Origin of the sequence: Pseudomonas sp. S10E 269 (assembly GCF_002798465.1) — a bacterium.
In the GTDB taxonomy this organism is placed as follows: Bacteria; Pseudomonadota; Gammaproteobacteria; order Pseudomonadales; family Pseudomonadaceae; genus Aquipseudomonas; species Aquipseudomonas pergaminensis.
Genome location: NZ_PHIJ01000001.1, coordinates 2,462,279 through 2,518,099, shown reverse-complemented (window position 1 = coordinate 2,518,099; position 55,821 = coordinate 2,462,279). Strand labels below are relative to the sequence as shown.

The following is a 55,821-nucleotide window of genomic DNA, read 5'->3' as shown; positions in this document are numbered from 1 at the left end:
AACACCCGAAGGTGCACTGCCTGAGCCTACGCTTCAAGCGTGCGGTATTCGCCAACCAAATGGACCTGGACGAACTCGACCCCTACATCGTGGTGTACCGCCGCATCGAGGAATACCTCAAGGCCCGCAACGAGCCCGAGCGCCTGGAGTTGGTGCGGCGCGCGCTGTACCTGAAGGTCAATCGCAAACTCAGCGCCGGGCAGCGCACCACCAGCTGGCAACGGCTGCTGCTGAAGCGCCTGGCCCATGAATGGGGCTGGGACCAGCGCCAATTGGCGCTGCTGGACAGCCGCAGCCAATGGAAGGTGCGCCAGGTAGCCTCCGAGCGCCGCGCGCTGGTCAGCGAGCTCAATTACAGTTATCGCTTCCTGACCCAGTTCGCCCGCACCGAACAGACCGTCAGCCTGATCAACAAGCGCGACCTCAATGTGCTGGGACGACGCCTATACGCCGCGTTCGAGCGCAAGGCCGGCAAAGTCGAGTTCATCAACCCCGGCATCGCCCCGGACCTGGCCGAAGACACCCTGACATTGGTGCAATCGCCCAACCGCAAGGAGCCCGGCCAGCACCACTGGGGCCTGTACAACGGCAACCTTACGGCTCTGGAATGGGAGCACTTCGCGCCGATCAAGCGCAGCCGCGACCTGCTCGAGATGCTCACCTGGTGCCACCGCAACGGCGTGATCGACAGCAGCACGCGCCTGGCCTTGCACCCCGGCACCAGCGACATGACCGAATTCGAGCTGTTCAACCTGCTGGGCAGCCTGCAACAGACCATCGCCCTGCCCCTGGCCAGCGTGGATGAAGACCGCCTGCTGCGCTCGGCCGTGCCGGAGGAAGTGTTGTTGCTGATCAACGTCGGCGTCGACCCGCTCAAGCATCACCGCGACCTGAATATCCTGATGACCACCGAGCGCACCGACTCCCTGAGTTACGCCGGGGTGCGCGACAACCTGGTGCTGACCCTGGACCAGGTCACGCTCAATAGCTGGAACGAGGTGATGGTCAGCCGCTACGACGGCCCCCACGCGTTGCTCGACTGCCTGCGCGACTACCTCAACCAGTTACCACCCGACCATCTGCCCCGCCTGCGAGTGCGCTGCTTCTGTCACAACCGTGCGCAGTTCATTGCCCTGCGTGTGGAAGAAATCTTCGACACCGCTCAGAACCTGCTGTTGGGCCAAGGCAATCACCGCTATCTGCTCCAGGTGCAGCAGCATTATCACGTGATGGAACTGATGCCGGGCCAGGCCACCCATGTATCCCTGCCGACCCAGGATGCGCTGATCGCCTACCTCAGCGAGGAGCTGGCCAGCTACAGCCCACTGCACCTGGACGCCATGGCTCTGGAAGACCACGACCTGGCCCTGCTGCTGCCCATGGGCATGGCCGATTGCGTACAGGTGTTCTACCGGGTCAACGAAGGTTTTGCCGAGCTGTATGTGCTGGATGAATTCAATGCGCTCTGGCAACAGCGCCTGCCGTTTCATGATGAACAGAGCCTGTTGGCGCCCTTGCAGCGCTTCTTGCAGTCGATCATTTACCGCCGGGACGCGTTGTCCCCGCTGGACCCGCAACAGCCGCTGGGTGCAGTGCACGTCTTGTATTACCAGCTATTGCCGTCGGGCAGTGGACGCGCACGCGGCATCGAACCTCGGCCAGCGCCAACAAACCCGGCGAACAAGCCGTTTTACGATGTGCAGGCGATTATCGGCAAGGCAGCGCCAGGCCAAGTGGGAATTACCCTGTATTGCAATCAGCGGGAGTTTTCCGAACTGGAATTTGGCGACCAGCTGTTTGCAGTGGTCGCCCTGGAGATCGTCGGGCAACGCCGGGAAGCCGAACGTTACCGCTGCTACATCACGGACCTGGACCTGTCCGGCCTGCTCGGCGATGTGCAAAGCCCAAGCAACCTGTACTTGCGTTACAAGGCCGAACTTGAGCTGTCGCTCAACGAGGCGCTGAGCCAGATTTAAAGGGGAAAGGCTCCACCGTCTTTAGGTTGGCCTTCAACGCTGAGCAGCTCCAGCTTGAGCGTCTTGCCGCCCGGTGCTGGCCAGTCAATGTGCTGACCCACCTGCAGGCCGAGCAAGGCGCTGCCCACGGGCGCCAGGATCGAGATCTTGCCTTCGTCGGCGTTCGCGTCTTTCGGGTAGACCAGAGTCAGGTGGTAGTCCTTGCCGCTGCCTTGCTCACGGCAATGCACGCTGGAGTTCATGGTCACGACACCCGCAGGCACTTCATCGTGACCAACCACGTCTTCGGCGCGGTCGAGTTCGGCTTGCAACGCTTCGACGCCGGGAGATTCGTCGCCCAAGCGGTCGATCAGTTGCTCCAGACGCTGCACGTCAAGACGGGTGAGGATGATGGACGGTGCGGTGGTCATGATTCAGGCAGACTCCTTTTTTCTGCACAAAAAAGCAAAACCCCGCCAGGAAAAGGCGGGGTTCTCACGGGCCTCGATGAGTTGAGGCGTACCCGGACACTACCACAGCGTCACAAATAAACAAGACGGCCTCAGGCGTGGGCCCGGCGCTGCTCGGCCTCGGCGCAGATCACGCGGCGCCGGGCATCGTCGGCAGAGCGCCATTCACGGATATCTTCCACGTGACGGAAGCAGCCGAGGCAGACTTTCTGCTCGTCCAGGCGACACAAACTGATACAAGGTGAGGGCACCGCGGGGCTGACATTACTGAACAGCGGCTTCGGCGGGCGAACGGGTGCAGGCTGGGTCACGGTCAGATCTCGTCGAAATCCAGGTCGGCGCCGGTGTACTCGCTGACCAGGCGCGCGAGCATTTCACTCAGCAGCTCTTCACTCTTGTCGCACTGCCATTTGCCGCTTTCTTCGTCGTAGTCGAAGTGCACGCCACCGGAGCGCGCCGCCAGCCACAGTTGGCGCAGCGGTTCCTGGCGACTGAAGATCAGTTGCTGGCCGCTGTCGAACTTGACGGTCAGCACGCCGGCCGAGTTTTCCAGGTCCACGTCCAGGCCGCTGTCGTCGAAAATATCCTCCAGCGCCTGCTGGGTCGAATCCACCAGGTCGTGAAAACGGGCTTCGGTCAAACTCATTGTGGCAACCTCAAAAGTGTCTGGTTTTGCTCAAGCGCCGCACGATACGGGCGCGCCCCGCCGATTGCAAAGGATACCGATTTCAATACGATTGACGGTGTGAAATATCCTCAACCAGCGTAGTCCGCATCCTAACCGTCTCGGCAAACCCCCGCCGGACGGGTATTCCAGCGCATAGGCAAGCTGGCGGGTGGTCGGTATACTCGGGCGCAATTAATGCATATTCAAGGATTTCGCCATGAAGCGCCTGATCTCTTCCCTTGCTGCGCTCGTCGCGGTCGCTTGCCTCGTTAGTGCCTGTGGTCAGAAAGGCCCGTTGTACCTGCCCGATGACAGCAAAGACCCGAATGAACAGGCGCAGTCGTCGCAAAAACCATCCAAAGCGCATAAGCACGACACCTACGAATAAGGGTACTCCATGGACGCTTTTAACTACCGGGACGGCGAGCTGTTCGCGGAAGGCGTGGCGTTGTCCGCGATTGCCGAGCGCTTTGGCACCCCGACCTATGTGTATTCCCGTGCGCATATCGAAGCCCAGTACCGCTCGTTCACTGACGCGCTTGACGGCGTACCGCACCTGGTGTGCTACGCGGTCAAGGCCAACTCCAACCTGGGTGTCCTGAATGTCCTGGCACGCCTCGGCGCTGGTTTCGACATCGTTTCCCGTGGCGAGCTGGAACGTGTACTGGCTGCCGGCGGCAAGGCTGAAAAGATCGTCTTCTCCGGCGTCGGCAAGACCCGCGAAGACATGCGCCGCGCCCTGGAAGTCGGCGTGCATTGCTTCAACATCGAATCCACCGACGAACTCGAGCGCCTGCAAGTCGTGGCCGCCGAGATGGGGGTTCGCGCGCCGATCTCCCTGCGCGTCAACCCGGACGTCGACGCCGGCACCCACCCGTACATTTCCACCGGTCTCAAAGAGAACAAGTTCGGTATCGCCATCGCCGACGCCGAAGACGTGTACATCCGCGCTGCCCAACTGCCAAACCTGGAAGTGCTGGGCGTCGACTGCCACATCGGTTCGCAACTGACCAGCCTGCCTCCGTTCCTGGATGCGCTCGACCGCCTGTTGGCACTGATCGATCGTCTCGGCGAATGCGGCATTTACCTGCACCACATCGATCTGGGTGGTGGCGTGGGCGTGCGCTATCGCGACGAAGAGCCGCCGCTGATTGCCGACTATATCCAAGCCGTGCGCGAGCGCATCGAAGGCCGTGACCTGACGCTGATGTTCGAGCCGGGCCGCTACATCGTCGCCAACGCGGGCGTGCTGCTGACCCAGGTCGAGTACCTCAAGCACACCGAGCACAAGGATTTCGCCATCGTCGACGCGGCGATGAACGACCTGATCCGCCCGGCGCTGTACCAGGCCTGGATGAATGTCACCGCCGTGACGCCTCGCGACAGCGAAGCCCGCGCCTACGACATCGTCGGCCCGATCTGCGAGACCGGCGACTTCCTGGCCAAGGATCGTCAGTTGGCCCTGGAAGAAGGCGATCTGCTGGCTGTGCATTCGGCCGGTGCCTACGGGTTTGTCATGAGTTCCAACTACAACACCCGCGGACGTACCGCCGAGGTGCTGGTGGACGGTGATCAAGCGTTTGAAGTGCGTCGCCGCGAGACGGTAGCCGAGTTGTATGCTGGCGAAAGCCTGCTGCCGGAGTAAGCCATGCTGCTGCGTTTTACCAAGATGCACGGGCTGGGCAATGATTTCATGGTCCTCGACCTGGTCAGCCAGCACGCGCATATCCTGCCCAAACACGCCAAACAGTGGGGCGATCGCCACACCGGCATTGGTTTCGACCAGTTGCTGATCGTCGAGGCGCCGAGCAACCCCGAGGTGGATTTCCGTTATCGGATCTTCAACTCCGACGGTTCCGAAGTGGAACAGTGCGGCAACGGTGCGCGCTGCTTCGCACGCTTTGTGCTGGACAAGCGCCTGACCGCCAAGCGGCAGATCCGTGTCGAGACCAAGAGCGGCGTGATCGACCTGGACATCCGCAGCGACGGCCAGATCAGCGTCAACATGGGCGCGCCACGCCTGGTGCCGGCGGATATTCCATTCCAGGCCACCGAGCAGGCCGTCAGCTATGCGTTGGACGTTGACGGCAAGACCGTCGACATTGCTGCCGTGTCCATGGGCAACCCCCACGCGGTGCTGCGGGTCAACGACATCAACAACGCGCCCGTGCATGAATTGGGGCCGAAGATCGAACACCACCCGCGCTTTCCGGCTCGGGTCAACGTGGGCTTCCTGCAGGTGATCGACCGTTCCCGAGCGCAATTGCGTGTGTGGGAACGCGGCGCCGGCGAAACCCAGGCCTGCGGTACCGGTGCATGCGCCGCTGCCGTGGCCGCGATCAGCCAGGGGTGGATGGATTCGCCGCTGCTGATCGACCTGCCCGGTGGACGCTTGTCCATCGAGTGGGCAGGCCCTGGCCACCCGGTGATGATGACCGGGCCGGCCTCGCGCGTATACGAAGGACAGGTCCGTCTATGAGTGAGTCAAGCCAATGACCGATAAGCCTCAAGTACCCGCACAAGCAACCCCGAGCGACAGCCTGGAGGCCGCTACCGTCGCGGCGTACCTTGAGGCTAATCCGGACTTCTTCGTCGAACACGAAGAGTTGCTGCCGGCACTGCGCATCCCCCATCAACGCGGGGATACCGTGTCGCTGGTGGAGCGGCAGATGAAGATCCTGCGTGAGCGCAATATCGAAATGCGCCACAAGCTCTCGCACCTGATGGACGTCGCCCGCGACAACGACCGCCTGTTCGAGAAAACCCGCCGCCTGATCCTGACGCTGATGGACGCCACCAGCCTGGAAGAAACGGTGATCGCCGTCGAAGACAGCCTGCGCCAGGACTTCCAGGTGCCGTTCGTGAGCCTGATCCTGTTCAGCGACAACCCGATGCCGGTGGGTCGCTGGGTCAGCGGCAGCGACGCACAAACCGCCATCGGCGGCCTGTTGTCCGAAGGCAAGACCATCAGCGGCACCTTGCGTGAGCATGAGTTGGACTTTCTGTTTGGCGCCGAGCAACGCAAACAGATCGGCTCCACCGCCGTGGTCGCCCTCAGCCATCAAGGCCTGCACGGCGTGTTGGCCATCGCCAGCCGTGATCCTCAGCACTACAAGAGCTCCGTGGGCACCTTGTTCCTGACCTACATCGCCGAAGTGCTGGGCCGCGTCTTGCCGCGCTTCACCACCGCCCTGCGCGCGGTGCGCTAGCCATGGAACGGCAACTGGACGCTTACTGCGCGCACCTGCGCAACGAGCGCCAGGTGTCGCCCCACACCCTGGAAGCCTATCGACGGGACCTGAACAAGGTCCTGGCGTACTGCGAAAAACAACAGATCAGCAGCTGGAAGGCCCTGGATATCCAGAGCCTGCGCAGCCTGATCGCGCGCCTGCACCAGGCCGGCCAATCCTCGCGCAGCCTGTCGCGCCTGCTCTCGGCGGTGCGTGGGCTCTATCACTACCTGAACCGCGAAGGCCTGTGCGACCACGACCCGGCCAACGGCCTGTCGCCGCCCAAGGGTGAGCGGCGCCTGCCCAAGACCCTGGACACCGATCGCGCCTTGCAATTGCTGGATGGCGCCGTCGAGGACGACTTCCTGGCTCATCGCGACCAGGCGATCCTGGAGCTGTTCTACTCATCGGGTTTGCGCTTGTCAGAACTGACCGGCCTGAACCTGGAGCACCTGGACCTGGCGGACGGCTTGGTGCAGGTGCTCGGCAAGGGCAGCAAGACCCGCGTCCTGCCGGTAGGCCGCAAAGCCCGGGACGCCCTGCAGTTGTGGCTGCCGCTGCGCCTGCTGACCAACCCGGCGGATGATGCCGTGTTTGTAAGCCAGCAAGGCCGGCGCCTGGGGCCGCGCGCGATCCAGTTGCGGGTCAAGGCCGCCGGCGAGCGCGAACTGGGGCAGAACCTGCACCCACACATGCTGCGACACTCCTTTGCCAGCCACATGCTGGAGTCGTCGCAGGACCTGCGCGCGGTTCAAGAGCTGCTCGGCCACTCCGACATCAAGACCACACAGATCTACACCCACCTGGATTTCCAACACCTGGCAACGGTCTACGACAGCGCCCATCCACGGGCCAAACGCATCAAGGGCGGCGACTCATGAGTATCAAGCTGATCACCTTCGACCTGGACGACACACTCTGGGACAACGTACCCGTCATCATCAGCGCCGAAGCGTCGATGCGCGAATGGCTGGCCACCCATGCGACCAAGGTCGGCGACCTGCCCCTCGAGCACTTCGCCAGCCTGCGCCAGCAGGTGCTGCAACGTCATCCCGAGCTCAAACACCGTATCAGCATCCTGCGCCACCGGGTGTTGATGCATGCGTTTGAAGAGGCGGGTTATCCGCAGCCCGAAGCCACGGAAATGGCGGATGTGTGCTTTGAAGCGTTCATCCATGCGCGCCACCAGCTCACGGTGTTCCCGGAAGCCGAGCCGATGCTGCAAGCCCTGCGCCAGCACTTTTTGCTGGGGGTGATCACCAATGGCAATGCCGACGTGCAGCGCGTGGGCCTGGCGGATTACTTTCATTTTGCCTTGCGCGCCGAAGATATCGGCATTGCCAAGCCGGATGCGCGTTTGTTTCAGGAGGCGTTGCAGCGTGGTGGGGTGGATGCCAATGCCGCGGTGCATGTTGGCGATCACCCAGGGGATGACATTGCTGGGGCGCAGCAGGCGGGGCTTCGAGCGGTGTGGTTTAACCCGACGGGCAAGGCGTGGGATGCGGATAAGCGTCCGGATGCCGAGATTCGTAACCTGGCGGAGCTGCCAGAATTGCTCCGCAGCTGGAACTGACACCGAACCCAATGTGGGAGCTGGCTTGCCTGCGATAGCGGTCTATCAGGCACATTTTTACTGGCTGACACTGCGCCATCGCGGGCAAGCTCGCTCCCACAGGGTATTGCGCCAGGCATGAAAAAGCCCGCAGCGACGGCGGGCTTTTCCTACAAGCGGATGACTGACCTTAGATAGGTCGGCTGCCGTACTTGTTGTCTGGCTTCTTCGGTGGGTCTGCCACCACGTTAGCCTCGACTTCCTGCACTTTGCCGCCTTTAGCGAGGAATTCTTCCATCGCACGGGCCAGGGCATCACGCTCTTTGTTCTTGGCTTCAACGCTCGGCAATTCGTCTACCGACACCGCTGCCTTGGCTTTGCCTTTGGCAGCCGGGACAGGTGCATCATCGCCACCGTCGTCGTCAGCAACGTCTTCCGCCGCCGCTTCAAGACCTTCTTCGGTGTCGTCTTCGTCACCTACTTCGAGTTCGTCGTTTTCCAGATCATCGTCGCTCATGTTCTACCTCATGACTTGCGAAAAGCAGATTAGTTATAGCCCAGCTTCACCCTCTGTCGATGGCTGCTGGAAAAAAATCAACATCCACTGGATAACCAGTGGCTTATGCCCCATCACCGTGCAAGGTGGCGAGGACTTTACGAGCACCGCCATGATCACGGTGCTCGCCCAGATAAACACCTTGCCAGGTCCCCATCGCCAAGCGGCCGGCCTTCACCGGCAAACTCAGCTGGCAGCCCAAGAGACTGGCCTTGAAGTGCGCCGGCAAGTCATCCGGACCTTCGTCGTTGTGTTCAAACCCTGCAAGGCCTTGGGGCACCAGCGAGTTGAAATAACGCTCGAAGTCACGGCGAACCGCCGGGTCGGCATTCTCGTTGACGGTCAACGAGGCCGAGGTGTGCTGCAGCCACAGATGCAACAAGCCCACGCGGCAGGCCTTCAATTCAGGCAAGCCGGCCAGCAACTCATCGGTTACCAAGTGAAAGCCCCGGGGCTTGGCCCGCAGGGTAATCAGGGTCTGTTGCCACATACAGTTCTCCGCCCATCGGCGCGCATTCTAGCGCGCTCTGGGAAAAAACAAAGTGCCGAATACGCCCACATGCCTGTAAGACATTGGCACGCAGAAAAGTGCCGTGTGCATCCCATCACAAACACTGGATAAAAACCGGTACAGCTCGTTATGACTGACAAACAACAGACAAAAAAATGCCCGGCAAGCCGGGCATCTTTTTTTCACACTATTACAAGTTGTAGCCGCGTTCGTTGTGTTGCGCCAGGTCGAGGCCGACAGCCTCTTCCTCTTCGGTAACCCGCAGGCCCATGACCATGTCCAGTACCTTGAGGATGACGTAGGTCACGATTGCGGTGTAGATCACTGTGAAGCCAACACCTTTGGCCTGGATCCAGACCTGTGCCGCCACATCAGTCACAGTGCCGAAACCGCCCAGTGCAGGGGCTGCGAACACACCGGTGAGGATCGCACCGACGATACCGCCGATACCGTGCACGCCGAATGCGTCCAGGGAGTCGTCATAGCCCAGCTTGCGCTTGAGGCTGGTGGCGCAGAAGAAGCAGATCACACCGGCCACCAGGCCGATCACCAGGGCGCCCATCGGGCCCACAGTGCCAGCGGCTGGGGTGATGGCAACCAGGCCCGCCACCACACCCGAGGCAATGCCCAGTGCGCTTGGCTTACCGTGGGTGATCCACTCGGCGAACATCCAGCCCAGTGCCGCAGCAGCGGTAGCGATCTGGGTGACCAGCATCGCCATGCCGGCAGTGCCATTGGCCGCAGCAGCGGAACCGGCGTTGAAACCGAACCAGCCCACCCACAGCATGGCCGCGCCGATCAGGGTGTAACCCAGGTTATGCGGTGCCATCGGCGTGGTCGGGAAGCCTTTGCGCTTGCCGAGCACGATGCACGCCACCAAGCCAGCCACACCGGCGTTGATGTGCACCACGGTGCCGCCCGCGAAGTCCAGCACGCCCCAGTCCCACAGCAGGCCACCGTTACCACTCCAGACCATGTGCGCGATTGGCGCATAGACGAGGGTGAACCAGATAGCCATGAAGATCAGCATCGCGGAGAACTTCATACGCTCAGCGAACGCACCGACGATCAGCGCCGGGGTGATGATGGCGAAGGTCATCTGGAAGGTGATGAACACCGCTTCCGGGAACAACGCTGCAGGCCCGGTGATGCTGGCCGGGGTAACGCCCGCCAGGAACGCCTTGCCCATGCCGCCGAAGAAGGAGTTGAAGTTGACGACGCCCTGTTCCATACCGGTGGTATCGAACGCGATGCTGTAGCCGTAGATGACCCACAACACGCTGATCAGGCCAGTGATGGCGAAGCACTGCATCATCACCGAAAGAATGTTTTTGGAGCGCACCATGCCGCCGTAGAACAGCGCCAGGCCTGGGATGGTCATGAACAGCACCAGCGCGGTGGATGTGAGCATCCACGCGGTGTCGCCGGAATTGAGGACTGGAGCAGCCACTTCGTCTGCCGCCATGGCCAGGCTTGGCATTACGATGGACAACAGGGCTCCGAGCCCTGCGAATTTACGCAGAGTCATATTGTTTTCTCCTGGGGCGTTGGGGTTTGGCGGCTTAGATAGCGTCGGTATCGGTTTCGCCGGTACGGATGCGAATAGCCTGTTCCAGATTGACCACGAAGATCTTGCCGTCACCGATCTTGCCGGTGTTGGCTGCCTTGGTTATCGCCTCGATAACCCGGTCAAGATCCTTGTCGTCAATGGCGACATCAATCTTCACCTTTGGCAGGAAATCGACCACGTATTCCGCGCCGCGATACAGCTCGGTGTGACCCTTCTGCCGACCGAAGCCTTTGACCTCAGTAACGGTAATGCCCTGCACGCCGATCTCGGACAACGACTCGCGTACATCGTCCAACTTGAACGGCTTGATGATGGCAGTGACTAGCTTCATGAAAACTCTCTCCCGAATTGGTGGACTTGCCCCAGGAAAACAAACCCGTCTCAAGTCTAAGCGCAGTGCCTGGCTTTGTAACGCGTCGTCGCAAGAGCAGATGCCGTTGCGACGCCAGCGAACCACTGGTGACGAAACCTGTACCCCTGATCCGTCGGCGCACTGCATTCGTCACAGCGACTGCATCAGTGCATGGGTCATGATCGTCTAAGCAGAAACCTTGCCAGCTCCGTAAAAATCACTGAAATCAGTCCTTTGCCCACTTATGCCCACCTACTGGGCTTTTCGGCGGTGCCAATGCGCACAAAAACAGTGCGTCGCCGCCCGACCCCCTGCGCGAAAACCGTGCGCCAAGGACGTCAAAAAAGACTATAGACGCTGCGTGATACACTGCCGGCCAACAGTTTTCCGGAATATTTCCCATGCTCGCGCCCAAAGACCTCCTCGACGCCCTGAGCGGCCACGCCTCTCGCCTGTTCAGCGGCGACACCCCCCTGCCCCGCAATGAAATCGAAAGCCAATTCAAGGCATTGCTGCAAAGCGGTTTCAGCAAACTCGACCTGGTGAGCCGGGAAGAATTCGACAGCCAGATGGTCGTGCTGGCCCGCACACGTGCACGCCTGGAAAGCCTGGAAGCAAAAGTCGCTGAGCTCGAAGCGCGGTTGAATCCACCGAGCGAATAACCGATATCAAGCGCTCTATGTGGGCCCTGCCGGCCCTCGACCGGCGCCTGCTGAAAATACAATTCAGCTTTTTGCTGGTGGTGCTTGGTGGCCGCTGCAACCAATTGGCCGTGGCCTGGTGGGCCTTGCAGCAAACCGGTTCAGCCCTCGCCTTCGCCAACATGATCGCCTGCTCCATCGCAGCGGAGGTACTGGCCCGCCCCCTGCTGGGGTGGCTGGGCGATAAGTACAACAAGATCCTGATCCTCAAACTCACCTCTCTTACCAGCCTGCTGACCGCGCTGTTGATGGTGGTGCTCTCTGCCACGCAACTGTTCAACCCCTGGACCGTCGGCGCCCTGATGCTGGTCAGCAGTGCCGTCGCGGGCGTCCGCGACCCGCTGCAATCCTCGATTATTCCGTTGTTTGCGCGCGACGATCAGGTCTCACTGGCCGTGCGCACCAAAAGCATGCTCTCGTCCATTTCCAACCTGCTTGGGCCAATCATGGCCAGCGCGTTGATTTTCAGTTTCGGCACCACGCTGGCGTTTACCGTCGACTTCTTTGCGATGCTTGGCGCGGCAGCCTTGATTGCATCGATCCCCCGCCACCTCGGTGCCAGCCCCCCGGATGAACAAGCCCCGACCGCCAACGGCTGGCGCATGATTTACTCGGGCTTCAAGGCGGTCTATGGCGTGAAGGTCGAGTTCTACCTGGCCCTGGTGGCGATGCTCGTCAACTTTGCGCTATTTCCATTCTTTACGATCCTGTTGCCGCTCTACGTCAAGACCGTTATCCACTACCCGGTCACCTACCTCGGCCTGTTGGATACTTGCTTTGGCCTGGGCATCCTGCTGGGCAGCTACAGGATCACCGGCTGGCTGACCGAGCGAATGCCCCGTGACTTCTGTGTCGCGCTGGGCTTTGCACTGTTGGGGGGCAACCTGTGGCTGGCCGGCACACTTTCATCAGTGGTCGTCGTGCCGCTGGCATTTTTCTGCGGTGGGGTGGGCCTGATGCTGATCAATATCCCGACCTCTGCCGTCAGGTTGCTGGCGACCCCCAAGTCGCATCGCAATCGGATCTTTGCCACCGTGTCGTTCCTGTCCGCTGCAGCCAGCCCGCTGGGTAGTTTTGCCATGAACGGCTTGATTGCTCATCTCGGCGTCGCACTGACCATCACGTCGCTGGGGGTGATGGTGCTGGGATTGTCACTGCTGGTGTTCCTGATCCCGGATTTTCGCACCTTCATGCGCGCCCCCGACACGCAGCTCAACGATGCCTACCTGGATAAATATCCCGACGCCTTTGCACGTTGATACGTCCTGTAAAAGTCTGATCCGCCGCCCCGGCAATCCCTCGACTACCTTTGAAAAACCGCAGGAAGCGGCCTCTATTTTTCAAGGAATGTGCATGTCCCTCGCCATCGTCCACAGCCGCGCCCAGATCGGCGTCGAAGCGCCTGCCGTCACTGTCGAAGTGCACATGGCCAATGGTTTGCCGTCCCTGACGCTGGTGGGTTTGCCGGAAACGGCGGTCAAGGAGAGCAAGGACCGCGTGCGCAGCGCCATCCTCAACTCCGCGCTGCAATACCCCGCCCGTCGCATCACCCTCAACCTCGCGCCTGCCGACCTGCCCAAGGACGGCGGGCGCTTTGACTTGGCGATTGCCCTGGGGATTCTCGCGGCCAGCGTGCAGGTACCGGCGTTGATGCTCGACGATGTGGAGTGCCTCGGGGAGTTGGCGCTCTCAGGTGAAGTGCGCGCGGTGAAAGGCGTATTGCCAGCGGCACTGGCGGCACGCAAAGCCGGGCGCACCGTGATAGTGCCGCGGGCGAATGCGGAGGAAGCGTGCCTGGCGTCAGGGTTGAAGGTCATTGCGGTGGATCACTTGCTGCAAGTGGTGGCGCACCTGAATGGGCACCAGCCTATCGAGCCTTATAAATCCGATGGCTTGCTGTATCTGAATAAGCCATACCCGGACCTGAGTGAAGTCCAGGGCCAACTGTCGGCCAAGCGCGCGCTGCTGATAGCAGCGGCGGGCGCACACAATGTGCTGTTCAGCGGGCCCCCAGGAACGGGCAAGACGCTGCTCGCAAGCCGCCTACCGGGTTTGCTGCCGCCGTTGAGCGAGCAGGAAGCCTTGGAAGTCGCAGCAATTCAGTCGGTCGTCAGCCTGGCACCACTGAGCCATTGGCCGCACCGGCCATTCCGCCAGCCACATCACTCGGCATCAGGCCCTGCATTGGTGGGCGGCGGGTCGAAACCGCAGCCAGGGGAAATTACCCTGGCTCATCACGGTGTGCTGTTCCTGGATGAATTGCCGGAGTTTGATCGCAAGGTGCTGGAGGTACTGCGTGAACCCCTGGAGTCAGGGCATATCGTGATTTCCCGCGCCCGTGACCGGGTGAGATTCCCGGCGCGCTTTCAACTGGTGGCCGCGATGAACCCCTGCCCTTGCGGCTATCTGGGCGAACCCAGCGGGCGCTGTCGTTGTACGCCGGAGCAGATCCAGCGGTATCGCAACAAGCTGTCCGGACCGCTGATGGACCGGATCGACCTGCACCTGACCGTCGCTCGGGAAACCACCGCGCTGAACCCCACCCAACAGGCTGGCGATAACACTGCAAAGGCTTCGGCCGAGGTTGCCGAGGCCCGGGAGCGCCAGTTACAGCGCCAGGGTTGTGCGAATGCTTTCCTGGATCTGCCTGGGCTTCGCCAACACTGCACGCTGGCGAAGGTCGATGAAGGCTGGCTGGAGACTGCCTGCGAGCGGCTGACACTGTCGCTGCGCGCGGCCCACCGGCTGCTCAAGGTGGCGCGCACCCTGGCAGATCTGGAGCAAACGGACGCTATCGCTCGCCATCATCTGCAAGAGGCCCTGCAATATCGCCCGGCAGCAATCACCTGACAGCCCGACATTGCAGGAGCCGGCTTGCCGGCGCCTACAAAGGGGGGTCAGCGGAAGCGATCCACCTCATGGCGCAAGCCTGCCGCCAGGGTTTCCAGCTCCTTGGCGGTAATCGCCAGGTTCGACACCACTTCACGCTGCTCGCTGTTGGCCAGCGCAATGCTCTGCAGGTTGCTGCTGAGCAGCGTAGCGGTGCTGCTCTGCTCCTGAGTGGCGGTGGTGATCGCGGCGAACTGCTGGCCAGCCGAGCGGCTTTGCTCGTCGATACGCGCCAGGGCCGAGGCCACGTCGGCGTTGCGCGACAGCCCTTCCTGCATCAACACATTGCCGTGTTCCATGGTGCTGATCGCGTTGCCGGTTTCCTGCTGGATGCTCTGGATCATCCCGGAGATTTCGTCAGTGGCCTGGCGGGTGCGCGACGCCAGGTTGCGTACTTCGTCGGCGACCACGGCAAACCCGCGGCCTTGCTCACCCGCCCGTGCGGCTTCAATGGCGGCGTTGAGCGCCAGCAGGTTGGTCTGTTCGGCGATAGAAGTGATCACGCCGACGATCCCGCCGATCTCCTGGGAGCGCTGGCCGAGGGTGTTGATCACCGTGGCCGTGCTGTTCAACGCAGCGGCGATGTGCTCCAGCGACGAAGACGCCTCTTGCATCGAGGTGCGACCGATACGGGTTTGCTGGGCGTTTTCCTGGGCCAGGCGCTCGGTGTTGCCCATGTTGTCGGCGATGTTCAGCGAGGTGGCGCTGAATTCTTCCACCGCGCCGGCCATGCTGGTGATCTCGCCGGACTGCTGCTCCATGCCTTCATAGGCGCCACCGGACAAACCGGACAACGCCTGGGCACGGCTGTTGACCTCTTCGGCCGCCTTGCGGATATGCGAGACCATGGTCGACAGCGCTTCACCCATCTGGTTGAAACTGCGCGCCAGCTGGCCGATTTCGTCATGGCTGGATACGTTGAGACGTGCGCTCAAATCACCGGCGCCCAGGGCCTCGGCCTGACGCACCAGGTCACTCAGGGGCTGCAACTTGCTGCGCAGCAGCCACACCGCCGCGCCGACCGCGAACAGCATCGCCAGCACACTGCCAATCACCAGGCGGATCCCCACAGCCCAGGTGACTTCGCGGATTTCCGCCTTCGGCATGCTCGCCACTACCGACCACGGTCCGCCTTCGAATGGCACCGCGACGCTGTAGAAGTCTTCGTTCTTGTCACTCCAGAAGCGGCCCTCACCCGGTTTTTTCGCCAGGTCGAGCACCACCGGAATCGACTGGTCCAGTGCTTGTACACCGGCCGGCGGTACCAGCCAGCGTTTCTGTTCATCCAGCAAGGCCAGGGAACCGGTGGAGCCGATACGGAAGCGCTTGAGGTTTTCGAACTGGGCGTTCTGCGCATCGGTGTAATCAAAGCCGACAAACAGCACCGCAATCACCTTGCCGGCCGCATCGCGCACCGGGGTGTATTGGGTCATGTAGGAACGTTCGAACAGCACCGCACGGCCAACGTAGCTCTGCCCGGCAAGCAGGCGCTGATACGCCGGATGCTGATGGTCCAGGGCGGTACCAATGGCACGACTGCCATCCTGCTTGGTCAGCGACGTACTGATGCGGATGAAGTCTTCGCCGCTGCGCACAAATACCGTGGCCACGCCGCCGGAGGTGTCCTTGAACTCATCGACCTCATCGAAATCGTTGTTCAGCAGGTCGCTGCCCAGGAACAGGCTCGGGGTCTGCACACCGGCCACGGTAATGGGCTGGTCCCCACGCACACTCAAGCCCGCGCCGAAGCGCTTTTCAAACAGCCCGCTCAGCCGCTGGGTACTTTCGCGCAACGTGCTGTGGAAGGTATTGAGTTGGTCGGCGAGCAAGCGCGCCTCGCTGGCCAGGTGTTCCTCACGGGTGGCGAGGTTGGCGGAGTCGAGGGAACGCAAGGCAAACACGGTACTGCCGCTGATGACGACAGCCAGTATCACGGCGAGTGCGAGGCCTAGCTGTGAGGCTATCCGGGCGCGAGGTTGAGACATGAAGGCTCCTGGCCGAGGCCAGGATCATCCTGATCTCATAGCGCTGCTCGGCAAATTATCTGTTGGGAAACGTTGGTGCACGATGGTTCCAACACACCTACTTCGGCGGGCAGAGCCAATACTTGAGCGAATCACAGGGGTATCACGCAAACGATTGCACGAACGGTCTTGCACCACTCAATCGAATCGCTCGACCACAGGCAATTCCATGGCCTTGACTTCAGCCTGGAGAAACTCCGCCAAGCGCCGCAAACGCTCGCCGCCGGGGCGGGTTTTCGGCCACACCAGGTAATAATTTTCACCACTGGCGACGGCAGTGGGCCATGGCAGGCTCAACCGTCCCTGGGCCACGTCTTCGGCCACCATCAGTAAGTCGCCCATCGACACGCCATAGCCCCGCGCGGCGGCGATCATGCCCAGTTCGAGGGTATCGAACACCTGCCCGCCCTTGAGCGAGACCTGGGATGACAACCCCATGCGCTCCAGCCAATTGCGCCAATCGCGTCGGTCGGGCGTTGGGTGCAACAGCTCGGCAGTGGCCAAGCGTGCGGCGTCCCAGGGACCATCCGCCAACAGGTTGGGTGCGCCAACCGGAATCAGCAATTCCGGGAACAGGTAACTGGCCTCCCAGTCCGCGGGAAAATGTCCGTAGCTCAGCAGCACTGCACAGTCGAACGGCTCCTGGTTGAAATCCACCTCGTCCACGCTCATCCAGGCGCTGGTCAACTGCACTTCATTGCCAGGCTGTAGCGCCCGGAAGCGACTGAGTCGCGCCAGCAGCCAACGCATGGTCAGGGTCGACGGTGCCTTCATGCGCAGGATGTCGTCCTCGGCGTTCAGCGTATGGCAGGCCCGCTCCAGCGCGGCGAAACCTTCGCGCACGCCAGGCAACAGCAGGCGCGCGGCTTCAGTGAGCTGCAGAGTACGGCCACTGCGTTGAAACAGTCGACAGGCGAAATGCTCTTCCAGTGTGCGGATATGTCGGCTCACCGCACTCTGCGTAATGGACAGCTCCTCCGCCGCACGCGTGAAGGAGTTGTGCCGGGAAGCCGCCTCAAACGCACGGAGGGCATACAGCGGCGGTAGGCGACGTGGCATCTGGAAAACTCCTACAGGCAATACCCTAAGCTACCAGATTCATTAGGCATGTGTTTTAGTCATGCGAACGATCGCATTTATCCCTTTGTGCAATGGGTTGGGAGCGCCGAGAATCAACCCTTCCCCAACCCTCCGACATTTCGAGTGTGATGATCATGCAGCATCCGGCACGTACCGAACTCTGGGCCATTCTGCGGCTGTCGGGGCCGTTGATTGCCTCACAGTTGGCACACATGCTGATGGTGCTGACCGACACCCTGATGATGGCCCGCCTGAGCCCCGAAGCTCTGGCCGGTGGCGGCCTGGGCGCAGCGAGTTATTCGTTCGTGTCGATTTTTTGCATCGGCGTGATTGCCGCCGTGGGTACTCTCGTGGCCATTCGTCACGGCGCGGGCGATATCGAAGGCGCTACCCGCCTGACCCAGGCCGGGCTGTGGCTGGCATGGCTGATGGCGTTGGCTGCAGGCCTGCTGCTGTGGAACCTCAAGCCACTGCTGTTGATGTTTGGCCAGACCGAGACCAACGTGCACTCGGCGGGGCAATTCCTGACGATCCTGCCGTTCGCCTTGCCGGGCTTCCTGAGCTTCATGGCCTTGCGCGGCTTCACCAGCGCGATTGGCAAGGCCCAGCCGGTGATGGTGATCAGCCTCGGTGGTGCGGTGGCCAACTACCTGCTCAACCACGCGTTGATCGAAGGCATGTTCGGCCTGCCTAAACTGGGCCTGATGGGCATTGGGCTGGTCACCGCCATCGTCGCCAACGGCATGGCATTGACGTTGATGTGGTACATCCACCGCAACCGTACCTATGCGGCCTACCCGCTGAGCAGCGGCCTGCTGCGCCTCAATACGCAGTACCTGCGCGAGTTGTGGCGCCTGGGCCTGCCAATCGGCGGCACCTACGCAGTGGAAGTCGGGCTGTTTGCCTTTGCGGCGCTGTGCATGGGCACCATGGGCAGCACGCAGTTGGCGGCGCATCAGGTCGCGCTGCAGATCGTCTCGGTGGCGTTCATGGTGCCTGCGGGGATGTCCTACGCGGTGACCATGCGCATCGGCCAGCATTACGGCGCCGGGCAGTTACTGCAGGCGCGCCTGGCCGGGCGCGTGGGCATAGGCTTTGGCGCGGCGGTAATGCTGGGATTTGCCGTAATACTGTGGCTGTTTTCCGACCCGCTGATCGGGCTGCTCATCGACCATAACGACCCGGCGTTCCACGACGTGATCGTCCTGGCCGTAAGCCTGCTGGCCGTAGCGGCGTGGTTTGAGTTGTTCGACGGCGTGCAAACCATCGCCATGGGTTGCATTCGTGGGCTCAAAGACGCCAAGACCACCTTCCTGATCGGGGCGGGCTGCTATTGGTTGATTGGGGCACCGTCGGCCTGGTTGATGGCCTTCACCCTCGGCTGGGGGCCAACCGGTGTGTGGTGGGGGTTGGCGCTGGGCCTGGCGTGCGCGGCGGTGAGCTTGACCTGGGCGTTCGAGGCGAAGATGAAGCGGATGATTCGGCGAGAGCCCGAAGTTCGCGCTGAATTCCAGGCAATGCAACCTGACTAGGGATTGTACAAGGTCAATGTGGGAGCGGGCTTGCTCGCCAATGCTGAGTGTCAGTCACCACATTTATTGACTGATCTACCGCATTCGCGAGCAAGCCCGCTCCCACAGTTGATTGGGTTTGCAGCTCAACCCAGCAGCGCCTGCTGGCTTTTCCCGAAAGTCAGGTACTCTACCAACTCCGGCAACGGCAGCGGCTTGCTGATCAGGTAACCCTGGGCCTGGTCGCAGCCAAACAACCTCAACAACGCCAACTGCTCCGGCGTTTCCACGCCTTCGGCGACCACTTCCAGATTGAGGTTGTGCGCCAGGTTGATCATGGCGTGCACCAGCTTGCGGTTCTCTTCGCGCTCTTCCATCCCACCGACAAAGCTCTTGTCGATTTTCAGCAAGGCAATTGGCAGGCTGTTGAGGTGCACGAAGGATGAGAAGCCCGTGCCGAAATCATCCAGGGAGAACCGTACGCCCAGGCGGCCGAGGGCGTCCATGGTCTGTTTGACCAGGTCACTGCGGCGCATCACGGCGGTTTCGGTCAGTTCGAACTCCAGCCATTGCGCCTCCACGCCACGCTCGGCAATCAGCCGGCTGAGGGTCGAGAGCAACTGGCTGTCCTGGAACTGGCGGAACGACAGGTTGACCGCCATGTGCAGCGGCGGCAGGCCGCGTTCGCGCAGGTCTTGCATGTCACGCAGGGCCCGGGAGATCACCCAGTAGCCCAACGGCACGATCAGGCCGCTTTGCTCGGCCAGGGGCACGAATTCACTCGGCGGTAACAGGCCACGCTCGCCATGGCGCCAGCGCACCAGGGCCTCCAGGCCGACGATATGCCCGTCGTCCAGGTCCAGGCGCGGCTGGTAGTGCAGCTCCAGTTCATCACGCCGCAAAGCGCGGCGCAGTTCGCTTTCCAGGTCGGCCAGGCTGCGCGCGTTGCGATTGATACGTTCGTTGAAGATATGAAAGGTGCAGCCCTGGGTGCTCTTGGCCTGCTGCATGGCGATATGCGCGTGCCACATCAGCGGGTCGGCACCGGCGCGGGCACGGGCATGCGCCACGCCCAGGCTGCAACCGATCAGCAGGCTTTCGCCATCCACCCAATAAGGTTCGGCCATGACTTCGGTGATGCGCTCGGCCATCCATTCGGCACGCTGGGGCGCGCGGCGGGTGTCGATGAGCAGGGCGAATTCGTCGCTGCCCAGGCGCGCCAGTTGGTCCCCAACCTCGAGCTGGCTCTTGAGCCGCGAGACCACTTGCAGGATCAACCGGTCGCCGGCCTGGTGGCCGAGGGCGTCGTTGGCGTGGCGGAAGTTATCAAGGTCCAGGTGCCCGAGGGCCAGGCCACGGCCTTCGTTCTCGGCCAGGCGCGCGGTCAACAGGGTCTGGAAGCCCTGGCGGTTGGCGATACCGGTGAGCGGGTCTTGTTCGGCCAGGCGTTGCAGGGTGTTTTCCAGCACGCCACGCTCGCGGACGTGGCGCAGGCAGCGGCGCACTGTATCGGCATCCAATACATCACGCACCAGCCAATCGCTGACGCCCAGCGGCGAAACCAGCGGTTCCTGCTCCAGCAGCAAGACGCACGGCAGGCTGCATCGCCCAGGGCCGGGTTGCAGGCTGGGCGTGGTGAGCAGCACGGCACTTTGGTCGTCATCGAACAGACGGCTCACGGAATCCCAGTTTGGCGCGCTGATCAGCACAGCCCCATCGCCCATCGGCGCCAGGCACTCGCGCAATAACGCTGCCCACGCGGGCTCATCGGCCAGCAGCAGCAAACGCAAGGGTTCGACAGGCGTAGACAAGCTAGCTCCCTAGACTCTGCAAAAAATCGTGGCGGCGGGCATTATGACGTGCGGCCTGAGAATCACCAATGATAGGGGTTATCAAACACGCGAACTGTAAACAATAGTCTCAAACAACCCCGACATCCTGCGGCAAAGTATCAAAACCGGCAAATTTAGATCGAGTGGTACGTCACACTGTCGTTCTGACAGGGCAGAATCCTGCCAGCCTGTTAAAATGCCCGCCCTTTTGAATAACGACTCCCTGAATTCCGTATGTCCCGACTCAATCCCCGGCAGCAAGAAGCCGTGAACTACGTCGGCGGCCCTCTATTGGTGCTCGCCGGTGCAGGCTCCGGCAAGACCAGCGTGATCACCCGCAAGATCGCGCACCTGATCCAGCAGTGCGGCATCCGCGCCCAATACATTGTCGCCATGACGTTTACCAACAAGGCGGCGCGGGAAATGAAAGAGCGCGTCGGCACCCTGCTCAAGGGTGGCGAAGGCCGTGGCCTCACCGTGTGCACCTTCCACAACCTGGGGCTGAACATCATCCGCAAGGAGCATGCGCGGTTAGGCTACAAGCCGGGCTTCTCGATCTTTGACGAGACCGACGTGAAGTCGCTGATGACCGACATCATGCAAAAGGAATACGCAGGCGACGACGGCGTGGATGAGATCAAAAACATGATCGGCGCCTGGAAAAACGACCTGATCCTGCCCGCCCAGGCCCTGGAAAACGCACGCAACCCCAAGGAACAGACCGCCGCCATCGTCTACACCCACTACCAGCGCACGCTCAAGGCGTTCAACGCGGTGGACTTCGACGACCTGATCCTGCTGCCGGTGAAATTGTTCGAGGAACACGCCGACATCCTCGAAAAATGGCAGAACAAGGTGCGCTACCTGCTGGTGGACGAATACCAGGACACCAACGCCAGCCAATACCTGCTGGTGAAGATGCTGATCGGCAAGCGCAACCAGTTCACCGTAGTAGGCGACGACGACCAATCGATCTACGCTTGGCGCGGCGCCCGCCCGGAAAACCTGATGCTGCTCAAGGACGACTACCCGTCCCTGAAAGTGGTGATGCTGGAGCAGAACTACCGCTCCACCAGCCGCATCCTGCGCTGCGCGAACGTGCTGATCTCGAACAACCCCCACGAGTTTGAAAAACAGCTGTGGAGCGAGATGGGCCATGGCGATGAAATCCGTGTGATCCGCTGCCGCAACGAAGACGCCGAAGCCGAGCGCGTGGCCGTGGAAATCCTCAGCCTGCACTTGCGCACCGACCGGCCCTACAGCGACTTCGCGATCCTGTACCGCGGCAACTACCAGGCCAAGCTGATCGAGCTGAAGTTGCAGCACCACCAAGTGCCGTATCGCCTCTCGGGCGGCAACAGCTTTTTCGGACGCCAGGAAGTCAAGGACCTGATGGCCTACTTCCGGCTGATCGTGAACCCGGACGACGACAACGCCTTCCTGCGCGTGATCAACGTGCCGCGCCGCGAAATCGGCTCGACCACCCTGGAAAAGCTCGGCAACTACGCCACTGAACGCAAGATCTCGATGTACGCCGCCACCGACGAAATCGGCCTGGGCGAACATTTGGATTCGCGCTTCACCGATCGCCTGTCGCGCTTCAAGCGCTTCATGGACAAGGTGCGCGAGCAGTGCGCCGGCGAAGACCCGATCAGCGCCCTGCGCAGCATGGTCATGGACATCGACTACGAAAACTGGCTGCGCACCAACAGTTCCAGCGACAAGGCCGCGGATTACCGCATGAGCAACGTCTGGTTCCTGATCGAAGCGCTGAAGAACACCCTGGAAAAAGACGAAGACGGCGAAATGACCGTCGAAGACGCCATCGGCAAGCTGGTGCTGCGCGACATGCTCGAGCGCCAGCAGGAAGAAGAAGACGGCGCCGAGGGTGTGCAGATGATGACTTTGCATGCCTCCAAGGGCCTGGAATTCCCCTACGTGTTCATCATGGGCATGGAAGAGGAAATCCTCCCGCACCGCTCCAGCATTGAAGCCGACACAATCGAAGAAGAACGCCGCCTGGCCTACGTGGGCATTACCCGCGCGCGTCAGACCCTGGCCTTCACCTTTGCCGCCAAGCGCAAGCAATACGGCGAAATCATCGATTGTGCCCCCAGCCGGTTCCTGGATGAACTGCCGCCGGACGACCTGGCCTGGGAAGGCAATGACGACACCCCGACCGAGGTGAAGGCCGTTCGCGGCAACACCGCCTTGGCGGATATACGCGCGATGTTAAAGCGCTAGAATCGACTACTTTTTAATCTACTTTCGGCGCGCACCGCGCCATTAGAGGAAGCTTTCCGTGGAAGCACTGCACAAGAAAATTCGCGAAGAAGGCATCGTGCTTTCCGATCAGGTACTCAAGGTCGACGCCTTTCTGAACCACCAGATCGACCCGGCACTGATGAAACTGATCGGCGACGAATTCGCCGCACTGTTCAAGGATTCGGGCATCACCAAGATCGTCACCATCGAAGCCTCCGGCATCGCCCCGGCGATCATGACCGGCCTGAACCTGGGCGTACCGGTGATTTTTGCACGCAAGCAGCAATCCCTGACCCTCACGGAAAACCTGCTGTCGGCGACGGTGTATTCCTTCACCAAGAAGGTCGAAAGCACCGTGGCGATTTCCCCTCGCCACCTGACCAGCAGCGACCGCGTGCTGGTCATCGATGACTTCCTGGCCAACGGCAAGGCATCCCAGGCGCTGATCTCGATCATCAAGCAAGCCGGCGCGACCGTTGCCGGCTTGGGGATCGTGATCGAGAAGTCGTTCCAGGGCGGCCGTGCGGAGTTGGACGCGCAGGGATACCGAGTGGAATCCCTGGCACGGGTGAAATCGTTGGAAGGCGGCGTAGTGACCTTCATCGAATAATCACGCCTGGCGGTATTTTTGTAGTGAGCGAGCTTGCCTCGCGCGGGGCAAGTCCGCTCACCACAAAAGCCCGGCGCTGCTGGCTAATTCGCGGTGGCCTGCAGGCCAGCGAGCAACAGCCGCTGATACAAATCTTCTTTCAGCCCATCGGGCTTGTTCAATCCCATGCGTTCCAGATGCTTGGGAAACGCCTCCGGCTCCGGCGCGTCCAACGCCGCCTTGCCCAACTCCAGAATCTCCGTGAGCTTGAATTTGCTCTTGAGCCAGTTCAGCGCCCGCAGCAAATCCCGCTCCTCGTCCGTGAAATCGCTGCCCAGCGGATACTCCGGGAACAGCCGACGATGACGCGCTTGAATCGCCTGTAGCCGCTCGGGCGTGTTATCGGCAAAACGCGGGTCCAGCTTGAAATCCTTGGGCAACTTGCCGGCCTTCTGCGCCTGTTCGATCAAATCATCCTGGAACCGTGAGTCAGTGATATTGAGCAACGCCTCGATCACCTTGGCATCCGTCTGCCCACGCAAATCGGCAATGCCATACTCGGTGATGACAATGTCCCGCAGGTGCCGAGGAATCGTGCAGTGGCCGTATTCCCACACAATGTTGGAACTGACCTCCCCCGCCGACTCGCGCCAACTGCGCAAGATCAGGATCGACCGCGCACCCTCCAACGCATGGCCCTGGGCTACGAAGTTGTATTGCCCGCCCACACCGCTGAGCACGCGGCCGTCGTCCAGTTGGTCGGCGACACCCGCGCCGAGCAGCGTCACCATGATCGCGCTGTTGATAAACCGCGCGTCCTGGCGCTGCAGGCGCTTGAGCTCTTCCTGGCCATACAGCTCGTTGATGTAGCTGATGCGGGTCATGTTGAATTCGAGGCGCTTGGCGTGAGTCATTTCCTGCAGGCGCTGGTAAAAACTGCTCGGGCCCAGGAAGAATCCGCCGTGGATCGAGATGCCGTCGGGCTGCGCGGCATCGTCGAGCGTACCGGCGTTAGCCTGTTCCTGCGTGGCCACATCCGGGTAGACCTTGCGGCGGATAATCCCCGCGTCTGCCAGTACCAGCAGGCCGTTGACAAACATTTCGCTGCAACCGTAGAGGCCACGGGCGAACGGATCGACGCCGCCTTCTCGGCTGATCAACGGCGCCCATTGGTACACATCCAAGTCTGTCAGCAGCAGTCGGTAGGACTCATTGTCCGCCTGGCGGGCCAACAGCGCGGCCGTCAGCGCATCCCCCATGGAGCCGATGCCGATCTGCAAGGTGCCGCCGTCGCGCACAAGGGTGCTGGCATGCAGACCGATAAAGTGGTCCTGGAAACCCACCGGCATATTCGGCGTGGAGAACAACGTGGTGCTGTCTTTTTCATCGATCAGGTAATCGAAAGCATCCATGCCCAGTTCAGCGTCCCCCGGCATGTAGGGCAAGTCGCTGTGAACCTGGCCGACCACCAGAATGGTTTCGCCGGCCTCACGACGCTTGGCAATCATGGGCAACAGGTCAAGGGTGATATCCGGGTTGCAGCTCAGGCTCAGGCGATCAGGATGTTCGGCGCTGCTGGCGACCAGCTGCGCCACCAGGTTCAGGCCAGCGGCGTTGATGTCGCGCGCGGCATGGCTGTAATTGCTGCTGACATAGTCCTGCTGGGCCGACTCGCTGTGGAGCAAGCTGCCGGGCTGCATGAAAAATTGCTGGACGTGAACATTTTTCGGAAGGTTGTCTTTGTGCAGGGCGGCGAGGAAATCCAGCTCGGGATAATCGCCAAACACCCGCTCGATAAAGGGCTCGAGAAAGCGTTTCTGCAAGCCATCGCCCAGCGTTGGCCGGCCCAGGCTCAAGGCGGTATAGATCGTCAGCGACCGCTCCGGCAGTTTGGCGATGCGCCGGTACAGCGCGTTGGCAAACAGGTTCGGCTTGCCCAGGCCAAGCGGCATGCCCATGTGGATATGCGCCGGCAACCGTTCCAGTACATCGTCAACTGCTTGCTCGATTGAACACAACTGCACCATCCGACCCTCCTGAACATTCCATGATTAGGGGTTGGACCGAGCTTGCCGGGTCTTTGCTGCAAAGAACAGCGCTGAAACATAAATCGCCGGCACAAAAAAGCCGCTCGTAAGCGGCTTTTTGGCGAAGATCGGTTTATTTCAACCCGGACATCTTCTGGATCGCACCTTTGAGGTCGTCATCCGAGCAATCGGCGCAGGTGCCTTTTGGCGGCATGGCATTGATGCCCGTAATCGCCTTGGCCAGGATGCCATCCAGGCCGCCTTGATGGTCGGCGCGTTCTTTCCAGGCAGCGGTGTCGCCGATTTTTGGCGCACCTAGTAGGCCGGTGCCGTGGCAAGCGTTGCAATGCTTGGCGATGATCTCATCCGGCGTCTTCGCCGCGCCGCCGCCTGCGGCTACCGCCACTTCCATCCCCTTGCACTCCTGGCCCTGGACGCAGACTTGGCCGACAGGCTCCAGACGCTTGGCAATGTCATCATTGGTCGCAGCTTGAGCGCTGACAGCCCATAGGGCCAGTACGGTTGCTGGTGCAGCCAGCATTTTCATAATTAGGTTCACGCGTTCACCCTCAATGGTGGCTATTCACGCCTGCGGCCACGGTTTCGCAGGCGGCGAAAGTATAACGGTTAGCCCGCCTGGCCGAAACAACCCTATTAAATAAAGGGAGATTCGGCTTCACGGAATACTGCCTGGGTGTCTCTGCAACGCTGGCAGGACGCCTCTTTTCTTAAAAGTTCGCGGGTGTGGCTGCGCTGATTAGTCGCGCCGGCACGTCGAACGGGTTGCGAAAACGATGAGGCTTGGTGCTTTCAAAGTAGTAGCTATCGCCCGCTTCGAGCACAAAAGTTTCAAGACCGACCACCAACTCCAGGCGACCTTCCACCAGAATCCCGGTTTCTTCGCCTTCGTGGGTGAGCATTTCTTCGCCCGTGTCGGCGCCCGGCGGGTAGATCTCGTTGAGAAACGCAATCGCCCGGCTGGGGTGCGCGCGACCCACCAGTTTCATGGTGACGGCACCGTCAGAGATATCGATAAGCTCATTGGCTTTATAGACGATCTGCGTCGGTATTTCCTGGAGGATCTCCTCGGAAAAGAACTCGACCATGGACATGGGGATGCCGCCCAGCACCTTGCGCAAGGAGCTGATCGAGGGGCTGACGCTGTTTTTTTCGATCATCGAAATGGTGCTGTTGGTGACACCCGCGCGCTTGGCGAGCTCGCGCTGGGAAAGACCCTTCAGTTTACGGATGGATTGCAGTCGTTCGCCGACGTCCAATGCAGGAGCCTCCTAGGATTCAGGCTTTGTTGTAATTGAGCGTTATCATGGCGACAGCGTTCAGTATTTACAACACTTGGGCCTAAATCCCAGGCGCTTGCGTTCGTACCGGGCGGTCAAGCCCCGGAATAGAGCCTTGGCACGCGGCGCAGGTTGCAGAACAGCTGGTAGGGAATGGTCTCGGCAGCGACCGCGATGTCACTGGCCAGGATGTTTTTGCCCCACAGCTCTACCGTGGAACCGAGGCCCGCCTGCGGCACGTCCGTCAGGTCGATGCACAGCATGTCCATGGACACACGCCCCAGCAACTGGCTGCGTTGCCCCGCCACCAGCACTGGCGTGCCGGTCGGTGCGTGGCGCGGGTAACCATCGGCGTAGCCCATGGCAACCACGCCGATACGCATCGGTTTTGGCGTAATGAACTTGGCGCCATAACCCACCGGCTCACCGGCCGGCAGTTCACGTACGCAGATAACCTTGGACTCCAGGGTCATCACCGGCTGCAAACGCGCGGCCACGCTCTGGTCTTCGCCGAAGGGCGTGGCCCCGTAGAGCATGATGCCAGGACGGACCCAATCGCTGGACACACCTGGCCAGCCCATCACTGACGGTGAATTGCGCAGGCTGACCTCGGCTGATAAGCCCTGGCGCGCCGCTTCAAATACCGCCACCTGCTCATCACTGCGCACGCAATCGAGTTCATCGGCGCGGGCGAAGTGGCTCATCAGCACAATCTTGGCCACTTTGCCGCTGGCCAGCAGGCGCTGGTACGCCTCGTGATAATCCTTGGGATGCAGGCCAACGCGATGCATGCCTGAGTCGAGCTTGAGCCAAATTGTCAGCGGCTTGCTCAACCTGGCTTGCTCAATCGCATCCAACTGCCACAGCGAATGCACCACGCACCAGAAATCATGCTCGATGATCAGCGGCAGCTCGTCAGCCTCGAAAAAGCCTTCCAGCAGCAGCACTGGCGCGCGAATTCCGGCAGCGCGCAGTTCCAGTGCCTCCTCGATGCAGGCCACTGCAAACCCGTCCGCCTCGGCTTCCAGCGCCTGGGCCACGCGCACGGCGCCGTGGCCGTAGGCATCGGCCTTGACCACGGCAAGGGCCTTGGCCCCCGTGACTTCACGGGCCAATTGGTAATTGTGGCGCAGGGCTTGGAGATCGATCAGGGCACGGGCAGGACGCATGGCGGCAGGCTTCTAGGCGGCAAGTGAAGAAAAAACCGGCACCGACCAACCGCTTCGGCACCGGGAGAGGGATCGTTGTTAAGGCAGGGCCGCCACGACGGACAGCTCTACCAGAATTTGCGGCTCGCACAGCTTGGCTTCAACCGTGGCACGGGCCGGGGCAACGCCTTTTGGCAGCCACTTGTCCCACACCGCGTTCATGCCGGCGAAATCCGCGTCGATGTCTTTCAGGTAGATCGTCACCGACAGCAGCTTGGTCTTGTCAGTGCCGGCCAGGTCCAGCAAACGCTCGATATTGGCCAGGGTTTCACGGGTCTGCTGTTCAATCCCGGCGCTCATGTCGTCGCCGACTTGCCCGGCCAGATACACGGTACCGCTGTGGACAACGATCTGGCTCATGCGCTCATTGGTGAGCTGGCGCTGGATTGACATGTTTTGCGGACTCCTGGTGGTTGCCATAACGGGAAATATCGAGGCCTTCGGCACTGATCTGCGGCGTTTTCTTCGCCATCAGGTCGGCCAGCAAACGACCGGAGCCACACGCCATGGTCCAACCGAGGGTGCCGTGGCCGGTATTCAGGAACAGGTTCTTGAACGGAGTGGCACCGACAATCGGCGTGCCATCGGGTGTGGTCGGACGCAAGCCGGTCCAGAAGCTGGCTTCGTTCAAATCGCCACCCTGAGGATAAAGGTCGTTGACGATCATCTCCAGGGTTTCGCGCCGGCGCGGGTTCAGCGACAGGTCAAAACCGGCTATTTCAGCCATGCCACCCACGCGGATGCGGTTATCGAAACGGGTGATCGCGACCTTATAGGTCTCGTCGAGAATGGTCGAAGTCGGCGCCATGGCCGGGTTGGTGATCGGTACGGTCAGCGAGTAGCCCTTGAGCGGGTACACCGGCGCCTTGATCCCCAGCGGCTTGAGCAATTTCGGCGAATAACTGCCGAGGGCCAGCACGTAGCGGTCGGCGGTTTCCAGCTTGCCGTCGATCCACACGCCGTTGATGCGGTCACCGGCATAGTCAAGGCGTTGGATGTCCTGCTCGAAGCGGAACTCCACGCCCAATTGCGTGCACATGTCGGCCAAGCGGGTGGTGAACATCTGGCAGTCGCCCGTCTGGTCGTTGGGCAGGCGCAGGGCACCGGCAAGGATATCGGTGACGCTGGCCAGGGCCGGCTCAACGCGGGCAATGCCAGCGCGGTCGAGCAGTTCGAACGGCACGCCGGACTCTTTCAGCACGGCGATGTCCTTCGCGGCACCATCCAGCTGCGCCTGGGTGCGGAACAACTGCGTGGTCCCGAGGCTGCGGCCTTCGTAGGCAATGCCGGTCTCGGCGCGCAGTTCGTCGAGGCAGTCGCGGCTGTACTCGGACAGGCGCACCATGCGCTCCTTATTCACTGCATAGCGGCTGGCGGTGCAGTTGCGCAGCATCTGCGCCATCCACAGGTATTGGTCGATATCGGCGGTGGCCTTGATCGCCAGCGGCGCGTGGCGTTGCAGCAGCCACTTGATGGCCTTGAGCGGCACGCCTGGTGCGGCCCATGGCGAGGCGTAGCCTGGGGACACCTGGCCGGCGTTGGCGAAACTGGTTTCCATGGCAGCAGCAGGCTGACGGTCGACTACGACGACTTCAAAGCCGGCCCGAGCCAAATAGTAGGCACTGGTCACACCAATGACGCCGCTACCCAAGACCAGAACGCGCATTTTTTTATCCTCATCGCGGGCATGGCCGCTGACGTGTGTTATTCGAGCAATGATGAGCGCAGTGTAAAAAACAATTGCCAGTGCATTTCACTATATAACTGCCTATATTTGGCGACAATTCTCGGCAAAAACCCTTTTCACAGAGGCGTATCCCCTATGCGTACCAACACCCAGACCAAGCGGGAGCTGGACAAGATCGACCGCAACATCCTGCGCATCCTGCAAACCGACGGGCGTATTTCGTTCACGGAGCTGGGGGAGAAGGTTGGGCTGTCGACCACGCCGTGCACCGAACGGGTCCGTCGGCTTGAGCGTGAAGGGATCATCATGGGCTACAACGCGCGGCTCAATCCCCAGCATTTGAAGGGAAGTTTGCTGGTATTTGTCGAGATCAGCCTCGATTACAAATCCGGGGACACCTTTGAGGAATTCCGCCGCGCCGTGCTGAAACTGCCCCATGTGCTGGAGTGCCACTTGGTGTCGGGCGACTTCGACTATCTCGTCAAAGCGCGGATTTCCGAGATGGCGTCGTACCGCAAACTGCTGGGGGATATCCTGCTCAAGCTACCCCATGTACGGGAGTCCAAGAGCTATATCGTGATGGAAGAGGTGAAGGAGAGCCTTAACCTGCCGATTCCGGACTGAAGAGGGCTAAACCAAAACCTGCCGCGTGCTCGCCATGTACTCATGGATCTGCTTCTCCACTCGCGGATGAATCAGCTCCACCGGGCGCCGCCCATTCGGGCACGGCAAGGCCTTGGTGGTGCCAAACAGCCGGCAGATCAACGGTCGCTCGTCGTACACCGTGCAGCCGTTGGGGCCCAGGTGCACACAGTTCAGCTCATCCATGGCCGCGTCTTGCTCGGCGGCGGTCTTGCGCGGCAGACGCGACATTTCCTCGGGCGACGTGGTCACCGGCCCACAGCAGTCGTGGCAACCGGGGACGCACTCGAACGAAGGAATCTGCCGACGCAGCGCGCTGATTTTCTGACTGTTGCAACTCATCGAAACACATACCGAACGGCGAATAGGTGTGGATTCTGCCGCAAAACGTCCTGCGCAGACAGCTTCATCCGACCACTGTATCCTGCGTCAAATTTTCCAAACAGGGATGCTCCCCATGACTGCCAGCGCCCGGCACACCCCGTCCTATTACGCCGCCAGCAGCGTGCCGCAACCCGATTATCCGGTGCTGATCGGCGAAGTGACGGCCGATGTGTGCGTGGTGGGCGGCGGTTTTTCCGGGCTGAACACGGCGCTTGAGCTGGCCCAGCAAGGTTTCAGCGTGGTGTTGCTGGAAGCGCGCAAGATCGCCTGGGGCGCCAGCGGACGCAACGGCGGCCAGCTGATCCGCGGAGTCGGCCATGGCCTGGACCAGTTCGCCAATGTGATCGGCAACGATGGTGTGCGCCAGATGAAGCTGATGGGACTGGAAGCAGTGGAGATTGTGCGCGAACGCGTCGAGCGCTATCAGATTCCCTGCGACCTGACCTGGGGCTACTGCGACCTCGCCAACAAGCCTCGCGACCTGCAAGGCCTGGCCGAAGACGCCGAAGAGCTGCGTGGCCTGGGTTATCGCCACGAAGTACGCCTGTTGCAAGCCAACGAGATGAGCAGCGTAATCGGTTCGGACCGCTATGTGGGCGGCATGATCGACATGGGTTCCGGCCACCTGCACCCGCTGAACCTGGCCCTTGGCGAAGCCGCCGCCGCGCAGCGACTGGGCGTGAAGCTGTTCGAGCAGTCTGAAGTCACCCGTATCGACTACGGCCCCGAAGTCAACGTGCACACCCCCCAAGGCAACGTACGCGCCAAGACCCTGGTACTGGCCTGCAATGCCTACCTCAATGGCCTCAACCCACACTTGAGCGGCAAAGTACTGCCCGCCGGCAGCTACATCATCGCCACGGAGCCGTTGAGCCAAGCCCAGGCCGCCAACCTGCTACCGCAGAACATGGCGGTGTGCGACCAGCGTGTCACGGTGGATTACTTCCGACTGTCCGCCGACCGCCGCCTGCTGTTCGGCGGTGCCTGCCACTACTCCGGTCGCGACCCCAAGGACATCGGCGCCTATATGCGTCCGAAAATGCTCAAGGTGTTCCCGCAATTGGCAGACGTGAAAATCGATTACCAATGGGGCGGCATGATCGGCATCGGTGCCAACCGCTTGCCGCAGATTGGCCGCTTGGCCGACCAACCCAATGTGTATTACGCCCAGGCCTACGCCGGCCATGGCCTTAACGCCACCCACCTGGCGGGCAAGTTGCTGGCCGAAGCCATCAGTGGCCAGCAACAGGGGCGCTTCGACCTGTTCGCCCAGGTGCCGCACATCACCTTCCCCGGCGGCAAGCACCTGCGCTCGCCGCTGCTGGCGCTGGGGATGCTCTGGCACCGGCTCAAAGAACTGGTGTGATCAATCGCGCCAGAAGGGTTTGAGGCCTTCCTGACGCGCCTGTTCGGCGGTCAGCCCCACATCGCGCAACTGCTCGCGGGTCAAATGCAGTAACGCCTTGCGCGTGTGGCGACGGCGCCAGAACAAGCTCCAGCGGCTGATATCACGCGGCGCCGTCGCACGCGCTTGTTCTGCCTCCAATTCCAGACTGTGTAGCGTCAGCCGCACATCGCTTAGACCGTTCATTTTGCTGCCCCTCATTTGCCGTGTTGCCTTGAGTGACAAGCATGGGCGGGCGGCCGAAACCATTACAGATTCAACCCATCTTTATTAAATCCATACAGATACTGCCCAGGACGGGCTGAATCCTGTATTTTCCGGTTATCTGTACTGGTCTCCCGGGAGCGAGCGCCATGACTCTTTACGTGAATCTCGCCGAATTGCTGGGCACGCGCATCGAACAGGGCTTCTATCGCCCAGGTGATCGCTTGCCGTCTGTACGGGCCTTGAGCGTGGAACACGGGGTCAGCCTGAGCACCGTGCAGCAGGCCTACCGCTTGCTTGAAGACAACGGCCTGGCGATGCCCAAGCCAAAATCCGGGTACTTCGTGCCGGTCGGACGCGAGTTGCCGGCCCTGCCCGAAGTCGGCCGCCCGGCCCAACGACCGGTAGAGATATCCCAGTGGGACCTGGTGCTGGAATTGATACGCGCAGTGCCGCGCAAGGATGTCATACAGATGGGTCGCGGCATGCCAGATGTATTGTCGCCCACCCTCAAGCCGCTGCTACGCAGCCTGGCCCGCGTGAGTCGCCGCCAGGACCTGCCAGGCCTGTATTACGACAATATCCTCGGCTGTATGGAATTGCGCGAGCAGATCGCCCGCCTGTCCTTGGATTCCGGTTGCCAGCTGACGGCCGAGGACATCGTGATCACCACCGGCTGCCATGAGGCGCTGTCCGCCAGCATCCATGCCATTTGTGAGCCGGGCGATATCGTCGCGGTGGACTCGCCGAGCTTTCACGGCGCCATGCAGACACTCAAGGGCCTGGGGATGAAAGCCCTGGAGATTCCCACCGACCCCATCACCGGCATCAGCCTCGAAGCCTTGGAACTGGCGCTTGAACAGTGGCCGATCAAGGTCATCCAGCTCACACCCAACTGCAACAACCCCCTGGGCTACATCATGCCGGAGGCCCGCAAGCGCGCGCTGCTGACCCTGGCCCAGCGCTTTGACGTGGCGATCATCGAGGACGATGTGTATGGCGAACTGGCCTACAGCTACCCACGCCCGCGCACCATTAAGTCGTTCGACGAAGACGGCCGTGTATTGCTGTGCAGCTCGTTTTCCAAAACCCTGGCACCCGGATTGCGCATCGGCTGGGTGGCGCCCGGTCGCTACCTGGAACGGGTGCTGCACATGAAATACATCAGCACCGGCTCTACCGCCACGCAGCCGCAGATCGCGATTGCCGAATTCCTCAAGGGTGGCCACTTCGAACCCCATTTGCGGCGGATGCGCACGCAATACCAGCGCAATCGCGACTTGATGCTCGATTGGGTCAGCCGCTACTTCCCGGCAGGCACCCGCGCCAGCCGGCCCCAGGGCAGTTTCATGCTGTGGGTCGAGCTGCCTGAGGGCTTCGATACACTCAAGCTCAACCGCTTCCTGATTGAGCAAGGTGTGCAGGTAGCGGTAGGCAGCATCTTTTCTGCATCGGGCAAATACCGGAACTGCCTGCGCATGAACTACGCTGCCAAGCCAACCGCACAGATTGAAGAAGCCGTGCGCAAGGTCGGGGCCGCCGCAATCAAGATGCTCGCAGAGACCGCCGACTGACCTTTCGCGGGAAATTGCCGTCATATGCCGACAACCGCCCTGATCTGGAAGCAACTCCCTTGATGATTCAACGGCTATTACCGTTTTTCCTGTTGGGAGCCCTGACCCTGGGTGGCTGCGCCAGCGTGAGCACGCCGCGCGTCCCCAGTGACGCCCTGCCCGCCGCACAGTCATCGTTCGGGCGCTCTATCCAGGCCCAGGCCGCGCCATATCAGGGGCGCTCGGGCTTTCGCCTGTTACCCAACAGCAGCGAAGCGTTCATGGCCCGCGCCGAATTGATCCGCAACGCCCAGACCAGCCTCGACCTGCAGTACTACATCGTGCATGACGGCATCAGCACCCGCATGCTCGTGGACGAACTGCTCAAGGCTGCCGACCGTGGCGTGCGGGTGCGCATCCTGCTGGATGACACCACCAGCGACGGCCTCGACCAGATCATCGCCACCCTCGCCGCCCATCCCAAGATCGAGATCCGCCTGTTCAACCCTTTGCACCTGGGCCGCAGCACAGGCGTCACGCGGGCCATGGGGCGGTTGTTCAACCTCTCGCTGCAACATCGGCGCATGCACAACAAGCTGTGGCTGGCGGACAACAGCGTGGCCATCGTCGGTGGGCGCAACCTGGGGGATGAGTATTTCGACGCCGAGCCCAACCTGAACTTCACCGACATCGACATGCTTAGCGTGGGGCCGGTGGCGGAGCAACTGGGCCACAGTTTCGACCAATACTGGAACAGTGCCCTCAGCAAGCCCATCGACGACTTCGTTTCAAACACCCCGTCCAAAGGGGACCTGGCCGCTGCCCGCGTACGCCTGGAAGCGTCGCTGGCCGAGTCGCGCCAGCAGAACCACGCGCTGTACAACCGCTTGCGCACCTACCAGACCCAACCGCGCATGGACACCTGGCGCCGCGAACTGATCTGGGCCTGGAACCAGGCGCTGTGGGATGCGCCGAGCAAGGTACTGGCCAAGGCCGATCCGGACCCTCGCCTGCTGCTCACCACCCAGCTCGCGCCGGAACTGGAAGGGGTCAATCACGAGCTGATGATGATCTCGGCCTACTTCGTGCCGGGGCAACCGGGGCTGCTGTACCTGACCGGGCGCGCCGATGCAGGCGTGTCGGTCAGCTTGCTGACCAATTCCCTGGAGGCAACCGACGTGCCTGCCGTGCACGGCGGTTATGCGCCCTATCGCAAGGCGCTGCTGGAGCACGGAGTGAAACTCTATGAATTGCGCCGCCAACCGGGCGACCCCAGCGCTGGCAGCGGACCGCACCTGTTCCGGCGCGGCACCTTCCGTGGCTCGGACTCCAGCCTGCACAGCAAGGCGATGATCTTTGATCGGGAAAAGTCGTTTATCGGCTCGTTCAACTTCGACCCACGCTCGGTGCTGTGGAATACCGAAGTGGGTGTGCTGGTCGACAGCCCGGAGCTGGCGGAGCACGTGCGCAACCTGGCCCTGCAAGGCATGGCGCCGGCCTTGAGCTATGAGGCGAAGTTGCAGGATGGCCAGGTGGTATGGGTGACGGAGGACAACGGCCAATTGCACACCCTGACCCGCGAGCCGGGCAGTTGGTGGCGACGGTTCAATGCCTGGTTCGCCACCTCCGTCGGCCTGGAACGCATGCTCTAAAAACGACACAGAGCAACTGTAGGAGCCGGCTTGCCGGCGATGGCGGCGTTTCAGTTGATCAATTCGCGGGCTGACACACTGCCATCACTGGCAAGCCAGTGCCTACAGGGGATGCATTTTCAGATCAGGCCGGCTGTGCTGCGCCGAATGCACCTTGGCGCAGCAACAACAGCACCAGGCCCAGCGCACCGGCTGCCATCAGCAGCGGCAGCGCATGGCCGCTGATCCACTGGCTGCCAGCACCGGCCACCAAGGGACCGACCAGGCAGCCGATACCCCACAATTGCGCCACGTGGGCATTGGCGCGCACCAGCGCGTCGTCGCGGTAACGCTCGCCGATCAGGATCAGCGACAAGGTGAACAGGCCTCCAGCACTTGCACCGAACACCACCCAGATCGGCCAGATCAACGGCGTGTGCATCAGCAGAGGAATCGCCAGGCTCGATGCCAGCAACAACACAGCACAGCTCAGGAACAACGTGCGCCGAGGCAGGTAGTCGGCCAGCGCCCCGATGGGCAGTTGCAGCAGCGCATCGCCGACCACCACTGTACTGACCATGGCCAGGGCCATTTCGGCGGTGAATCCCTGCTGCAGGCAGTACACCGGCAGCAACGTGAGGATCATCGCCTCAAAGGCGGCGAACAAAGCCACCGCCCAGGCGATCGCGGGGAGGCTCAGGCAGAAGCGCCACAGTTGCGCGAAGGTTACGCTGAACGACTCGGCGCTCGGCGCGCCGGAGCGCCCCAGCAGCAACAGCGGCGCAACCATCAGCAAGCCTACGCCCACCCAGAAACCGTAGTCATGGTCGGTGCCGATCAGCCCCAGCAACAACGGGCCCGACAGCTGGCTCAAGGCATAGCTGCAGCCGTACAGCGCCACCAGCCGGCCGCGCCAATGCTCCACCACCAACTGGTTGATCCAGCTTTCGCCGAGGATAAACACGATGGTGAGGATCACGCCGATCATCAGCCGCAATACCAGCCAGACCGGATAGCTGGGCAAGACCGCCAGCAAACCGATGGAGACCGCGCCCGCCCACAGGCACAGGCGCATGAGGTTGGCGGTGCCGAGCCATGAAGCCAGGCGACTCGACACCTTCGCGCCGAGCAGCACGCCAAAAGCCGGCATCGCCGCCATCACACCGATGGCGAAACTGCCATAACCCCAGCTTTCAAGGCGCAGGGACACCAGCGGCATGCTGACACCCAGCGCCAGGCCGACGCTGAGCACCGAGGCCAGGACGGCGAAATAAGTCGCCCAACGCATGTCCACGCTCCTGTGGATAGTTTTTAAGATCACACAAAACAGTGTGGGAGCGGGCTTGCTCGCGAAAGCGGCGTACCAGTCAATACATACGTGACTGTCATACCGCATTCGCGAGCAAGCCCGCTCCCACATTTGGCCTGCGGTGTTGCTTAGAGCTTGATCCAGGTCGCCTTCAGCTCGGTGTACTTGTCGAACGCATGCAGCGACTTGTCGCGACCGTTACCCGACTGCTTGAAGCCACCGAACGGCGCAGTCATGTCGCCGCCGTCGTACTGGTTGACCCACACGCTACCGGCGCGCAGGGCCTTGGCAGTCAGGTGCGCCTTGGAGATATCCGCCGTCCACACCGCTGCGGCCAGGCCGTATTGGGTGTCGTTGGCAATGGCGACCGCTTCCTCGGCACTGTCGAACGTGATCACCGACAGGACCGGACCAAAGATCTCTTCCTGGGCGATCTTCATCGCGTTGGTCACACCGTCGAAAATCGTCGGTTCGACGTAAGTGCCGCCAGTTTCTTCCAGGGTGCGCTTGCCACCGGCGACCAACTTGGCGCCGTCGGCATGCCCGGCTTCGATGTACGAGAGCACGGTGTTCATCTGCTGGGTGTCTACCAATGCGCCCACATTGGTGGCCGGGTCCAGTGGGTTGCCGGGCTTCCAGCCTTTGAGGGCCTCGATCACCAGTGGCAGGAATTTGTCCTTGATGGAGCGCTCCACCAGCAGACGCGAACCTGCGGTGCAGACCTCACCCTGGTTGAAGGCAATGGCACCGGCGGCGGATTCGGCGGCGGCTTGCAGGTCCGGCGCGTCGGCAAACACGATGTTCGGGCTCTTGCCGCCCGCTTCCAGCCATACACGCTTCATGTTCGATTCGCCGGAGCGGATCAACAGTTGCTTGGCGATTTTGGTGGAACCGGTGAACACCAGGGTGTCGACGTCCATGTGCAGTGCCAGCGCGTTGCCGACCGTGTGGCCGTAGCCCGGCAGCACGTTGAACACGCCTTTTGGAATACCGGCCTCAACGGCCAGGGCCGCGATGCGGATGGCAGTCAGCGGGGATTTTTCGGACGGCTTGAGGATCACCGAGTTACCAGTGGACAGCGCCGGGCCCAGTTTCCAGCAGGCCATCATCAGCGGGAAGTTCCACGGCACGATGGCGCCGACGACGCCAACCGGCTCACGGGTCACCAGGCCCAGTTGGTCGTGCGGGGTAGCCGCGACTTCGTCGTAGATCTTGTCGATCGCTTCGCCGCTCCAGCTCAGGGCATTCGCCGCGCCGGGTACGTCGATGTTCAGGGAGTCGCTGATCGGCTTGCCCATGTCCAGGGTTTCGAGCAGCGCCAGCTCTTCGGCATTGGCCTTGAGCAACGCGGCGAAACGGATCATGGCGGACTTGCGTTTGGCCGGCGCCAGGCGCGACCACACGCCGGAATTGAACGTGGCACGCGCGTTTTCCACGGCGCGCTGGGCATCGGCGGCGTCACAGCTGGCAACAGTGGCCAGCAGGCGGCCATCAACCGGGCTGATGCATTCGAAGGTATCACCGGAAGCGGCGGCGGTGTACTCGCCATTGATGTAGGCACGGCCTTCGATCTTGAGATCCTTGGCGCGTTGTTCCCAGTCGGCACGGGTCAGGGTGGTCATGCGAGTGTCCTCCTCTTATTGAATACAAGGGCCAGGCGATGTGCCCCGGCAGCCTCAAAGAATGCTTGCCCCGCCAGCCAGCTGTTCGGCTCAAGGCAGCTGCCACCCTAAACCAGCGGCTGGGGGTGTTTCAATATATTTGACATAACGCCAGTAAACGCCCTTGCGATGTTCATTTTAATAAACATAGACTTTGGGCTCTCCAACCGCAGGCCAGACGGGACACGCACATGAGCATCCAGGACATCGTCGACTTCAGCCAAGCCAGCACCGCCCCAGACCGCTACCGCCCCGCTGCCGAAAAAATCCTCAAGGGCGATCCCGAGCAAACGATCTACAACCACTACAACAGCCCGTGCGGCCAGATGAGTGCCGGCGTTTGGGAAGGCGAAGTCGGGCAGTGGAAGGTCAATTACACCGAGCATGAGTACTGCGAGATTGTGCAGGGCGTGTCCGTGCTGCGTGATGCCGATGGCAATGCCAAGACCTTGCGCGCCGGCGACCGCTTTGTGATCCCTGCCGGGTTCAGTGGCACTTGGGAAGTGCTGGAGCCTTGCCGCAAGATCTACGTGGTGTTCGAACAGAAAGCCTGATCAGCCAAATCGCAGGCAAAAAAAAGCCCGGATCGTGAGATACGGGCTTTTTTTCACAAGGAGGAAAATCAATTACTTGATTTTGCCTTCTTTGTAGATCACGTGCTTGCGAACGCGCGGGTCGAACATTTTCTTTTCGAGCTTGTCCGGAGTAGTACGCTTGTTCTTGTCGGTAGTGTAGAAGTGACCAGTACCGGCGCTAGAGATCATTCGAATCAATTCACGCATGATATAGCTCCTTAGATTGTGCCAGCGCGGCGCAATTCAGCCAGCACGACAGTGATGCCACGCTTGTCGATGATGCGCATGCCTTTAGCAGATACGCGCAGACGGACGAAACGTTTCTCTTCTTCAACCCAGAAGCGGTGATGCTGCAGGTTCGGCAGGAAACGACGACGGGTTTTGTTATTTGCGTGGGAAATGTTATTCCCAGTCACCGGACCCTTACCGGTAACTTGACAGACTCTCGACATGCCTCAGCCCTCTAAAACCACATGCCCAACCCGGCATGGGTTGGCCGCTTAATCTCTCAGTCATTTGGCGCCAGGCGCCGCGTTTCTTTAGGGTCTTACCGGCTACACCTACAAGCGAAGGAACCGGGCCCCTAGAAAAGAGCGCTGCTTTATACCAGAAAGACCTAGGTGCAACAACAGCCCGAGTGTTTTTACTGGCGTAAATCTTGGCGGCAGACGCCTGAACCGTTGCCAGGAGGGGCCGCTGTCACAGCCGACCGCTCGTCGCACAGAATGATTTTCAGCGCTCGCGGGCACGGTGAAGTGCACGACAAAACGCGCTGAGGTGCCATCAAAACAGCATTTGGCGCAAAAGCACAGGCAAAAATGGGCTAGTCATTTACCTATCAGACCACTACGGTAGGACTTTTCCAGACTGCACTCGCAGATGGGCCTTCGATCTGCAAAGGAAACCGAACATGCGCCTCGCTGCCCTACCGCTATTGCTAGCCCCTCTCTTTATCGCCCCGCTGGCCTCTGCCGCCAGCAACCTGAGCGTCTGCACCGAGGCCAGCCCCGAAGGGTTCGATGTGGTGCAATACAACTCGCTGACCACTACCAACGCTTCGGCCGACGTGCTGATGAACCGCCTGGTGGACTACGATGCGGCCAGCGGCAAACTGGTGCCAAGCCTGGCGGACAGTTGGGAAGTTTCGCCGGATGGCCTGACCTATACCTTCAAGCTGCACCCGGAGGTGAAATTCCACCGCACCGATTACTTCACCCCAAGCCGTACCCTGACCGCCGAAGACGTGCGCTTCAGCTTCGAGCGCATGCTCGATCCGGCCAACCCATGGCACAAAATCGCCCAGAGCGGCTTCCCCCACGCCCAGTCGCTGCAACTGCCGACGCTGGTGAAGAAAATCGACGCCCTCGATCCGCTGACCGTGCGCTTTACCCTGGATCACGCCGACTCCACCTTCCTCGCCGCCCTGAGCATGGGTTTTGCCTCGATCTACCCGGCGGAATACGCCGACAAACTGCTCAAGGCCGGCACGCCGGAGAAGCTCAACAGCCAACCGATCGGCACCGGGCCGTTCATCTTCAGCCGTTTCCAGAAGGATGCCGTGGTGCGCTACAAGGCCAACCCGGACTACTTCGCTGGCAAACCGTCTGTGGATAACTTGATCTTCGCCATCACACCGGACGCCAACGTGCGCCTGCAGAAATTGCATCGCGATGAGTGCCAGATTGCCCTGTCGCCCAAGCCGCTGGATGTGGGCGAGGCCGAGAACGACCCGGCACTCAAAGTGGAAAAAACCGCTGCATTCATGACCGCCTTCGTGGCCATCAACAGCCAGCATCCGCCCCTGGACAAGCCGGAAGTGCGCCAGGCGATCAACCTGGCCTTCGACAAAGGCAGCTACCTCAAAGCCGTGTTTGAAGGCACCGCCGAAGCCGCCAACGGCCCTTACCCGCCCAACACCTGGAGCTACGCCAAGGACCTGCCCGGTTATCCACAAGACCTTGCCAAGGCCAAGGCACTGCTCGACCGCGCCGGGCTCAAGGACGGTTTCAAGACCACCATTTGGACCCGCCCTACCGGTAGCCTGCTGAACCCCAACCCCAACCTCGGCGCACAACTGCTGCAAGCGGACCTGGCCAAGGTCGGCATCCAGGCCGAGATCCGCGTGATCGAATGGGGCGAGCTGATTCGCCGCGCCAAAGCTGGCGAGCACGACCTACTGTTCATGGGCTGGGCCGGCGACAACGGCGACCCGGATAACTTCCTGACCCCGCAGTTCTCCTGCGCAGCGGTGAAATCCGGCACCAACTTCGCCCGCTACTGCGACCCCGCGCTGGACAAGCTGATCAGCGCCGGCAAGACCACCAGCGAACAAGGTGTACGCAGCAAGCTGTACCAGCAGGCCCAAGCGCAGATCCAGCAGCAGGCACTGTGGCTGCCGCTTGCACACCCAACCGCGTTTGCCCTGGCCCGCAAAAACATCGAAGGCTACCAAGTGAGCCCGTTCGGCCGGCAGGACTTCTCCAAAGTCAGCGTTAAACCGTAACCGCCCCGTACGAAGGCCGTATGTATCTAGACCAAGCTAACCAAGATGCGAAGCGAGTCGCTCTTGATCCTGCTCTTGATCCGCTTTTGATCTAAAGCGCCCCATCAAACACGCTGGCCGGAGTTCGACAGGGACTTGGGGGGTAAACTGGCAGGGATGCCGGTTTAGCCGCCAAAATACCTGTCGGATTACGGGTACACCGAGCCTAGGCGAGGTGCCGAGTGTTGGGGCAAGAACCCTTTGCTTACTTTGGGCTGGGCCGGCATTCCGGCTTTTCCAAAGTGAGCCGCCGTAAGGGCGGAACCCATAGCAGCCTTCCTCCAAATAACGGATATGTACCCGGTCTGATCCACTATCCAGGTCGGCTGTCAGGCCGCCTTCGCAGGCAAGCCAGCTCCCACATTTGGATCGCGGGGTGACAGTTAGAGAGCGGTCGTCTGTCAGGCCGCTTTCGCAGGCAAGCCAGCTCCCACATTTGGATCGCGGGGTGACAGTTAGAGAGCGGTCGTCTGTCAGGCCGCTTTCGCAGGCAAGCCGGCTCCCACATCTGGCTCGCGGGGTGACAGTTAGAGAGCGGTCGTCTGTCAGGCCGCTTTCGCAGGCAAGCTGGCTCCCACATCTGGATCGCGGGGCAACAGATAGACAGTGGTCGTCTTTCAGGCCAACTTTCCGAGCAAGCCAGTTCCTACATCCAACCATATTCCGCCATCGACAACGGGTCACCATCCCCGACAATGATGTGGTCCAGCACCCGCACGTCCACCATTTCCAGGGCTTTCTGCAACAATTTGGTCAATTTTCGATCAGCTGCGCTCGGCTCAAGGCTGCCGGAAGGATGGTTATGGCACAGGATCAACGCCGCGGCGTTGTAGGCCAAAGCGCGCTTGACCACCTGCCGGGGATACACCATCGCCGTGTCGATGGTGCCTTGGGACAACGCCTCGAAGCCCAGCACCCTGTGCCTTGAATCAAGAAACAGGCAGCCGAAGATCTCATGAGGCTCATGGCGCAGCATGGCCTTCAGGTAGTCCCGCACGGCCACGGGGCTTTCCAGCACCGAGTCGCTTCGCAGGCGCTCGGCCATGTGCCGCTTGGCCATTTCCAGCACCGCCTGCAACTGGGCAAACTTCGCCGGCCCCAGGCCCAATTGTTGGTTGAACAATGTCTGGCTGGCCTCCAGCAGTGGGCGCAAGCCGCCGAACTGCGCCAACAAATGGCGCGCAAGGTCTACCGCGCTCCTGCCGGAAACCCCGGTACGCAGGAAGATCGCCAACAACTCGGCATCCGACAGGCTTGCCGCGCCCCACTCCAAAAGCTTCTCTCGCGGCCGCTCTGCTGCTGGCCAATCGCGAATACTCATCCCACCTCCCTGTCCCTATGCGCGCTATGCGCCATGTGCGCCGCTGTTGCCAAGCGGACGCTGTGTTATCGTAGGCCCTCTTTTTTGCAGGCGATTTCCCCTGGGGAGGGGGCATCGCAGGCGTCACTGAACTGGCATCACTGAACTGGAAAGGCAAACCAATGCAGCGTCTGTATCGGAAACGCATCGTTCTCGGCGTTGGCGGCGGCATTGCCGCCTACAAGAGCGCAGAGCTGGTCCGCAGGCTCCTGGACCAAGGCGCCGAAGTGCGCGTGGTCATGACGCGCGGTGGCAGTGAATTCATCACCCCGCTGACCATGCAGGCATTGTCCGGGCACCCGGTTCACCTGGATCTGCTGGACCCCGCGGCCGAAGCCGCCATGGGTCACATCGAACTGGCCAAATGGGCCGACCTGGTGCTGATCGCGCCGGCCACTGCCGACCTGATCGCCCGCCTGGCCCAGGGCATCGCCGATGACCTGCTGACCACCCTGGTACTGGCCACCGACGCTACCGTTGCCATCGCCCCGGCCATGAACCAGGCCATGTGGCGCGACCCGGCCACCCAAGCCAACACCCAACTCCTGCAAAGCCGTGGCCTCAAGGTGTTCGGCCCGGCCTCCGGCAGCCAGGCCTGTGGCGACGTCGGCATGGGCCGCATGCTCGAAGCCACCGACCTGGCGCTGTGTGCCGCCGAGTGTTTCCAGCACCTGGCCCTGACCGGCAAGCACGTGCTGATCACGGCGGGCCCGACTCAGGAAAATATCGACCCGGTGCGCTACATCACCAACCATAGCTCAGGGAAAATGGGCTTTGCCTTGGCCGAAGCGGCGGTCGAGGCAGGCGCACGTGTCACCTTGATCACCGGCCCGGTGCATTTGCCGACCCCTGATCGGGTCACGCGAATCGACGTAGTCAGCGCCCGCGACATGCTGGCGGCCTGTGAGGCAGCCATTCCGTGCGACCTGTTTATCGCCTCGGCAGCGGTGGCGGACTACCGCCCGGAAGTCGTCGCCCCGCAAAAACTCAAGAAAGACCCTACAAGCGGTGACGGCCTGCTCCTGCAAATGGTGCGCAACCCGGACATCCTGGCGACCATCGCCACCCGTGCGGACCGACCGTTCAGTGTTGGCTTTGCCGCCGAGACCGAGCACCTGCTGGACTACGCAGCACGCAAATTGAAAGACAAAAACCTCGATCTGATCGTTGCCAATGATGTCGCCAACCCGAGCATTGGCTTCAACAGCGAGGAAAATGCCATCAGCGTGATCGACCGCGAGTTGCACGCCACCGTTTTCGCCCAGACCAGCAAAGGCAAGATTGCCCGCCAACTGATCTCTTTTATCGCCCAACGGCTGAACCAGGTTTAATTTCCATGCACGCTTTGCAAGCCAAGATCCTCGACCCACGCATCGGCAACGAATTCCCACTGCCGGCCTACGCCACACCGGGCTCCGCCGGCCTTGACCTGCGCGCCATGCTCAAGCAAGACACCGTCCTTGAGCCGGGCCAGACCCTCCTGATTCCGACCGGCCTGTCGATCTATATCGGTGACCCTGGCTTGGCGGCGCTGATCCTGCCGCGCTCCGGCCTGGGCCACAAACACGGCATCGTGCTGGGCAACCTGGTGGGGCTGATCGACTCGGACTATCAGGGCGAGTTGATGGTGTCGTGCTGGAACCGTGGCCAGACCGCGTTCAACATCGCCGTCGGCGAGCGCATTGCCCAGTTGGTACTCGTGCCAGTGGTGCAGGCGCACTTCGAACTGGTCGAGGAATTCGATGAAACCCAGCGCGGCGCAGGTGGTTTCGGGCATTCCGGCAGTCACTGACTAAGCTGAATCTGGCCGGGCACCCTTGCCCGGCCCGACGCCACCGCAAGGCCTTTCAGGACGAAGAATGCGCGGACTTTATGAGCGAGATTTCCCCATAGAAATCAAAGCATTACGCAGACAACAAGGCGGAGCCAGCGCTCCGATGGCATTTTTGCACCACGAACTCTCTGCCGAAAACGCCGTCATACCCTTCAGTTTGAGCCTGCCGGTCAGCCACATTAAGGCCAGCCTTGCCCCTTTCAGATGGAGTTTCCCCCCGCGATGAGTACCGCAGCCCGAGTAGCCCCGACATTCCCCGACAGCATCTTTCGCGCCTATGACATTCGTGGCGTGGTGCCCAAGACCCTGACTGCCGAAACCGCCTATTGGATTGGCCGCGCCATCGGCTCCCAGAGCCTGGCCCAGGATGAGCCCAACGTTTCGGTCGGCCGTGACGGTCGCCTGTCCGGCCCGGAACTGGTGGAGCAGTTGATCCAGGGCCTGGCCGACAGCGGTTGCCATGTGAGCGACGTCGGCCTGGTGCCGACGCCTGCGCTGTACTACGCAGCCAACGTACTGGCCGGCAAGTCCGGGGTGATGCTCACCGGCAGCCATAACCCGTCGGACTACAACGGTTTCAAGATCGTCATTGCTGGCGACACCCTGGCCAACGAACAGATTCAGGCCCTGCACGAGCGCCTGAAAAATAACGACCTGACCAGCGGTAAGGGCACCATCACCAAAGTCGACATCCTGCAGCGCTACTCTGACGAAATCACCCGTGACGTCAAACTCGCGCGCCGCCTCAAAGTGGTTGTGGACTGCGGCAACGGCGCGGCCGGCGTGATCGCCCCGCAGTTGCTCGAAGCCTTGAACTGCGAAGTGATTCCGCTGTTCTGCGAGGTCGACGGCAACTTCCCCAACCACCACCCGGACCCGGGCAAGCCTGAGAACCTGGTGGACCTGATCGCCAAGGTCAAGGAAACCGGGGCTGATGTGGGCCTGGCCTTCGACGGCGACGGCGACCGCGTGGGTGTGGTGACCGAGACCGGCGAAATCGTGTTCCCGGATCGCCTGCTGATGCTGTTTGCCCGTGACGTGGTGGCGCGCAATGCCAACGCCGAAATCATCTTCGACGTGAAGTGCACTCGCCGCCTCACCCCGCTGATCAAGGAATATGGCGGTCGCCCGCTAATGTGGAAGACCGGTCACTCGTTGATCAAAAAGAAAATGAAGGAAACCGGCGCGCTATTGGCTGGCGAAATGAGCGGTCACGTGTTCTTCAAGGAGCGCTGGTTCGGCTTTGATGACGGTATTTACAGCGCTGCGCGCCTGCTGGAGATCCTCAGCAAGGAAAAATCCACCGCCGAAGAGCTGTTCCAGACCTTCCCGAACGATATTTCTACGCCAGAGATCAATATCCATGTGACCGAGGAGAGCAAATTCAGCATCATTGACGCACTGCACGATGCGCAATGGGGTGAAGGCGCCAACCTGACCACCATTGATGGTGTGCGAGTCGATTACGCCAAAGGCTGGGGCCTGGTTCGCGCGTCCAACACCACACCGGTGCTGGTCCTGCGTTTCGAGGCGGATACCGAGGCTGAGTTGCAGCGCATCAAGGACGTGTTCCACGCCCAGTTGAAACGTGTTGCCCCTGATCTCCAATTACCGTTCTGATTTTTTACCGGAGCCCTGAATGACCCTCGAACGCGAAGCCGCTGCCAACACTGCCAAGGTCCTTTCCGAAGCGTTGCCTTACATCCGACGCTATGTCGGCAAGACGCTGGTGATCAAGTACGGCGGCAATGCCATGGAAAGCGACGAGCTGAAAACCGGCTTTGCCCGCGACATCGTGTTGATGAAAGCCGTCGGGATCAACCCGGTGGTGGTCCACGGTGGCGGCCCGCAAATCGGCGATCTGCTCAAACGCTTGTCGATCGAGAGTCACTTCATCGATGGCATGCGCGTCACTGACGCGCAGACCATGGACGTGGTGGAAATGGTGCTCGGCGGCCAGGTCAACAAGGACATCGTCAACCTGATCAACCGCCATGGCGGCAGCGCCATCGGCCTGACCGGCAAGGATGCGGAGCTGATCCGCGCGAAAAAACTGACCGTGACCCGCCAGACGCCGGAGATGACCCAGCCGGAAATCATCGACATCGGCCAAGTGGGCGAAGTGGTTGGCGTTAACACCGACCTGCTGAACCTGCTGGTCAAGGGCGATTTCATTCCGGTGATCGCGCCGATCGGCGTGGGCGCCAATGGCGAGTCCTACAACATCAACGCCGACCTGGTGGCCGGCAAGGTGGCCGAAGCATTGAAGGCTGAAAAGCTGATGCTGCTGACCAACATCGCCGGCTTGATGGACAAGGAAGGCAAGGTGTTGACCGGCCTGACGACCCAACAGGTCGACGAACTGATCGCCGACGGCACCATCTACGGTGGCATGCTGCCGAAGATCCGTTGCGCGCTGGAAGCGGTGCAAGGCGGTGTGGGCAGCTCGCTGATCATCGATGGCCGGGTACCGAATGCGGTACTGCTGGAAATCTTCACGGATACCGGCATGGGCACGTTGATCAGTAACCGCAAGCGCCCCTAAACGCTGAAAACAAAAAGGCCCCGCTCAATATGATTGAGCGGGGCCTTTTTTATGCACGCTGCTCCCCTGTGGGAGCGGGCTTGCCCGCGAAGGCGGTGGGTCAGACGCCAAACTGCTCGCGATATGCACGCACCGCCGGCAGGTGCTGCTTGAGCTGTGGATCATCTTCCAGGAACTGCAGCACCTGGTTCAGTGACACGATGCTGACCACGGGAATGCCGAAATCGCGTTCCACTTCCTGGATCGCGGACAACTCACCGTTGCCACGCTCCTGGCGGTTCAGCGCGATCAGCACACCGGCAGCCTTGGCGCCGTCCTGGGAAGCGATGATCTGCATCACTTCACGGATGGCGGTGCCAGCAGTGATCACGTCGTCAATGATCAGCACATCGCCCTTGAGCGGAGCCCCGACCAGGCTGCCGCCTTCACCATGCGCCTTGGCCTCCTTACGGTTGAAGCACCATGGCAAATCCTGCCCGTGATGTTCAGCCAGGGCCACAGCTGTGGCCGCGGCCAAGGGGATGCCCTTGTAGGCCGGGCCAAACAGGACGTCGAAGGAAATACCGCTTTCAACGATGGCGGCCGCATAGAAACGACCTAGCTGAGCCAGGGCCGAACCCGAGTTGAACAAGCCCGCATTAAAGAAGTACGGGCTGGTGCGCCCGGACTTCAGAGTGAACTCACCGAAGCGCAAAACGCCGCGATCGATGGCAAAACGAATGAAATCGCGTTGATACGCCTGCATGAAAAAAGCCTCAGATACCACGGATTTAGCTAATTAGGTAGACGGCGTGTATCATACACGCACGCGATTTTTGGGGCCATTTATGCGGATCATCAGTGTGAACGTTAATGGTATTCAGGCTGCAGTCGAGCGTGGTTTGCTCAGTTGGCTGCAAGCCCAGAATGCCGACGTCATCTGCCTGCAGGATACCCGCGCCTCCGCCTTTGAACTGGACGACCCAGCCTTCCAACTGGATGGCTACTTCCTTTATGCCTGCGATGCCGAAGTGCCCACCCAAGGTGGCGTGGCTTTGTATTCGCGGTTGCAACCCAAGGCGGTCATCAGCGGCCTCGGCTTCGAGACAGCCGACCGCTACGGGCGCTACCTGCAAGCCGATTTCGACAAGGTCAGCATCGCGACCTTGCTGCTTCCTTCGGGGCAGAACGGCGATGAAGACTTGAACCAGAAGTTCAAGCTAATGGACGATTTCGCCCGTTATCTGGATAAACAGCGGCGCAAACGTCGCGAGTACATTTATTGTGGCTCGCTGTACGTGGCGCAACAGAAGCTGGATATCAAGAACTGGCGCGACAGCCAGCAATCCCCGGGCTTCCTGGCGCCAGAACGCGCCTGGATGGACGAGATTGTCGGCAACATGGGCTATGTGGATGCACTGCGCGAGGTCAGCCGCGAAGGCGACCAGTACAGCTGGTGGCCAGATAACGAACAGGCTGAGATGCTCAACCTGGGCTGGCGTTTCGATTATCAGTTGCTGACCCCTGGTCTGCGCCGGTTCGTGCGCAGCGCACGCCTGCCGCGCCAGCCACGCTTCTCGCAGCACGCGCCGCTGATCGTGGACTACGACTGGACATTGACCATCTAAGGTCTTTTTCCAGGCACAAAAAAACCGACATCGCTGTCGGTTTTTTTGTGGGTGCTCATTATTTGATCAGGCGCCAGGTCAAGGGGTAGCGATAAACAATCCCCTTGTTGGCCTTGATGCTGCCAATGATAGTCAGCACCACCGTGGCGATCGCCAGGGCAACCATCAGGAAAAAGCCAATCACTGCAAAAGCCAGCACGATGCAAGCGATCCAGGCGATGGCCACGGTGATCTGGAAGTTCAGTGCTTCCTTGCCCTGATCATCAATGAACGGGTCCACTTCTTTCTTCATCTGCCACAGGATCAGTGGCCCCACGACGCTACCGAAGGGGAACACGAAGCCCAGAAACGCCGCGAGATGGCACAACATTGCCCCCTGGCGCACTTCGTAGGAAGGCGTAGGCACCGGCATTTGGCTGTTGTCATTCATGGCGTTTCTCCTTGAAACGGGCTCAGTCAGCCAGGGCGGCGTTCTGCAGCTCGAAGATTTCGGTCATGCCTTTCTGGGCCAGGGCCAGCATGGCGTTCAGGTCGGCCGGCTGGAAGGGCGCGCCTTCGGCGGTGCCCTGCACTTCGATGAAACCACCGGTGCTGGTCATGACCACGTTCAGGTCGGTCTCGGCGGCCGAGTCTTCCAGGTAGTCCAGGTCCAGCACTGGCTCGCCCTGGTACATGCCTACCGACACAGCGGCGATCATTTGCTTGAGCGGGTCGCCTGCTTTCAGGCCGCCACGTTTCTTGATCACTTTCAGCGCGTCAACCAGGGCCACCATGGCGCCGGTGATAGACGCGGTACGGGTACCGCCGTCGGCCTGGATCACGTCACAGTCGACATACAGGGTCACGTCGCCCAGCTTGGACATGTCCAGGGCTGCGCGCAGGGAGCGGCCGATAAGACGCTGGATTTCCAGGGTGCGGCCGCCTTGCTTGCCACGACTGGCTTCACGCTGATTACGTTCGCCAGTGGCGCGCGGCAGCATGCCGTACTCGGCGGTCAACCAACCCTGGCCCTGGCCTTTGAGGAAGCGCGGCACGCCGTTTTCGACGCTTACGGTGCAGATGACCTTGGTATCGCCAAACTCGACCAGTACAGAACCCTCGGCGTGTTTGGTGTAGTTGCGGGTGATGCGGATCGAGCGGAGCTGATCGGCAGCGCGACCACTTGGACGTTTCATAGGGAGACACCTGTACTGAGGACGAAAAACTGCCGAGCATTATAGAGCCGCGAGCCGGTTCGGGGCACTGCTAAAAAATCCAGTTACGAATGCTCGGGTTTGGGCGCGCTCGTTCCACTGCGCTACAATCCTGCGCCTTCTTAACCATCAGCCCGTGTTTGCGGGACTGCAACGCGAGGTACCTCCATGGTGCACAGCATGACCGCCTTCGCCCGCGTCGAAAAAGCCGGCGTACAAGGCACCCTGAGCTGGGAACTGCGCTCGGTCAACAGCCGTTACCTGGAGCCGCACCTGCGTCTGCCGGAGTCGTTCCGCGACCTCGAAGGCGCCGTGCGTGAAGCGTTGCGCCAAGGTATTTCCCGCGGCAAGCTGGAATGCACCCTGCGTTTTACCGAAGAAACCACCGGCAAGCCGCTGCAGGTCGACCGCGACCGCGCCGCACAGCTGGTGGCCGCCGCCGAAACCATCGCCGGCCTGATCAAGCAGCCGGCCGCGCTCAACCCCCTGGAAGTGCTGGCCTGGCCCGGCGTGCTGGTGGCCGACGCCACCGACCCGCAAGCCCTCAACGCCGAAGCCTTGGCCCTGTTCAACCAAGGCCTCAAGGAGCTCAAGGCCGGCCGCGAGCGCGAAGGCGCCGAGCTGGCTCGCCTGATCAATGAGCGCCTGACCTCGATCGAAGAAGACGTAGTGACCCTGCGCGAGCTGGTCCCACAGATGCTCGCCACCCAGCGCCAGAAGGTGCTCGACCGTTTCACCGACATGAAGGCCGACCTTGACCCGGTGCGTCTGGAGCAGGAAATGGTCCTGCTGGCGCAAAAGAGCGACGTCGCCGAAGAGCTGGACCGCCTGAGCACCCACATCCTCGAAGTGCGCCGCGTGCTCAAGTCCGGCGGTGCCGCCGGTCGGCGCCTGGACTTCCTGATGCAGGAACTCAACCGCGAAGCCAATACACTGGGCTCCAAGGCGTTCGATCCGCGCAGCACCACGGCTGCGGTCAACCTCAAGGTGTTGATCGAGCAGATGCGCGAACAAGTACAGAATATTGAGTAAGGCAACCCCCATGACCCACAGCACCGGCACCCTTTACATCATTTCCGCCCCTTCGGGCGCGGGCAAGAGCAGCCTGGTCAAGGCCTTGACCGACGCTGACGAGCAGATCCGCATCTCGGTCTCCCACACCACCCGCGCCATGCGTCCGGGCGAGGTGAACGGCGTGCACTACCACTTCGTCGAGCGCACCGAGTTCGTCAAGATGATCGAACACGGCGACTTCCTGGAGCGCGCCGAAGTGTTCGGCAACCTCTACGGCACGTCGCAGAGCCACTTGCAGCAAACCCTGGACGAAGGCCACGACCTCATTCTGGAAATCGACTGGCAGGGCGCCGAGCAAGTGCGCCAGTTGATGCCCAAGGCGCGTTCGATCTTCATCTTGCCGCCGTCGCTGGAGGCGTTGCACCAGCGCCTGACCAATCGCGGCCAGGACAGCGACGAGATCATCGAAGGCCGCATGCGTGAAGCCGTCAGCGAAATGAGCCACTACGTCGACTACGACTACCTGATCATCAATGACGATTTTGCCCACGCGCTGGACGATTTGAAGGCGATTTTCCGCACCAACCAGCTCCAGCAAAAGCGTCAGCAACAGCGTTTCGGCAAATTACTGGCCGAACTGCTCGGTTGATTGGCTCTTCCCAAAACGGCTGCAAGGGCTTTACATTGGCACTTGTAGCGGTTTTGCGAGGGCCTGCGAGAAATCAGCGCTTCCCTAAACGCTGGTGATTTTTTAAACTGTTGAGTCCGCTCGCCCAACCGGGCAGCGCGCATCTTGCATTCGCTCCGAGGAATACCATGGCCCGCGTAACCGTTGAAGACTGCCTAGAACACGTGGATAACCGCTTTGAGCTGGTCATGCTCTCTACCAAGCGTGCCCGTCAACTGGCCACTGGCGGCAAAGAGCCCCTGGTCCAGTGGGAAAACGACAAGCCTACCGTTGTAGCCCTGCGTGAAATCGCTGAAGGCCTGATGAGCTACGAGTTCATCGCCAACGCCGAAATCGTTGAAGACGAACCGCTGTTTGCAGCGTTCGAGGACGAGTCCAACGAGGCCGTCTAAGCCTATGCCTGGTCGACGTAGCACGGCGCGGGGTCACAGCCAACGGCAGGAGTTCTTCCTTTGCCGAGCATAGACGCCCTCGCCGATCGCTTATCGACCTACCTCGGCCCAGACCAGGTCAACCTGGTCCGCCGAGCGTATTTCTACGCCGAACAAGCCCACGACGGCCAACGCCGCCGCAGTGGCGAGGCGTATGTCACCCATCCTCTTGCGGTGGCAAATATTCTGGCCGACATGCACATGGACCATCAGAGCCTGATGGCCGCGATGCTGCATGACGTGATCGAAGACACCGGCATTGCCAAGGAAGCGCTCAGCGCGCAATTTGGCGAAACCGTGGCCGAACTGGTCGACGGGGTCAGCAAACTGACCCAGATGAACTTCGAGACCAAGGCCGAAGCCCAGGCGGAAAACTTCCAGAAAATGGCCATGGCCATGGCACGCGACATTCGCGTGATCCTGGTCAAGCTGGCCGACCGGCTGCACAACATGCGCACGCTGGAGGTGCTGTCCGGCGAAAAACGCCGACGCATCGCCAAGGAAACCCTGGAAATCTACGCGCCCATCGCCAACCGGCTGGGCATGCACGCCATTCGTATCGAATTCGAAGACCTCGGCTTCAAAGCCATGCATCCGATGCGTTCGGCGCGCATCTACCAGGCGGTCAAGCGCGCCCGTGGCAACCGCAAGGAAATCGTCAACAAGATCGAAGAGTCCCTGAGCCATTGCCTGGCGATCGATGAGATCGAGGGCGAGGTCAGCGGCCGGCAGAAACACATCTACGGCATCTACAAGAAGATGCGCGGCAAGCGCCGGGCCTTCAACGAGATCATGGATGTGTATGCATTCCGGATCATCGTCGACAAGGTCGACACCTGCTACCGCGTGCTGGGCGCTGTACATAATTTGTACAAACCCCTGCCAGGCCGTTTCAAGGATTACATCGCGATCCCCAAGGCCAACGGCTACCAGTCGCTGCATACCACGCTGTTCGGCATGCACGGGGTGCCGATCGAGATCCAGATTCGCACCCGCGAAATGGAAGAGATGGCCAACAACGGCATCGCCGCCCATTGGCTGTATAAATCCAGCGGCGACGAGCAGCCCAAAGGCACCCATGCCCGCGCCCGCCAGTGGGTCAAGGGCGTGCTGGAAATGCAGCAACGGGCCGGCAACTCCCTGGAATTCATCGAAAGCGTGAAGATCGACCTGTTTCCGGACGAGGTCTACGTGTTCACGCCCAAAGGCCGGATCATGGAGCTGCCCAAAGGCTCCACGGCGGTCGACTTCGCCTACGCCGTGCACACCGATGTGGGCAACAGCTGCATCGCCTGTCGGATCAATCGTCGTCTCGCGCCGCTGTCCGAACCACTGCAAAGCGGCTCCACGGTCGAGATCGTCAGTGCACCGGGCGCACGCCCGAACCCGGCCTGGCTCAACTTCGTGGTCACCGGCAAGGCGCGCACGCACATTCGTCACGCACTGAAACTGCAGCGCCGCTCCGAGTCCATCAGCCTGGGCGAACGCCTGCTGAACAAGGTGCTCAACGGTTTCGACAGTGCCCTCGACAAGATTCCTACAGAGCGCGTGCAAGCGATGCTCCATGAGTACCGCCAGGAAACCATCGAAGACCTGCTGGAAGATATCGGCCTGGGCAACCGCATGGCTTATGTGGTCGCCCGCCGCCTGCTCGGCGAAGGCGAACAATTGCCAAGCCCCGAAGGTCCGCTGGCGATTCGCGGCACCGAGGGCCTGGTACTCAGCTACGCCAAGTGCTGTACGCCAATCCCGGGCGACCCGATTGTCGGCCATTTGTCGGCGGGCAAAGGCATGGTGGTGCACCTGGACAACTGCCGCAACATCACCGAAATCCGCCACAACCCCGAAAAATGCATCCAGCTCTCGTGGGCCAAGGATGTCACCGGAGAATTCAACGTTGAGTTGCGGGTGGAGCTGGAACACCAGCGCGGCCTGATCGCCCTGCTCGCCAGCAGCGTCAACGCGGCCGACGGCAATATCGAGAAGATCAGCATGGACGAACGCGATGGTCGCATCAGCGTGGTCCAGTTGGTGGTCAGCGTTCACGACCGCGTGCACCTGGCCCGCGTGATCAAGAAACTGCGTGCCTTGACGGGTGTGATCCGCATCACTCGCATGCGCGCCTAAGCCACATTACAAGGAGTCATTCATGACCAAGACTGTTATCACCAGCGATAAAGCCCCGGCCGCCATCGGCACTTACTCCCAGGCGATCAAGGCAGGCAACACCGTCTACATGTCCGGCCAGATCCCGCTGGACCCAAAAACCATGGAACTGGTGGAAGGCTTTGAAGCACAGACCGTACAGGTCTTCGAAAACCTCAAGTCGGTTGCCGAAGCTGCTGGCGGCTCGTTCAAGGACATCGTCAAGCTCAACATCTTCCTCACCGACCTGAGCCACTTCGCCAAGGTCAACGAGATCATGGGCAAGTACTTCGAACAGCCTTACCCAGCTCGCGCCGCCATCGGCGTTGCTGCCCTGCCAAAGGGTGCGCAGGTAGAGATGGACGCGATTCTGGTCATCGAGTAAAACACCCGGCGCAGCCCCCCCCACAGGCTGCGCCGACTTCGTTTCAGAAGGATTTCATGATGCGCAAAGCGCTTGTAGCCTCATCAATGCTCGCCCTGTTGCTCGGCGGCTGTGCCAGCAACCCCGCCGACCTGGATGTGAGCGGCACCTGGATCAACCAGGTCGCCATTGATGCGGCAGCCAAAGGCGGCCCTTTGCGTGAAGCCTTGCAGAGCTTCGGCCCGAACCTCGAATGGGAGGTCAACACCAAGGCCTCGCAAGCCCGCTACTACAACGGTTTTGAAGTAGCAGAAGGCAAGTTGCTGGGAGAAAAGTCCGGCGCCTGGAGTGTGGACTTCTACGGCAGCTCCGCCACCGAACTCAAGCGCAAAGGCAAGCAACTGTTGCAAGTGGCCAACGACAACGAGCCTGAACAGCTGTTTGCCCGCGCCAAAGAACCCGCGCCGGACGGTGCGCCCATCGGCGCCAACTTCGAACGTGCGCTGTACGCGGCCTACATGGGCGGCGACTGGAAAATCGCCGACGGCTTCGGCAGCGGCGCCATCGTGCAGTTCCAGGCTAATGGCAAGGTCGCCGGCTTGCCCAATGTCGATCAGTACTCGCTGTGCCTGGCGGGCGATTGCGCGTCCATGAGCGGCGGCTACGACAGCATCTGGCTGCAACTCAATGGCCAGGGCAACCCGTGGATCTTTACCCGCAAGGGCAAACAGCTGGAGATCTTCCAGGCGATCAATACCGC

55 protein-coding genes and 1 pseudogene (2 of these 56 only partly in view) are annotated in these 55,821 nt (G+C 61.1%); 30 read left to right on the top strand and 26 right to left on the bottom strand.

What is annotated here, in order from left to right; genetic code table 11:
- On the top strand, positions 1 to 1,976 hold the 3' portion of the coding sequence (locus CWC48_RS11575; RefSeq protein ID WP_100491893.1) for a class I adenylate cyclase. The gene continues 865 nt to the left of window position 1, outside the view; the window shows 1,976 of its 2,841 coding nt (coding positions 866-2,841); its start codon lies off the left edge, out of view; the stop codon is at positions 1,974 to 1,976.
- On the opposite strand, the gene rnk is transcribed toward CWC48_RS11575, so the two are convergent.
- From rnk to cyaY, 3 genes are all read right to left on the bottom strand, one after another.
- On the bottom strand, positions 1,973 to 2,386 hold the full coding sequence (gene rnk / locus CWC48_RS11570; RefSeq protein ID WP_010207444.1) for a nucleoside diphosphate kinase regulator: 414 nt from the start codon (positions 2,384 to 2,386) through the stop codon (positions 1,973 to 1,975). The two genes, CWC48_RS11575 and rnk, sit on opposite strands and share 4 nt — an antisense overlap.
- A gap of 131 nt (positions 2,387 to 2,517) precedes the next feature.
- Positions 2,518 to 2,736, bottom strand: a complete 219-nt coding sequence (locus tag CWC48_RS11565; protein WP_015886498.1) for a DUF1289 domain-containing protein — start codon at positions 2,734 to 2,736, stop codon at positions 2,518 to 2,520.
- 2 nt (positions 2,737 to 2,738) lie between these two features.
- Positions 2,739 to 3,071 carry an iron donor protein CyaY gene (gene cyaY, locus CWC48_RS11560; RefSeq protein ID WP_033897501.1) on the bottom strand — a complete coding sequence of 111 codons (333 nt, stop codon included), beginning with the start codon at positions 3,069 to 3,071 and terminating at the stop codon, positions 2,739 to 2,741.
- Positions 3,072 to 3,309: 238 nt separating this feature from the next.
- Here cyaY and CWC48_RS11555 point away from each other — a divergent pair, with 238 nt between their 5' ends.
- From CWC48_RS11555 to CWC48_RS11530, 6 genes are read left to right on the top strand one after another with little or no spacing between them, the layout of a single operon-like run.
- Positions 3,310 to 3,480: a lipoprotein gene (locus tag CWC48_RS11555; protein ID WP_010207449.1), complete on the top strand. Its 171-nt coding sequence runs from the start codon at positions 3,310 to 3,312 to the stop codon at positions 3,478 to 3,480.
- 9 nt (positions 3,481 to 3,489) lie between these two features.
- Complete coding sequence (gene lysA, locus CWC48_RS11550) at positions 3,490 to 4,737, top strand: diaminopimelate decarboxylase (protein ID WP_099493200.1); 1,248 nt, start codon at positions 3,490 to 3,492, stop codon at positions 4,735 to 4,737.
- 3 nt (positions 4,738 to 4,740) lie between these two features.
- Positions 4,741 to 5,571 carry a diaminopimelate epimerase gene (gene dapF, locus CWC48_RS11545; RefSeq protein ID WP_099493201.1) on the top strand — a complete coding sequence of 277 codons (831 nt, stop codon included), beginning with the start codon at positions 4,741 to 4,743 and terminating at the stop codon, positions 5,569 to 5,571.
- A gap of 13 nt (positions 5,572 to 5,584) precedes the next feature.
- Positions 5,585 to 6,301: a DUF484 family protein gene (locus tag CWC48_RS11540; RefSeq protein ID WP_099493202.1), complete on the top strand. Its 717-nt coding sequence runs from the start codon at positions 5,585 to 5,587 to the stop codon at positions 6,299 to 6,301.
- A gap of 2 nt (positions 6,302 to 6,303) precedes the next feature.
- The gene (gene xerC, locus CWC48_RS11535; protein ID WP_078050689.1) at positions 6,304 to 7,203 is read left to right on the top strand and encodes a tyrosine recombinase XerC; all 900 of its coding nucleotides are present in this window, start codon (positions 6,304 to 6,306) and stop codon (positions 7,201 to 7,203) included.
- The gene (locus tag CWC48_RS11530; RefSeq protein WP_099493203.1) at positions 7,200 to 7,895 is read left to right on the top strand and encodes an HAD family hydrolase; all 696 of its coding nucleotides are present in this window, start codon (positions 7,200 to 7,202) and stop codon (positions 7,893 to 7,895) included. Before xerC ends, CWC48_RS11530 begins: the two co-directional genes overlap by 4 nt.
- A gap of 169 nt (positions 7,896 to 8,064) precedes the next feature.
- Here CWC48_RS11530 and sutA read toward each other — a convergent pair whose 3' ends face one another.
- The 4 genes from sutA to glnK all read right to left on the bottom strand — a co-directional run bounded on the left by sutA (position 8,065) and on the right by glnK (position 10,842).
- Complete coding sequence (gene sutA / locus CWC48_RS11525; protein ID WP_015886504.1) at positions 8,065 to 8,391, bottom strand: transcriptional regulator SutA; 327 nt, start codon at positions 8,389 to 8,391, stop codon at positions 8,065 to 8,067.
- A 103-nt stretch (positions 8,392 to 8,494) separates the two neighbouring features.
- Positions 8,495 to 8,920 carry a secondary thiamine-phosphate synthase enzyme YjbQ gene (locus CWC48_RS11520; RefSeq protein ID WP_010567185.1) on the bottom strand — a complete coding sequence of 142 codons (426 nt, stop codon included), beginning with the start codon at positions 8,918 to 8,920 and terminating at the stop codon, positions 8,495 to 8,497.
- Positions 8,921 to 9,131: 211 nt separating this feature from the next.
- The gene (locus CWC48_RS11515; RefSeq protein WP_100491892.1) at positions 9,132 to 10,469 is read right to left on the bottom strand and encodes an ammonium transporter; all 1,338 of its coding nucleotides are present in this window, start codon (positions 10,467 to 10,469) and stop codon (positions 9,132 to 9,134) included.
- Between the two features lie 34 nt (positions 10,470 to 10,503).
- On the bottom strand, positions 10,504 to 10,842 hold the full coding sequence (gene glnK / locus CWC48_RS11510) for a P-II family nitrogen regulator (RefSeq protein ID WP_002555808.1): 339 nt from the start codon (positions 10,840 to 10,842) through the stop codon (positions 10,504 to 10,506).
- A 422-nt stretch (positions 10,843 to 11,264) separates the two neighbouring features.
- On the opposite strand from glnK, the gene CWC48_RS11505 reads away from it, so the two are divergent.
- The 3 genes from CWC48_RS11505 (at position 11,265) to CWC48_RS11495 (ending at position 14,414) form a co-directional block, all read left to right on the top strand.
- Positions 11,265 to 11,525, top strand: a complete 261-nt coding sequence (locus CWC48_RS11505) for an accessory factor UbiK family protein (RefSeq protein WP_078050693.1) — start codon at positions 11,265 to 11,267, stop codon at positions 11,523 to 11,525.
- Between the two features lie 17 nt (positions 11,526 to 11,542).
- Positions 11,543 to 12,823, top strand: coding sequence for an MFS transporter (locus CWC48_RS11500; protein WP_100491891.1), 1,281 nt, complete (start codon positions 11,543 to 11,545; stop codon positions 12,821 to 12,823).
- Between the two features lie 94 nt (positions 12,824 to 12,917).
- A complete protein-coding gene (locus tag CWC48_RS11495; protein ID WP_100491890.1) occupies positions 12,918 to 14,414 on the top strand; it encodes a YifB family Mg chelatase-like AAA ATPase in 1,497 nt (498 codons plus the stop codon).
- 47 nt (positions 14,415 to 14,461) lie between these two features.
- Here the strand turns inward: CWC48_RS11495 and CWC48_RS11490 are convergent, their stop codons facing one another.
- The gene (locus CWC48_RS11490; protein ID WP_099493206.1) at positions 14,462 to 16,438 is read right to left on the bottom strand and encodes a methyl-accepting chemotaxis protein; all 1,977 of its coding nucleotides are present in this window, start codon (positions 16,436 to 16,438) and stop codon (positions 14,462 to 14,464) included.
- Between the two features lie 177 nt (positions 16,439 to 16,615).
- A complete protein-coding gene (locus tag CWC48_RS11485; protein WP_078050717.1) occupies positions 16,616 to 17,536 on the bottom strand; it encodes a LysR substrate-binding domain-containing protein in 921 nt (306 codons plus the stop codon).
- Positions 17,537 to 17,685: 149 nt separating this feature from the next.
- On the opposite strand from CWC48_RS11485, the gene CWC48_RS11480 reads away from it, so the two are divergent.
- The gene (locus CWC48_RS11480; protein ID WP_100491889.1) at positions 17,686 to 19,089 is read left to right on the top strand and encodes a NorM family multidrug efflux MATE transporter; all 1,404 of its coding nucleotides are present in this window, start codon (positions 17,686 to 17,688) and stop codon (positions 19,087 to 19,089) included.
- A gap of 125 nt (positions 19,090 to 19,214) precedes the next feature.
- Here CWC48_RS11480 and CWC48_RS11475 read toward each other — a convergent pair whose 3' ends face one another.
- On the bottom strand, positions 19,215 to 20,879 hold the full coding sequence (locus tag CWC48_RS11475; protein ID WP_078050719.1) for a bifunctional diguanylate cyclase/phosphodiesterase: 1,665 nt from the start codon (positions 20,877 to 20,879) through the stop codon (positions 19,215 to 19,217).
- Positions 20,880 to 21,134: 255 nt separating this feature from the next.
- On the opposite strand from CWC48_RS11475, the gene rep reads away from it, so the two are divergent.
- Together rep and CWC48_RS11465 are read left to right on the top strand one after the other, a co-directional pair.
- Complete coding sequence (gene rep / locus CWC48_RS11470) at positions 21,135 to 23,144, top strand: DNA helicase Rep (protein ID WP_099493208.1); 2,010 nt, start codon at positions 21,135 to 21,137, stop codon at positions 23,142 to 23,144.
- 58 nt (positions 23,145 to 23,202) lie between these two features.
- Complete coding sequence (locus CWC48_RS11465) at positions 23,203 to 23,775, top strand: xanthine phosphoribosyltransferase (protein WP_025856334.1); 573 nt, start codon at positions 23,203 to 23,205, stop codon at positions 23,773 to 23,775.
- A gap of 83 nt (positions 23,776 to 23,858) precedes the next feature.
- Here the strand turns inward: CWC48_RS11465 and CWC48_RS11460 are convergent, their stop codons facing one another.
- The 6 genes from CWC48_RS11460 to dadA all read right to left on the bottom strand — a co-directional run bounded on the left by CWC48_RS11460 (position 23,859) and on the right by dadA (position 29,953).
- A complete protein-coding gene (locus CWC48_RS11460) occupies positions 23,859 to 25,781 on the bottom strand; it encodes an acetyl-CoA hydrolase/transferase C-terminal domain-containing protein (RefSeq protein ID WP_100491888.1) in 1,923 nt (640 codons plus the stop codon).
- Between the two features lie 133 nt (positions 25,782 to 25,914).
- Positions 25,915 to 26,328 (bottom strand): cytochrome c5 family protein, encoded by a 414-nt coding sequence (locus CWC48_RS11455; RefSeq protein WP_078050722.1) that lies wholly within the window; start codon positions 26,326 to 26,328, stop codon positions 25,915 to 25,917.
- Positions 26,329 to 26,509: 181 nt separating this feature from the next.
- The gene (locus tag CWC48_RS11450) at positions 26,510 to 27,058 is read right to left on the bottom strand and encodes a cupin domain-containing protein (RefSeq protein ID WP_003176893.1); all 549 of its coding nucleotides are present in this window, start codon (positions 27,056 to 27,058) and stop codon (positions 26,510 to 26,512) included.
- Positions 27,059 to 27,174: 116 nt separating this feature from the next.
- Positions 27,175 to 28,248 (bottom strand): alanine racemase, encoded by a 1,074-nt coding sequence (alr, locus tag CWC48_RS11445; protein ID WP_099493211.1) that lies wholly within the window; start codon positions 28,246 to 28,248, stop codon positions 27,175 to 27,177.
- Between the two features lie 78 nt (positions 28,249 to 28,326).
- Positions 28,327 to 28,680 carry a RidA family protein gene (locus CWC48_RS11440; RefSeq protein WP_078050724.1) on the bottom strand — a complete coding sequence of 118 codons (354 nt, stop codon included), beginning with the start codon at positions 28,678 to 28,680 and terminating at the stop codon, positions 28,327 to 28,329.
- Positions 28,652 to 29,953, bottom strand: a complete 1,302-nt coding sequence (gene dadA / locus CWC48_RS11435; protein WP_078050725.1) for a D-amino acid dehydrogenase — start codon at positions 29,951 to 29,953, stop codon at positions 28,652 to 28,654. Before dadA ends, CWC48_RS11440 begins: the two co-directional genes overlap by 29 nt.
- A 156-nt stretch (positions 29,954 to 30,109) precedes the next feature.
- Between dadA and CWC48_RS11430 the strand changes: the two genes are divergently transcribed.
- The gene (locus tag CWC48_RS11430; RefSeq protein WP_003176896.1) at positions 30,110 to 30,598 is read left to right on the top strand and encodes an Lrp/AsnC ligand binding domain-containing protein; all 489 of its coding nucleotides are present in this window, start codon (positions 30,110 to 30,112) and stop codon (positions 30,596 to 30,598) included.
- Positions 30,599 to 30,604: 6 nt separating this feature from the next.
- Here the strand turns inward: CWC48_RS11430 and CWC48_RS11425 are convergent, their stop codons facing one another.
- The gene (locus tag CWC48_RS11425) at positions 30,605 to 30,958 is read right to left on the bottom strand and encodes a YkgJ family cysteine cluster protein (protein ID WP_028618464.1); all 354 of its coding nucleotides are present in this window, start codon (positions 30,956 to 30,958) and stop codon (positions 30,605 to 30,607) included.
- Positions 30,959 to 31,073: 115 nt separating this feature from the next.
- On the opposite strand from CWC48_RS11425, the gene CWC48_RS11420 reads away from it, so the two are divergent.
- The gene (locus CWC48_RS11420) at positions 31,074 to 32,366 is read left to right on the top strand and encodes an FAD-binding oxidoreductase (RefSeq protein WP_100491887.1); all 1,293 of its coding nucleotides are present in this window, start codon (positions 31,074 to 31,076) and stop codon (positions 32,364 to 32,366) included.
- Here CWC48_RS11420 and CWC48_RS11415 read toward each other — a convergent pair whose 3' ends face one another.
- Entirely contained in the window at positions 32,367 to 32,591 is a 225-nt protein-coding gene (locus tag CWC48_RS11415) for a DUF1127 domain-containing protein (RefSeq protein WP_100491886.1), read from the bottom strand. It abuts the gene before it with no gap.
- Positions 32,592 to 32,758: 167 nt separating this feature from the next.
- Between CWC48_RS11415 and CWC48_RS11410 the strand changes: the two genes are divergently transcribed.
- The gene (locus CWC48_RS11410; RefSeq protein WP_100491885.1) at positions 32,759 to 34,183 is read left to right on the top strand and encodes a PLP-dependent aminotransferase family protein; all 1,425 of its coding nucleotides are present in this window, start codon (positions 32,759 to 32,761) and stop codon (positions 34,181 to 34,183) included.
- A gap of 62 nt (positions 34,184 to 34,245) precedes the next feature.
- Positions 34,246 to 35,814, top strand: a complete 1,569-nt coding sequence (locus tag CWC48_RS11405; RefSeq protein WP_078050729.1) for a phospholipase D family protein — start codon at positions 34,246 to 34,248, stop codon at positions 35,812 to 35,814.
- 124 nt (positions 35,815 to 35,938) lie between these two features.
- On the opposite strand, the gene CWC48_RS11400 is transcribed toward CWC48_RS11405, so the two are convergent.
- Together CWC48_RS11400 and CWC48_RS11395 are read right to left on the bottom strand one after the other, a co-directional pair.
- On the bottom strand, positions 35,939 to 37,081 hold the full coding sequence (locus tag CWC48_RS11400; RefSeq protein WP_100491884.1) for an MFS transporter: 1,143 nt from the start codon (positions 37,079 to 37,081) through the stop codon (positions 35,939 to 35,941).
- 149 nt (positions 37,082 to 37,230) lie between these two features.
- Positions 37,231 to 38,724 (bottom strand): aldehyde dehydrogenase, encoded by a 1,494-nt coding sequence (locus CWC48_RS11395; RefSeq protein WP_078050731.1) that lies wholly within the window; start codon positions 38,722 to 38,724, stop codon positions 37,231 to 37,233.
- A gap of 230 nt (positions 38,725 to 38,954) precedes the next feature.
- Between CWC48_RS11395 and CWC48_RS11390 the strand changes: the two genes are divergently transcribed.
- Complete coding sequence (locus CWC48_RS11390; protein ID WP_015886527.1) at positions 38,955 to 39,317, top strand: cupin domain-containing protein; 363 nt, start codon at positions 38,955 to 38,957, stop codon at positions 39,315 to 39,317.
- Positions 39,318 to 39,389: 72 nt separating this feature from the next.
- On the opposite strand, the gene rpmG is transcribed toward CWC48_RS11390, so the two are convergent.
- Positions 39,390 to 39,545 (bottom strand): 50S ribosomal protein L33, encoded by a 156-nt coding sequence (rpmG, locus tag CWC48_RS11385; protein WP_003176906.1) that lies wholly within the window; start codon positions 39,543 to 39,545, stop codon positions 39,390 to 39,392.
- Between the two features lie 11 nt (positions 39,546 to 39,556).
- Positions 39,557 to 39,790 carry a 50S ribosomal protein L28 gene (gene rpmB / locus CWC48_RS11380; RefSeq protein ID WP_010207494.1) on the bottom strand — a complete coding sequence of 78 codons (234 nt, stop codon included), beginning with the start codon at positions 39,788 to 39,790 and terminating at the stop codon, positions 39,557 to 39,559.
- 458 nt (positions 39,791 to 40,248) lie between these two features.
- Between rpmB and CWC48_RS11375 the strand changes: the two genes are divergently transcribed.
- On the top strand, positions 40,249 to 41,841 hold the full coding sequence (locus tag CWC48_RS11375; RefSeq protein ID WP_100491883.1) for an ABC transporter substrate-binding protein: 1,593 nt from the start codon (positions 40,249 to 40,251) through the stop codon (positions 41,839 to 41,841).
- Positions 41,842 to 42,526: 685 nt separating this feature from the next.
- Here CWC48_RS11375 and radC read toward each other — a convergent pair.
- Positions 42,527 to 43,201 (bottom strand): DNA repair protein RadC, encoded by a 675-nt coding sequence (gene radC, locus CWC48_RS11365; protein WP_100491882.1) that lies wholly within the window; start codon positions 43,199 to 43,201, stop codon positions 42,527 to 42,529.
- 161 nt (positions 43,202 to 43,362) lie between these two features.
- On the opposite strand from radC, the gene coaBC reads away from it, so the two are divergent.
- The 4 genes and pseudogenes from coaBC to argB all read left to right on the top strand — a co-directional run bounded on the left by coaBC (position 43,363) and on the right by argB (position 47,619).
- Complete coding sequence (coaBC, locus tag CWC48_RS11360) at positions 43,363 to 44,571, top strand: bifunctional phosphopantothenoylcysteine decarboxylase/phosphopantothenate--cysteine ligase CoaBC (protein ID WP_010207499.1); 1,209 nt, start codon at positions 43,363 to 43,365, stop codon at positions 44,569 to 44,571.
- 5 nt (positions 44,572 to 44,576) lie between these two features.
- On the top strand, positions 44,577 to 45,032 hold the full coding sequence (gene dut, locus CWC48_RS11355; protein WP_078050734.1) for a dUTP diphosphatase: 456 nt from the start codon (positions 44,577 to 44,579) through the stop codon (positions 45,030 to 45,032).
- Positions 45,033 to 45,278: 246 nt separating this feature from the next.
- Positions 45,279 to 46,694, top strand: a pseudogene (locus CWC48_RS11345) (phosphomannomutase/phosphoglucomutase); the annotation flags it as partial.
- A gap of 19 nt (positions 46,695 to 46,713) precedes the next feature.
- Entirely contained in the window at positions 46,714 to 47,619 is a 906-nt protein-coding gene (gene argB, locus CWC48_RS11340; protein ID WP_016975925.1) for an acetylglutamate kinase, read from the top strand.
- Between the two features lie 100 nt (positions 47,620 to 47,719).
- Here the strand turns inward: argB and pyrE are convergent, their stop codons facing one another.
- On the bottom strand, positions 47,720 to 48,364 hold the full coding sequence (gene pyrE, locus CWC48_RS11335) for an orotate phosphoribosyltransferase (protein WP_028618476.1): 645 nt from the start codon (positions 48,362 to 48,364) through the stop codon (positions 47,720 to 47,722).
- A gap of 82 nt (positions 48,365 to 48,446) precedes the next feature.
- Here pyrE and CWC48_RS11330 point away from each other — a divergent pair, with 82 nt between their 5' ends.
- Positions 48,447 to 49,226 (top strand): exodeoxyribonuclease III, encoded by a 780-nt coding sequence (locus tag CWC48_RS11330; protein WP_003195493.1) that lies wholly within the window; start codon positions 48,447 to 48,449, stop codon positions 49,224 to 49,226.
- A 58-nt stretch (positions 49,227 to 49,284) separates the two neighbouring features.
- On the opposite strand, the gene CWC48_RS11325 is transcribed toward CWC48_RS11330, so the two are convergent.
- Entirely contained in the window at positions 49,285 to 49,656 is a 372-nt protein-coding gene (locus CWC48_RS11325) for a DUF4870 domain-containing protein (RefSeq protein ID WP_025856354.1), read from the bottom strand.
- A gap of 22 nt (positions 49,657 to 49,678) precedes the next feature.
- Positions 49,679 to 50,401 carry a ribonuclease PH gene (gene rph, locus CWC48_RS11320; RefSeq protein WP_010207511.1) on the bottom strand — a complete coding sequence of 241 codons (723 nt, stop codon included), beginning with the start codon at positions 50,399 to 50,401 and terminating at the stop codon, positions 49,679 to 49,681.
- A 186-nt stretch (positions 50,402 to 50,587) separates the two neighbouring features.
- On the opposite strand from rph, the gene CWC48_RS11315 reads away from it, so the two are divergent.
- From CWC48_RS11315 to CWC48_RS11290, 6 genes are all read left to right on the top strand, one after another.
- A complete protein-coding gene (locus CWC48_RS11315) occupies positions 50,588 to 51,451 on the top strand; it encodes a YicC/YloC family endoribonuclease (RefSeq protein WP_078050738.1) in 864 nt (287 codons plus the stop codon).
- 10 nt (positions 51,452 to 51,461) lie between these two features.
- Positions 51,462 to 52,082, top strand: a complete 621-nt coding sequence (gmk, locus tag CWC48_RS11310; protein ID WP_010168203.1) for a guanylate kinase — start codon at positions 51,462 to 51,464, stop codon at positions 52,080 to 52,082.
- Between the two features lie 167 nt (positions 52,083 to 52,249).
- On the top strand, positions 52,250 to 52,513 hold the full coding sequence (gene rpoZ / locus CWC48_RS11305; protein ID WP_003176920.1) for a DNA-directed RNA polymerase subunit omega: 264 nt from the start codon (positions 52,250 to 52,252) through the stop codon (positions 52,511 to 52,513).
- Positions 52,514 to 52,573: 60 nt separating this feature from the next.
- Complete coding sequence (spoT, locus tag CWC48_RS11300; protein ID WP_078050739.1) at positions 52,574 to 54,679, top strand: bifunctional GTP diphosphokinase/guanosine-3',5'-bis pyrophosphate 3'-pyrophosphohydrolase; 2,106 nt, start codon at positions 52,574 to 52,576, stop codon at positions 54,677 to 54,679.
- Positions 54,680 to 54,701: 22 nt separating this feature from the next.
- Complete coding sequence (locus CWC48_RS11295; protein ID WP_003176922.1) at positions 54,702 to 55,082, top strand: RidA family protein; 381 nt, start codon at positions 54,702 to 54,704, stop codon at positions 55,080 to 55,082.
- A gap of 59 nt (positions 55,083 to 55,141) precedes the next feature.
- Positions 55,142 to 55,821, top strand: partial view of a hypothetical protein gene (locus CWC48_RS11290; RefSeq protein ID WP_078050740.1) — the 5' portion only. 64 nt of this gene lie beyond the right edge of the window; only the first 680 of its 744 coding nucleotides appear in the window; its start codon is at positions 55,142 to 55,144; its stop codon lies beyond the right edge, outside the window.

Coding starts and splice junctions, on each gene's coding strand:
- rnk (WP_010207444.1), bottom strand. CDS start 2,386: ATGACCACCGCACCGTCCATCATCCTCACCCGTCTTGACGTGCAGCGT.
- cyaY (WP_033897501.1), bottom strand. CDS start 3,071: ATGAGTTTGACCGAAGCCCGTTTTCACGACCTGGTGGATTCGACCCAG.
- CWC48_RS11555 (WP_010207449.1), top strand. CDS start 3,310: ATGAAGCGCCTGATCTCTTCCCTTGCTGCGCTCGTCGCGGTCGCTTGC.
- lysA (WP_099493200.1), top strand. CDS start 3,490: ATGGACGCTTTTAACTACCGGGACGGCGAGCTGTTCGCGGAAGGCGTG.
- dapF (WP_099493201.1), top strand. CDS start 4,741: ATGCTGCTGCGTTTTACCAAGATGCACGGGCTGGGCAATGATTTCATG.
- CWC48_RS11540 (WP_099493202.1), top strand. CDS start 5,585: ATGACCGATAAGCCTCAAGTACCCGCACAAGCAACCCCGAGCGACAGC.
- xerC (WP_078050689.1), top strand. CDS start 6,304: ATGGAACGGCAACTGGACGCTTACTGCGCGCACCTGCGCAACGAGCGC.
- CWC48_RS11530 (WP_099493203.1), top strand. CDS start 7,200: ATGAGTATCAAGCTGATCACCTTCGACCTGGACGACACACTCTGGGAC.
- sutA (WP_015886504.1), bottom strand. CDS start 8,391: ATGAGCGACGATGATCTGGAAAACGACGAACTCGAAGTAGGTGACGAA.
- CWC48_RS11520 (WP_010567185.1), bottom strand. CDS start 8,920: ATGTGGCAACAGACCCTGATTACCCTGCGGGCCAAGCCCCGGGGCTTT.
- CWC48_RS11515 (WP_100491892.1), bottom strand. CDS start 10,469: ATGACTCTGCGTAAATTCGCAGGGCTCGGAGCCCTGTTGTCCATCGTA.
- glnK (WP_002555808.1), bottom strand. CDS start 10,842: ATGAAGCTAGTCACTGCCATCATCAAGCCGTTCAAGTTGGACGATGTA.
- CWC48_RS11505 (WP_078050693.1), top strand. CDS start 11,265: ATGCTCGCGCCCAAAGACCTCCTCGACGCCCTGAGCGGCCACGCCTCT.
- CWC48_RS11500 (WP_100491891.1), top strand. CDS start 11,543: ATGTGGGCCCTGCCGGCCCTCGACCGGCGCCTGCTGAAAATACAATTC.
- CWC48_RS11495 (WP_100491890.1), top strand. CDS start 12,918: ATGTCCCTCGCCATCGTCCACAGCCGCGCCCAGATCGGCGTCGAAGCG.
- CWC48_RS11490 (WP_099493206.1), bottom strand. CDS start 16,438: ATGTCTCAACCTCGCGCCCGGATAGCCTCACAGCTAGGCCTCGCACTC.
- CWC48_RS11485 (WP_078050717.1), bottom strand. CDS start 17,536: ATGCCACGTCGCCTACCGCCGCTGTATGCCCTCCGTGCGTTTGAGGCG.
- CWC48_RS11480 (WP_100491889.1), top strand. CDS start 17,686: ATGATCATGCAGCATCCGGCACGTACCGAACTCTGGGCCATTCTGCGG.
- rep (WP_099493208.1), top strand. CDS start 21,135: ATGTCCCGACTCAATCCCCGGCAGCAAGAAGCCGTGAACTACGTCGGC.
- CWC48_RS11460 (WP_100491888.1), bottom strand. CDS start 25,781: ATGGTGCAGTTGTGTTCAATCGAGCAAGCAGTTGACGATGTACTGGAA.
- CWC48_RS11455 (WP_078050722.1), bottom strand. CDS start 26,328: ATGAAAATGCTGGCTGCACCAGCAACCGTACTGGCCCTATGGGCTGTC.
- alr (WP_099493211.1), bottom strand. CDS start 28,248: ATGCGTCCTGCCCGTGCCCTGATCGATCTCCAAGCCCTGCGCCACAAT.
- CWC48_RS11440 (WP_078050724.1), bottom strand. CDS start 28,680: ATGTCAATCCAGCGCCAGCTCACCAATGAGCGCATGAGCCAGATCGTT.
- dadA (WP_078050725.1), bottom strand. CDS start 29,953: ATGCGCGTTCTGGTCTTGGGTAGCGGCGTCATTGGTGTGACCAGTGCC.
- CWC48_RS11430 (WP_003176896.1), top strand. CDS start 30,110: ATGCGTACCAACACCCAGACCAAGCGGGAGCTGGACAAGATCGACCGC.
- CWC48_RS11425 (WP_028618464.1), bottom strand. CDS start 30,958: ATGAGTTGCAACAGTCAGAAAATCAGCGCGCTGCGTCGGCAGATTCCT.
- CWC48_RS11420 (WP_100491887.1), top strand. CDS start 31,074: ATGACTGCCAGCGCCCGGCACACCCCGTCCTATTACGCCGCCAGCAGC.
- CWC48_RS11415 (WP_100491886.1), bottom strand. CDS start 32,591: ATGAACGGTCTAAGCGATGTGCGGCTGACGCTACACAGTCTGGAATTG.
- CWC48_RS11410 (WP_100491885.1), top strand. CDS start 32,759: ATGACTCTTTACGTGAATCTCGCCGAATTGCTGGGCACGCGCATCGAA.
- CWC48_RS11405 (WP_078050729.1), top strand. CDS start 34,246: ATGATTCAACGGCTATTACCGTTTTTCCTGTTGGGAGCCCTGACCCTG.
- CWC48_RS11400 (WP_100491884.1), bottom strand. CDS start 37,081: ATGCGTTGGGCGACTTATTTCGCCGTCCTGGCCTCGGTGCTCAGCGTC.
- CWC48_RS11395 (WP_078050731.1), bottom strand. CDS start 38,724: ATGACCACCCTGACCCGTGCCGACTGGGAACAACGCGCCAAGGATCTC.
- CWC48_RS11390 (WP_015886527.1), top strand. CDS start 38,955: ATGAGCATCCAGGACATCGTCGACTTCAGCCAAGCCAGCACCGCCCCA.
- rpmG (WP_003176906.1), bottom strand. CDS start 39,545: ATGCGTGAATTGATTCGAATGATCTCTAGCGCCGGTACTGGTCACTTC.
- rpmB (WP_010207494.1), bottom strand. CDS start 39,790: ATGTCGAGAGTCTGTCAAGTTACCGGTAAGGGTCCGGTGACTGGGAAT.
- CWC48_RS11375 (WP_100491883.1), top strand. CDS start 40,249: ATGCGCCTCGCTGCCCTACCGCTATTGCTAGCCCCTCTCTTTATCGCC.
- radC (WP_100491882.1), bottom strand. CDS start 43,201: ATGAGTATTCGCGATTGGCCAGCAGCAGAGCGGCCGCGAGAGAAGCTT.
- coaBC (WP_010207499.1), top strand. CDS start 43,363: ATGCAGCGTCTGTATCGGAAACGCATCGTTCTCGGCGTTGGCGGCGGC.
- dut (WP_078050734.1), top strand. CDS start 44,577: ATGCACGCTTTGCAAGCCAAGATCCTCGACCCACGCATCGGCAACGAA.
- argB (WP_016975925.1), top strand. CDS start 46,714: ATGACCCTCGAACGCGAAGCCGCTGCCAACACTGCCAAGGTCCTTTCC.
- pyrE (WP_028618476.1), bottom strand. CDS start 48,364: ATGCAGGCGTATCAACGCGATTTCATTCGTTTTGCCATCGATCGCGGC.
- CWC48_RS11330 (WP_003195493.1), top strand. CDS start 48,447: ATGCGGATCATCAGTGTGAACGTTAATGGTATTCAGGCTGCAGTCGAG.
- CWC48_RS11325 (WP_025856354.1), bottom strand. CDS start 49,656: ATGAATGACAACAGCCAAATGCCGGTGCCTACGCCTTCCTACGAAGTG.
- rph (WP_010207511.1), bottom strand. CDS start 50,401: ATGAAACGTCCAAGTGGTCGCGCTGCCGATCAGCTCCGCTCGATCCGC.
- CWC48_RS11315 (WP_078050738.1), top strand. CDS start 50,588: ATGGTGCACAGCATGACCGCCTTCGCCCGCGTCGAAAAAGCCGGCGTA.
- gmk (WP_010168203.1), top strand. CDS start 51,462: ATGACCCACAGCACCGGCACCCTTTACATCATTTCCGCCCCTTCGGGC.
- rpoZ (WP_003176920.1), top strand. CDS start 52,250: ATGGCCCGCGTAACCGTTGAAGACTGCCTAGAACACGTGGATAACCGC.
- CWC48_RS11295 (WP_003176922.1), top strand. CDS start 54,702: ATGACCAAGACTGTTATCACCAGCGATAAAGCCCCGGCCGCCATCGGC.